The sequence below is a fragment of the Vibrio sp. Y51_MX_L26 genome (assembly GCF_024181935.1).
Taxonomy (GTDB): domain Bacteria; phylum Pseudomonadota; class Gammaproteobacteria; order Enterobacterales; family Vibrionaceae; genus Vibrio; species Vibrio diabolicus.
The window spans coordinates 115344-165120 of sequence record NZ_JAMZAS010000010.1 but is presented as its reverse complement, the minus strand read 5'-3'; the positions used below and the strand labels follow the sequence as shown (position 1 = coordinate 165120).

At 44.1% G+C, this 49777-nt stretch carries 45 protein-coding genes and 4 pseudogenes (1 of these 49 running past the window's edge); 12 read left to right on the top strand and 37 right to left on the bottom strand.

Features of this window, described 5'->3' with window-relative positions:
• From NL645_RS18555 to NL645_RS18450, 22 genes and pseudogenes are all read right to left on the bottom strand, one after another.
• Positions 1 to 530, bottom strand: a 530-nt coding sequence (locus NL645_RS18555; protein ID WP_253652189.1) for an Imm49 family immunity protein, incomplete at its 3' end; no start/stop codon positions are given.
• Positions 531 to 698: 168 nt separating this feature from the next.
• The gene (locus tag NL645_RS18550) at positions 699 to 1586 is read right to left on the bottom strand and encodes an immunity 49 family protein (protein WP_046875283.1); all 888 of its coding nucleotides are present in this window, start codon (positions 1584 to 1586) and stop codon (positions 699 to 701) included.
• 476 nt (positions 1587 to 2062) lie between these two features.
• Positions 2063 to 2308: a hypothetical protein gene (locus NL645_RS18545; protein ID WP_046875281.1), complete on the bottom strand. Its 246-nt coding sequence runs from the start codon at positions 2306 to 2308 to the stop codon at positions 2063 to 2065.
• A 53-nt stretch (positions 2309 to 2361) separates the two neighbouring features.
• Positions 2362 to 3255 carry an immunity 49 family protein gene (locus tag NL645_RS18540; protein ID WP_253652192.1) on the bottom strand — a complete coding sequence of 298 codons (894 nt, stop codon included), beginning with the start codon at positions 3253 to 3255 and terminating at the stop codon, positions 2362 to 2364.
• Positions 3256 to 3259: 4 nt separating this feature from the next.
• Positions 3260 to 4203, bottom strand: a pseudogene (locus tag NL645_RS18535) (type IV secretion protein Rhs); the annotation flags it as partial.
• Positions 4204 to 4261: 58 nt separating this feature from the next.
• Positions 4262 to 5155 (bottom strand): immunity 49 family protein, encoded by an 894-nt coding sequence (locus NL645_RS18530; protein WP_046875279.1) that lies wholly within the window; start codon positions 5153 to 5155, stop codon positions 4262 to 4264.
• A gap of 1 nt (position 5156) precedes the next feature.
• Positions 5157 to 6062 (bottom strand): annotated as a pseudogene (locus NL645_RS18525) (type IV secretion protein Rhs); the annotation flags it as partial.
• 45 nt (positions 6063 to 6107) lie between these two features.
• Positions 6108 to 7007, bottom strand: a complete 900-nt coding sequence (locus NL645_RS18520) for an immunity 49 family protein (protein ID WP_253652188.1) — start codon at positions 7005 to 7007, stop codon at positions 6108 to 6110.
• A pseudogene (locus tag NL645_RS18515) lies at positions 7008 to 7965 on the bottom strand (type IV secretion protein Rhs); the annotation flags it as partial. It lies immediately after the preceding gene.
• Positions 7966 to 8010: 45 nt separating this feature from the next.
• Positions 8011 to 8910 carry an immunity 49 family protein gene (locus NL645_RS18510; protein WP_104979179.1) on the bottom strand — a complete coding sequence of 300 codons (900 nt, stop codon included), beginning with the start codon at positions 8908 to 8910 and terminating at the stop codon, positions 8011 to 8013.
• Positions 8903 to 9493, bottom strand: a pseudogene (locus NL645_RS18505) (type IV secretion protein Rhs); the annotation flags it as partial. The pseudogene NL645_RS18505 and the gene NL645_RS18510, both read right to left, overlap by 8 nt.
• A gap of 181 nt (positions 9494 to 9674) precedes the next feature.
• Positions 9675 to 10577 (bottom strand): immunity 49 family protein, encoded by a 903-nt coding sequence (locus tag NL645_RS18500; protein ID WP_253652187.1) that lies wholly within the window; start codon positions 10575 to 10577, stop codon positions 9675 to 9677.
• Positions 10570 to 14973: an RHS repeat-associated core domain-containing protein gene (locus NL645_RS18495; protein WP_253652186.1), complete on the bottom strand. Its 4404-nt coding sequence runs from the start codon at positions 14971 to 14973 to the stop codon at positions 10570 to 10572. Before NL645_RS18495 ends, NL645_RS18500 begins: the two co-directional genes overlap by 8 nt.
• A 423-nt stretch (positions 14974 to 15396) precedes the next feature.
• Entirely contained in the window at positions 15397 to 15813 is a 417-nt protein-coding gene (locus NL645_RS18490; RefSeq protein WP_053807413.1) for a hypothetical protein, read from the bottom strand.
• Entirely contained in the window at positions 15797 to 16849 is a 1053-nt protein-coding gene (locus NL645_RS18485; protein WP_253652185.1) for a formate dehydrogenase subunit gamma, read from the bottom strand. Before NL645_RS18485 ends, NL645_RS18490 begins: the two co-directional genes overlap by 17 nt.
• Before the next feature lie 14 nt (positions 16850 to 16863).
• Positions 16864 to 17472 carry a formate dehydrogenase FDH3 subunit beta gene (fdh3B, locus tag NL645_RS18480; RefSeq protein WP_005377536.1) on the bottom strand — a complete coding sequence of 203 codons (609 nt, stop codon included), beginning with the start codon at positions 17470 to 17472 and terminating at the stop codon, positions 16864 to 16866.
• Positions 17473 to 17483: 11 nt separating this feature from the next.
• Positions 17484 to 20339: a formate dehydrogenase subunit alpha gene (locus NL645_RS18475; RefSeq protein ID WP_104974107.1), complete on the bottom strand. Its 2856-nt coding sequence runs from the start codon at positions 20337 to 20339 to the stop codon at positions 17484 to 17486.
• A gap of 10 nt (positions 20340 to 20349) precedes the next feature.
• Positions 20350 to 20550: a twin-arginine translocation signal domain-containing protein gene (locus tag NL645_RS18470; RefSeq protein WP_005396171.1), complete on the bottom strand. Its 201-nt coding sequence runs from the start codon at positions 20548 to 20550 to the stop codon at positions 20350 to 20352.
• 73 nt (positions 20551 to 20623) lie between these two features.
• Positions 20624 to 21250, bottom strand: a complete 627-nt coding sequence (locus NL645_RS18465) for a molecular chaperone (protein ID WP_005495048.1) — start codon at positions 21248 to 21250, stop codon at positions 20624 to 20626.
• A 9-nt stretch (positions 21251 to 21259) separates the two neighbouring features.
• Positions 21260 to 22921, bottom strand: coding sequence for a 4Fe-4S dicluster domain-containing protein (locus NL645_RS18460; protein ID WP_203503694.1), 1662 nt, complete (start codon positions 22919 to 22921; stop codon positions 21260 to 21262).
• Between the two features lie 308 nt (positions 22922 to 23229).
• The gene (locus tag NL645_RS18455; RefSeq protein ID WP_253652184.1) at positions 23230 to 23859 is read right to left on the bottom strand and encodes a DUF3306 domain-containing protein; all 630 of its coding nucleotides are present in this window, start codon (positions 23857 to 23859) and stop codon (positions 23230 to 23232) included.
• Positions 23849 to 24313, bottom strand: coding sequence for a DUF3305 domain-containing protein (locus NL645_RS18450; protein WP_005396177.1), 465 nt, complete (start codon positions 24311 to 24313; stop codon positions 23849 to 23851). The genes NL645_RS18455 and NL645_RS18450 overlap by 11 nt, the downstream gene beginning before the upstream one ends.
• Before the next feature lie 325 nt (positions 24314 to 24638).
• Here NL645_RS18450 and NL645_RS18445 point away from each other — a divergent pair, with 325 nt between their 5' ends.
• Positions 24639 to 25472, top strand: a complete 834-nt coding sequence (locus tag NL645_RS18445; protein ID WP_005396179.1) for a formate dehydrogenase accessory sulfurtransferase FdhD — start codon at positions 24639 to 24641, stop codon at positions 25470 to 25472.
• Positions 25473 to 25833: 361 nt separating this feature from the next.
• On the opposite strand, the gene NL645_RS18440 is transcribed toward NL645_RS18445, so the two are convergent.
• The 3 genes from NL645_RS18440 to NL645_RS18430 all read right to left on the bottom strand — a co-directional run bounded on the left by NL645_RS18440 (position 25834) and on the right by NL645_RS18430 (position 31124).
• Positions 25834 to 27426, bottom strand: coding sequence for an ABC-F family ATPase (locus NL645_RS18440; RefSeq protein WP_012841837.1), 1593 nt, complete (start codon positions 27424 to 27426; stop codon positions 25834 to 25836).
• A gap of 217 nt (positions 27427 to 27643) precedes the next feature.
• Positions 27644 to 29683 carry a cache domain-containing protein gene (locus NL645_RS18435; RefSeq protein ID WP_253652183.1) on the bottom strand — a complete coding sequence of 680 codons (2040 nt, stop codon included), beginning with the start codon at positions 29681 to 29683 and terminating at the stop codon, positions 27644 to 27646.
• Positions 29673 to 31124 carry a sigma-54 dependent transcriptional regulator gene (locus NL645_RS18430; RefSeq protein WP_005396186.1) on the bottom strand — a complete coding sequence of 484 codons (1452 nt, stop codon included), beginning with the start codon at positions 31122 to 31124 and terminating at the stop codon, positions 29673 to 29675. Before NL645_RS18430 ends, NL645_RS18435 begins: the two co-directional genes overlap by 11 nt.
• A 333-nt stretch (positions 31125 to 31457) precedes the next feature.
• Here NL645_RS18430 and NL645_RS18425 point away from each other — a divergent pair, with 333 nt between their 5' ends.
• From NL645_RS18425 to NL645_RS18400, 6 genes are all read left to right on the top strand, one after another.
• Entirely contained in the window at positions 31458 to 32276 is an 819-nt protein-coding gene (locus NL645_RS18425; RefSeq protein WP_152812149.1) for a substrate-binding domain-containing protein, read from the top strand.
• 6 nt (positions 32277 to 32282) lie between these two features.
• A complete protein-coding gene (locus NL645_RS18420; RefSeq protein ID WP_005396188.1) occupies positions 32283 to 32981 on the top strand; it encodes an ABC transporter permease in 699 nt (232 codons plus the stop codon).
• Between the two features lie 50 nt (positions 32982 to 33031).
• A complete protein-coding gene (locus NL645_RS18415) occupies positions 33032 to 33751 on the top strand; it encodes an energy-coupling factor ABC transporter ATP-binding protein (RefSeq protein ID WP_046875265.1) in 720 nt (239 codons plus the stop codon).
• Positions 33729 to 34316 carry a molybdenum cofactor guanylyltransferase MobA gene (gene mobA / locus NL645_RS18410; RefSeq protein ID WP_025534433.1) on the top strand — a complete coding sequence of 196 codons (588 nt, stop codon included), beginning with the start codon at positions 33729 to 33731 and terminating at the stop codon, positions 34314 to 34316. The genes NL645_RS18415 and mobA overlap by 23 nt, the downstream gene beginning before the upstream one ends.
• A complete protein-coding gene (locus NL645_RS18405) occupies positions 34313 to 36091 on the top strand; it encodes a bifunctional molybdopterin-guanine dinucleotide biosynthesis adaptor protein MobB/molybdopterin molybdotransferase MoeA (RefSeq protein ID WP_253652182.1) in 1779 nt (592 codons plus the stop codon). Before mobA ends, NL645_RS18405 begins: the two co-directional genes overlap by 4 nt.
• Before the next feature lie 74 nt (positions 36092 to 36165).
• Entirely contained in the window at positions 36166 to 36432 is a 267-nt protein-coding gene (locus NL645_RS18400; protein WP_005377584.1) for a DUF2960 domain-containing protein, read from the top strand.
• A gap of 200 nt (positions 36433 to 36632) precedes the next feature.
• On the opposite strand, the gene nagK is transcribed toward NL645_RS18400, so the two are convergent.
• Positions 36633 to 37541: an N-acetylglucosamine kinase gene (gene nagK, locus NL645_RS18395; RefSeq protein ID WP_005495063.1), complete on the bottom strand. Its 909-nt coding sequence runs from the start codon at positions 37539 to 37541 to the stop codon at positions 36633 to 36635.
• Between the two features lie 173 nt (positions 37542 to 37714).
• Complete coding sequence (locus NL645_RS18390; protein WP_253652191.1) at positions 37715 to 38464, bottom strand: tRNA-uridine aminocarboxypropyltransferase; 750 nt, start codon at positions 38462 to 38464, stop codon at positions 37715 to 37717.
• A gap of 149 nt (positions 38465 to 38613) precedes the next feature.
• On the opposite strand from NL645_RS18390, the gene NL645_RS18385 reads away from it, so the two are divergent.
• The gene (locus tag NL645_RS18385; RefSeq protein WP_012841839.1) at positions 38614 to 39435 is read left to right on the top strand and encodes a sterol desaturase family protein; all 822 of its coding nucleotides are present in this window, start codon (positions 38614 to 38616) and stop codon (positions 39433 to 39435) included.
• A 90-nt stretch (positions 39436 to 39525) separates the two neighbouring features.
• Here the strand turns inward: NL645_RS18385 and NL645_RS18380 are convergent, their stop codons facing one another.
• From NL645_RS18380 to NL645_RS18355, 6 genes are all read right to left on the bottom strand, one after another.
• The gene (locus NL645_RS18380) at positions 39526 to 39756 is read right to left on the bottom strand and encodes a hypothetical protein (protein ID WP_005396201.1); all 231 of its coding nucleotides are present in this window, start codon (positions 39754 to 39756) and stop codon (positions 39526 to 39528) included.
• Positions 39757 to 39803: 47 nt separating this feature from the next.
• On the bottom strand, positions 39804 to 40184 hold the full coding sequence (locus NL645_RS18375) for a hypothetical protein (protein WP_025631620.1): 381 nt from the start codon (positions 40182 to 40184) through the stop codon (positions 39804 to 39806).
• Between the two features lie 263 nt (positions 40185 to 40447).
• Positions 40448 to 40879, bottom strand: coding sequence for a hypothetical protein (locus NL645_RS18370; RefSeq protein ID WP_253652181.1), 432 nt, complete (start codon positions 40877 to 40879; stop codon positions 40448 to 40450).
• Positions 40880 to 40915: 36 nt separating this feature from the next.
• On the bottom strand, positions 40916 to 41329 hold the full coding sequence (locus NL645_RS18365) for an NUDIX domain-containing protein (protein ID WP_253652180.1): 414 nt from the start codon (positions 41327 to 41329) through the stop codon (positions 40916 to 40918).
• On the bottom strand, positions 41319 to 41738 hold the full coding sequence (locus NL645_RS18360; RefSeq protein ID WP_053807402.1) for an NUDIX domain-containing protein: 420 nt from the start codon (positions 41736 to 41738) through the stop codon (positions 41319 to 41321). Before NL645_RS18360 ends, NL645_RS18365 begins: the two co-directional genes overlap by 11 nt.
• Positions 41739 to 41944: 206 nt before the next feature.
• A complete protein-coding gene (locus tag NL645_RS18355) occupies positions 41945 to 43963 on the bottom strand; it encodes a methyl-accepting chemotaxis protein (protein ID WP_253652179.1) in 2019 nt (672 codons plus the stop codon).
• A gap of 134 nt (positions 43964 to 44097) precedes the next feature.
• Between NL645_RS18355 and NL645_RS18350 the strand changes: the two genes are divergently transcribed.
• Positions 44098 to 44592 carry an NlpC/P60 family protein gene (locus tag NL645_RS18350; protein ID WP_253652178.1) on the top strand — a complete coding sequence of 165 codons (495 nt, stop codon included), beginning with the start codon at positions 44098 to 44100 and terminating at the stop codon, positions 44590 to 44592.
• A 44-nt stretch (positions 44593 to 44636) separates the two neighbouring features.
• Here the strand turns inward: NL645_RS18350 and NL645_RS18345 are convergent, their stop codons facing one another.
• From NL645_RS18345 to NL645_RS18335, 3 genes are all read right to left on the bottom strand, one after another.
• A complete protein-coding gene (locus tag NL645_RS18345; protein ID WP_005396212.1) occupies positions 44637 to 44981 on the bottom strand; it encodes a DUF3802 family protein in 345 nt (114 codons plus the stop codon).
• 190 nt (positions 44982 to 45171) lie between these two features.
• The gene (locus NL645_RS18340) at positions 45172 to 46134 is read right to left on the bottom strand and encodes a GGDEF domain-containing protein (protein WP_005396213.1); all 963 of its coding nucleotides are present in this window, start codon (positions 46132 to 46134) and stop codon (positions 45172 to 45174) included.
• Positions 46134 to 47108: a response regulator gene (locus NL645_RS18335; protein ID WP_046875314.1), complete on the bottom strand. Its 975-nt coding sequence runs from the start codon at positions 47106 to 47108 to the stop codon at positions 46134 to 46136. Before NL645_RS18335 ends, NL645_RS18340 begins: the two co-directional genes overlap by 1 nt.
• 224 nt (positions 47109 to 47332) lie before the next feature.
• On the opposite strand from NL645_RS18335, the gene NL645_RS18330 reads away from it, so the two are divergent.
• Both NL645_RS18330 and NL645_RS18325 read left to right on the top strand, forming a co-directional pair.
• Positions 47333 to 48199, top strand: a complete 867-nt coding sequence (locus tag NL645_RS18330; protein ID WP_253652177.1) for a fructosamine kinase family protein — start codon at positions 47333 to 47335, stop codon at positions 48197 to 48199.
• Between the two features lie 253 nt (positions 48200 to 48452).
• Complete coding sequence (locus tag NL645_RS18325) at positions 48453 to 48647, top strand: CPXCG motif-containing cysteine-rich protein (RefSeq protein WP_005396219.1); 195 nt, start codon at positions 48453 to 48455, stop codon at positions 48645 to 48647.
• Positions 48648 to 48722: 75 nt separating this feature from the next.
• Here NL645_RS18325 and NL645_RS18320 read toward each other — a convergent pair whose 3' ends face one another.
• Positions 48723 to 49334: a riboflavin synthase subunit alpha gene (locus tag NL645_RS18320; protein WP_253652176.1), complete on the bottom strand. Its 612-nt coding sequence runs from the start codon at positions 49332 to 49334 to the stop codon at positions 48723 to 48725.
• 394 nt (positions 49335 to 49728) lie between these two features.
• Here NL645_RS18320 and NL645_RS18315 point away from each other — a divergent pair, with 394 nt between their 5' ends.
• A protein-coding gene (locus NL645_RS18315) for an MATE family efflux transporter (RefSeq protein WP_253652175.1) crosses the window boundary here: on the top strand, positions 49729 to 49777 show its 5' end (the start). Its footprint extends 1322 nt past the window's final position; 49 of the gene's 1371 nt are visible here — the first part of the coding sequence; the start codon lies at positions 49729 to 49731; its stop codon lies off the right edge, out of view.

Here is a 49777-nt window from a genome sequence, read left to right as displayed (position 1 = left end):
TGAAACGACTGGATGACATCTACTAACATGTAAGACAGCTCACCCGCTTTAGTAGAGCTCTGTCTCATCAAAGAAATCGGAAAGTTCGCCAATGCGTCTAAACTTGGCCTGTCACGCACAACTGTCGATATAAAATACATATCAATCCATCTATTAGGATTTATGCACCCCGTTTTTAAAATGCCTTCACCATCCCACTTTACTTCAGGATAGTCGAGAATCTTGATAGTTAATTCTTCATTGGGATTCATAGCAAGTTGATGATAACAGGCTCCCATTAAAGAAGTTTCATAAAGGCGTAATGTACAAATTTGTTCGTCTTCATGAGAGGCTTGAAACCAGGTATACCAGCGAACCTGGTCAATGGAAAAATCACCAAGACTAACCAAGTTTTCTCGCCTGACTTTAAGGCCTTCTTTTCTGTTATCTAAAACCCTGTTTATAAATTTTTTCCGATTCACAATGGCTTGTGTGTCAAGTTCAGGATTTGCTTTTCGCTCTAAAAATTTGACCGATTCTTTACTTTGCATTTTGACTTAATCCTTTTGAATCAATTTTAAACTCTGCTACTTCTACTACTACGTCTGAGGGCTTCAAGCTATTCGAGTAAAAGAGCCTAGGTATCTTTAAAAAGGACACATAATGCCAAGTGTAACACAACAAAACGTCAGAAATGATCGCCTAGTTCCTTTTGAATCTTAGCGAATTATATTTCCGGCTTTTACATCCTCTAACCAACACCCTTCGACGAGATAGTGAGGAAGCCAACCAGTTTCAACAGATAGACGGTTGCCTTTGTCGTACCACATGCAAGCCATGCCAAGCAGAGGGAAATTAATAAACGTGCGGATCCCTATTCTATCTGGTCCTAATTCTCGAAGATGATATTTCTCTTGAAACTGTAGGTTTTTAACGAGCACTTCCTCAAAATCATAACCAATGTTAGTAGTGAGCGCTGCGAAGGTTTCTAGGATCCCCATCGCAATTTCCAACGCCCAGTTATTCCCTTGAGCTACCGCCGCGTCCATTGCTGCGACGAGTTTATCAGGATAGTCCGATGTGCGATTATGAAACGACTGGATGACATCTACTAACATGTAAGACAGCTCACCCGCTTTAGTAGAGCTCTGTCTCATCAAAGAAATCGGAAAGTTCGCCAATGCGTCTAAACTTGGCCAGTCACGCACAATTGCCGATATGAAATACATATCAATCCATCTATTAGGATTTATGCACCCCGTTTTTAAAATACCTTCCCCGTCCCACTTTACTTCAGGATAGTCGAGAATCTTTATAGTTAATTCATCATTGGGATTCCTAGCAAGTCGATGATAACAAGCGCCCATTAGAGAAGTTTCGTAAAGACGTAATGTACAAATTTGTTCGTCTTCATGCGAGGTTTGAAACCAGGTATACCAGCGAACCTGGTCAATGGCGAAATCACCAAGACTGACCAGGTTTTCCCGCCGGATTTTAAGGCCTTCTTTTCTTTTATCTAATATTTTATTGATAAATTCTTTCTCAGAAGAAACCCCACTTTGACTCAACTCAGGGGTTGCTTTGCGTTCTACAACTTTACTTTGCATTTTAAATTAGCCCTTTAGAATTAATTTTAAACTCTGCCACTTTTAGTTTTACATCCGATGCATCCCCGTTCTCTTGAATGCTTGCTTGAGTATGTATATATCGAATAGGTATGCCGGATAAAGCTGCATCTTGGATTTGTCTTGCTGTTATTTTTCAGTCGTCCCTTCCTTTTTTCAGACATTAGGTTGGTGATTTCTGCAGTGTATTCCGTTGTCCCTTGCTGATATGCCATATTTCCAATTTTTCTGCTACCCAGCGGGCTGCTACCCCCTTTAGCCTCAACAATGATAATTTCACCTGGTGGTGGCTCTTCCACCTCGTAGACCATATCAAAGTCGCCCGGCTTCGAAATTGAGGTTCCAATATCTTTGGGATGAAGCAGCTTAGCATTAGGACGTTTACTCCGGACAAAGTCATCCGCGGCCAACTCACCTATCTTTGCAGACTGTTGGTTAATATTACCAATTTGAGCGTTTTATCCCTCTTCGCCATATCGAGCGTCCATTGCCTCTTGACGCTCTTTCAAGCATTCATCAATTTTTGCTTTGTTTTTTTCTGTTAGCTCATAATCACTCGTATTGAGTTCAGAGTTTTTTATACTATGCCAGCATTGGCAGCCCCAAACCTGTTGAGTCAATCCACTGGATATGGTGGATTGCATATTGGTAATGCCACCAATGATGGAGCGTTCAACAAACAACAAGCTCCCCACCTCAAACATATAAGCCACCTCATGAGAGGTGGCTTATATACTGAATGGCTAACTAAAGGAGTTTATCGAGTGATCTTCCCTGCTTTTACTTCTTCTAGCCAACGCCCCTCGACGAGATAAGGAGGAAGCCAACCGGTTTCAATAGATAAACGGTTGCCTTTGTCGTACCACATACAGGCCATGCCAAGAAGAGGGAAGTTAATAAAAGTTCGGATGCCTATCCTGTCGGGTCCTAATTCTCGAAGATGATATTTCTCTTGAAACTGTAGGTTTTTAACGAGCACTTCCTCAAAATCATAACCAATGTTAGTAGTGAGCGCTGCGAAGGTTTCTAGGATCCCCATCGCAATTTCCAACGCCCAGTTATCCCCTTGGGCTACCGCTGCGTCCATTGCTGCGACGAATTTATCAGGATAGTCCGATGTGCGATTATGAAACGACTGGATGACATCTACTAACATGTAAGACAATTCACCCGCTTTAGTAGAGCTCTGTCTCATCAAAGAAATCGGAAAGTTCGCCAACACATCCATGCTAGCTTTGTCACGGACGATGACAGAGGTAAAATAGGCATCTAGCCACATTGAGGGACAAATGAAGCCTGTTTTTAAAATACCTTCACCTTTCCAGGTTACTTCTGGATAATCAGGTAGTTGAATACGTTGGGGCTCGCTTGGTTTGATGGCAAGTTGATGATAGAAGGCACGCATTAATGATGCTTCATAAAGGCAGAGTGTTCCTATTTTTTCAGTTTCTATTGCAGATGGAAAGCAAGTATACCACCTCACTTGTTCTGAAGCATCGTCGCTAAGAGCAACTAAATTCTCTCTACGGATTACAATTAGCTCTTTGCGCTCGTCTAAATCCTCATTGATATACATTTGGTAGTCAGCGACATCATTTAGTGTTAGATGAGGTTCCGCCTTTCTCTCTACGTGATTTTTCTTTTTTTTCAGGCATTTATTTCACTCCTAATCCTACGTTAAATTCTTTTACATTAACTGAAGAAACATCTCCAGCATCAGAAATAGCGGTTTGAGTATGAATATATCTAACGGGAATTTTCTTTCTCAATGCTTTATTTATACTTCTGGCCGCTTTCCATTCGGTAGTATCTTTGCCCTCTTGAGCCATCAAATCCGTAATTGCACTTGCATACTTACTTGTACCTTGCTGATACGCTTCGTCTCCAATCTTACGACTGCCTAGCGGGCTGCTCCCCCCTTTGGCCTCAACAATGATAATTTCACCTGGTGGTGGCTCTTCCACCTCGTAAACCATATCAAAGTCGCCCGGCTTCGAAATTGAGGTTCCAATATCTTTGGGATGAAGCAGCTTAGCATTAGGACGCTTACTCCGGACAAAATCATCCGCGGCCAACTCACCAATTTTTGCAGACTGTTGATTAATATTGCCGATTTGAGCGTTATATCCCGCTTCGCCAGTTCGAGCGTCCATAGCCTTTTGACGCTCTTTCAAACATTCATCAATTTTGGCTTTGTTTCTTTCTGTTAGCTCATAACCACTCGTATTGAGTTCAGAGTTTTCTTTATACTCTGCTTTATTCAACACAAGATCTTCAGTGGAGATCGTGCAACCTTCTTCCCCGCCAACTTTCTCTGAGTCAAAAACATGCGCATTGACAAATTCCTCAATCCCAACAACATACTGCACTTCGTGTCTACTGCCATCTGAGTGATTAATATGACGATAAAAAGTAATCTCGTTTCTCTCGCAATCAATATGGTCTAAATCGTATTCATATCGGATATGATTTTTACCTTTTGGGGAACGTTATTTGGCGCCTGATACTCTGCCAGCATTTGCTGTAAGCATTTTAACCCTTCTTCACAGAGGAAACCTGTTGGGTCAATCCACTAGATGGGGTTGATTGAATATCGGTAAACATATAAGTCACCTCATGAGAGGTGGCTTTTATACTGAATTGCTAACTAAAGGAGTTTATCGAGTGATCTTCCCTGCTTTTACATCCTCTAACCAGCGCCCCTCGACGAGATAAGGAGGAAGCCAACCGGTTTCAATAGATAAACGGTTGCCTTTGTCGTACCACATACAAGCCATACCAAGCAAAGGGAAAGAGATGAAAGTTTCTATAGAAATCAAGTCCTCTGGCTTATCGAGCCTCATTTGGTATTTCTCTTGGAACTGAAGGTTCTTAATGAGTACTTCTTCAAAGTCATAACCGATGTCAGTTGTCAGGGCAGCAAAAGTTTCCAAAATACCCATGGCGATTTCTAACGCCCAATCATCACCCTGAGCAACTGCCGCGTCCATCGCGGCCACCAGTTTATCAGGGTAATCCGATGTGCGGTTATGGAACGACTGTATGACGTCTACTAACATATAAGACAGCTCACCCGCTTTGGTAGAGCTCTGTCTCATCAAAGAAATCGGAAAGTTCGCCAACACATCCATGCTAGCTTTGTCACGGACGATGACAGAGGTAAAATAGGCATCTAGCCACATTGAAGGACAAATGAAGCCTGTTTTTAAAATACCTTCGCCTTTCCAGGTCACTTCTGGGTATCTAGGTAATTGAATACTTTGAGGTTCGTCAGGCCTCATCGCTAACTGATGATAAAACGCGCGCATTAATGACGCTTCATACAGGCAAAGTGTTCCGATTTGTTCATTTTCTATGGAGTGTGGGAACCACGAGTACCATCTCACTAGATAAAACGATTCATCACTTAAAGCAACTAAGTTTTCTCTACGAATACTGATTACCTCTTTGCGCGTATCAAGGTCTTCATCAATATCAGAACTATAGCCTTTGATTAACTCCGAGGTCAGCTTTGGATCAGCATTTCTTTCTATTTTAATTTTGTCAGACATTTTAAAACTTCCCTAAATCTACATTAAATTCTTTTACTTTAACCTTTGAAACTTTCCCTGATTCAGAGATTGGGGTTTTAGTATGTATATATCTGATTGGGCGTCCACTCCTCGAAGCGTTTCTTATTGATTTAGCTGCTTCCCACTCTGTTGTATTTCGCCCATTCCTAGACATCTTACCAACTATTGCCGCTGCATATTTAGCCGTTCCTTGCTGACATGCTTCGTTTCCTATTTTTCTACTACCCAAAGGACTGCTCCCCCCTTTGGCCTCAACAATGATAATTTCACCTGGTGGTGGCTCTTCCACCTCGTAAACCATATCAAAGTCGCCCGGCTTCGAAATTGAGGTTCCAATATCTTTGGGATGAAGCAGCTTAGCATTAGGACGTTTACTCCGGACAAAGTCATCCGCGGCTAACTCACCAATTTTTGCAGACTGTTGGTTAATATTGCCAATTTGAGCGTTATATCCCTCTTCGCCAGTTCGAGCGTCCATTGCCTCTTGACGCTCTTTCAAGCATTCATCAATTTTTGCTTTGTTTTTTTCTGTTAGCTCATAATCACTCATATTTAGTTCTGAGTTTTCTTTATACTCTGCTTTATTCAGCACAAGATCTTCAGTGAAGATCGTGCAACCTTTCTCCCCACCGACTTTCTCTGAGTCAAAAACATGCGCATTGACAAATTCCTCAATCCCAACAACATACTGCACTTCGTGTCGCAATCGATATGGTCTAAATCGTATTCATATCGGATATGATTTTTACCTTTTGGGGAACGTTATTTGCGCCTGATACTCTGCCAGCATTTGCTGTAAGCATTTTAACCCTTCTTCACAGAGGAAACCTGTTGGGTCAATCCACTAGATGGGGTTGATTGAATATCGGTAAACATATAAGCCACCTCGTGAAAGGTGGCTTATATACTGAATTTCTAACTAAATGATAATTTATCGAGTGATCTTCCCTGCTTTTACTTCTTCTAGCCAACGCCCCTCGACGAGATAAGGAGGAAGCCAACCGGTTTCAATAGATAAACGGTTGCCTTTGTCGTACCACATACAAGCCATGCCAAGCAGAGGGAAATTAATGAAAGTGCGGATGCCTATCCTATCTGGTCCTAATTCTCGAAGATGATATTTCTCTTGGAACTGTAGGTTTTTGACTAGCACTTCCTCAAAGTCATAGCCAATGTTAGTAGTTAGCGCAGCGAAGGTTTCTAGGATCCCCATCGCAATTTCCAACGCCCAGTTATCTCCTTGAGCTACCGCTGCGTCCATTGCTGCAACCAGCTTATCAGGATAGTCCGATGTGCGGTTGTGGAACGACTGAATGACGTCTACTAGCATATAAGACAGCTCACCCGCTTTGGTAGAGCTCTGTCTCATCAAAGAAATCGGAAAGTTCGCCAATATGTCCATACTAGGTTTATCACGCACAATCACCGAAGTAAAATAAGCATCCAACCATCGATTAGGGTGTAAACATCCAGTTTTCAAAATACCTTCGCCTTTCCATGTCACTTCTGGATAATCAGGTAATTTAACGCTTTGAGGTTCGCTTGGTTTAATGGCAAGTTGATGGTAAAAAGCACGCATCAATGACGCCTCATAAAGGCAAAGTGTTCCGATTTGTTCAGTTTCTATTGAAGATGGAAAGCAAGTATACCACCTCACTTGTTCTGAAACGTCGTCGCTAAGAGCGACTAAGTTCTCTCTACGGATTGCTATTAGCTCTTTGCGCTCATCTAAATCTTCATTGATATACATTTGGTATTCAGCGACATCATTTGGTGTCAATTGAGGTTCCGCCTTTCTCTCTATGCTAACTTTCTTTTTATTATCAGACATCTAATCAAATCCTAACTCTACGTTAAATTCTTTTACATTAACTGAAGAAACCTCTCCAGCATCAGAAATAGCTGCTGTGGTGTGAATATATCTAACAGGAATTTTTTTTCTCAATGCTTTATTTATACTTCTGGCCGCTTTCCATTCGGTTGTATCTTTGTCCTTTTGAGCCATTAAATCAGTAATTGCAGTTGCATATTCAGTTGTCCCTTGCTGATATGCCATATTTACGAGCTTACGGCTGCCTAGCGGGCTGCTACCCCCTTTGGCCTCAACAATGATAATTTCACCTGGTGGCGGCTCTTCCACCTCGTAAACCATATCAAAATCGCCCGGCTTCGAAATTGAGGTTCCAATATCTTTGGGATGAAGCAGCTTAGCATTAGGACGTTTACTCCGAACAAAGTCATCCGCGGCTAACTCACCAATTTTTGCAGACTGTTGGTTAATATTGCCAATTTGAGCGTTATATCCCTCTTCGCCAGTTCGGGCGTCCATTGCCTCTTGACGCTCTTTCAAGCATTCATCAATTTTTGCTTTGTTTTTTTCTGTTAGCTCATAATCACTCATATTGAGTTCTGAGTTTTCTTTATACTCTGCTTTATTCAGCACAAGATCTTCAGTGAAGATCGTGCAACCTTTCTCCCCACCAACTTTCTCAGAGTCAAAAACATGCGCATTGACAAACTCCTCAATCCCAACAACATACTGCACTTCGTGTCTGGTGCCATCTGAATGATTAATATGACGATAAAAAGTAATCTCGTTTCTCTCGCAATCGATATGGTCTAAATCGTATTCATATCGGATATGATTTTTACCTTTTGGGGAACGTTATTTGCGCCTGATACTCTGCCAGCATTTGCTGTAAGCATTTTAACCCTTCTTCACAGAGGAAACCTGTTGGGTCAATCCACTAGATGGGGTTGATTGAATATCGGTAAACATATAAGCCACCTCGTGAAAGGTGGCTTATATGCTGAATTTCTAACTAAATGATAATTTATCGAGTGATCTTCCCTGCTTTTACTTCTTCTAGCCAACGCCCCTCGACGAGATAAGGAGGAAGCCAACCGGTTTCAATAGATAAACGGTTGCCTTTGTCGTACCACATACAAGCCATGCCAAGCAGAGGGAAGTTAATAAAAGTTCGGATGCCTATCCTATCTGGTCCTAATTCTCTAAGATGATATTTCTCTTGAAACTGTAGGTTTTTAACGAGCACTTCCTCAAAATCATAACCAATGTCAGTAGTGAGCGCTGCGAAGGTTTCTAGGAGCCCCATCGCAATTTCCAACGCCCAGTTATCCCCTTGAGCTACCGCTGCGTCCATTGCTGCAACCAGCTTATCAGGGTAATCCGATGTGCGGTTGTGGAATGACTGAATTACATCCACTAACATGTAAGAAAGCTCACCTGCCTTAGTGGCGCTTTGCTTCATTAGAGAAATCGGAAAGTTCGCCAACAGGTCCATACTGGGTTTGTCACGCACAATCACCGAAGTGAAATAAGCATCAAGCCATCGGTTAGGGTGTAAACACCCCGTTTTTAAAATACCTTCACCTTTCCAGATTACTTCCGGGTATCCAGGTAATTGAATACTTTGAGGCTCGTCAGGTCTCATGGCGAGCTGATGATAAAAGGCACGCATTAATGATGCTTCATATAGACATAGTGTGCCTATTCTCTCATCATCATCTAATGGAGGTAACCATGTATACAAACGGAGTTGATAAGAAATACCATCGCTCAAGTAAACCAAGTTTTCTCGTTTTATAGATATGCGCCTTTTCCTTTTGTCTAAGCTCTCTTTTATCTCTTCTCGATAAGCTTCTCTTTCAAAATCACTTAGTTCAACATGAGCTACTCGTTCAACCTTTTTTACCTTTGAGTTATCAACCATTTCTGAACTCTCCTATATCTATATCAAACTCTTTTGCTATGAACTTGGAAACCTTACCACTAGAAGATATTTCTGCTTGCGTATGTACATAACGTATTGGTATACCATCTTGAATAGCAGAGTTAATGCTATTAGCAGCTGCCTTTTCTGTAGTCCCATATTTCTTACTGTCCATCAAAGATACTATTTCTGTCGCATATTCAGTGGTCCCTTGCTGATATGCCATATTTCCGATCTTACGGCTACCCAGCGAACTGCTGCCACCTTTAGCCTCAACAATTATAATTTCACCAGGTGGTGGCTCTTCCACCTTGTAAACCATATCAAAGTCGCCCGGCTTCGAAATTGAAGTTCCAATATCTTTGGGATGAATTAGCTTAGCATTAGGACATTTACTCCGAACAAAATCATCCGCCGCCAATTCACCAATTTTTGCCGATTGTTTATTGATTTTACCTATTTGCGCGTTATATCCTTCTTCGTCAGTTCGAGCCTCCATAGCCTCTTGACGCTCTTTCAAACATTCATCAATTTTTGCTTTGTTTCTTTCTGTTAGCTCATCATCACTCGTATTGAGTTCAGACTTTTTTATACTATGCCAGCATTGGCTACCCCAAACCTGTTGGGTCAATCCACTGGATATGGTGGACTGCATATTGGTAATGCCACCAATGATGGAGCGTTCAACAAACAACAAGCTCCCCACCTCAAACATAAAAGCCACCCCATAAGAGATGGCTTATATATTGATTTGCTAAAGGAGTTTATCGAGTGATCTTCCCTGCTTTTACATCTTCTAGCCAACGCCCCTCGACGAGATAAGGAGGAAGCCAACCGGTTTTAATAGATAAACGGTTGCCTTTGTCGTACCACATACAGGCCATGCCAAGCAGAGGGAAAGAGATGAAGGTTTCGATTGAAATCAATTTTTTAGGAGCATCCAAGCGCATTTGATATTGCTCCTGGAACTGCAGGTTCTTAATGAGTACCTCTTCAAAGTCATAACCAATATCAGTTGTCAGGGCGGCAAAGGTTTCTAAAATGCCCATGGCGATTTCTAATGCCCAGTCATCACCCTGAGCAACTGCAGCGTCCATTGCTGCGACTAGCTTATCGGGGTAATCCGATGTGCGGTTGTGGAATGACTGAATCACATCCACCAGCATGTAAGAAAGCTCACCAGCCTTCGTAGAACTTTGTTTCATCAGAGAAATCGGAAAGCTCGCCAATACGTCCATACTTGGCCTGTCACGCACGATCACCGAAGTGAAATAAGCATCAAGCCATCGGTTAGGGTGTAAACACCCCGTTTTTAAAATACCTTCACCTTTCCAGGTTACTTCCGGGTATCCAGGTAATTGAATACTTTGAGGCTCGTCAGGTCTCATGGCGAGCTGATGATAAAATGCACGCATTAATGATGCTTCATATAGACATAGTGTGCCGGTTCTCTCATCATCATTTAATGGAGGTAACCATGTATACAGGCGAATTTGCTCAGACACATCATCACTCAAATAAACCAAGTTTTCTCTTTTTATCGCAATGCGCCTTTTTCGTTTATCTAAGTTCTCTTTTACTTCTTCTCTGTAAGCATCTATTGCCGCTTGAGTTAGACTAATATGAGCCAATCGCTCAATCTTTTTTAATTCCTTGGCATCAAACATTTCCAAATTCTCCCATGTCTATATCAAATTCTTTCGCTTTAATTTTCGAGACTTTACCATCTGAAGATATTTCTGCTTGTGTATGAATATAACGAATCGGAATATCATCTTTGATAGCGGATTTGATGTGATTTGCAGCAATCTTTTCCGTTGTACCTTGTTCTTGCTTAGACATCTCACCAATAATTGCTGCTGTATATTCAGTTGTCCCTTGCTGATATGCCATATTTCCAATTTTACGACTGCCGAGCGGGCTGCTGCCACCCTTAGCCTCGACGATGATGATTTCTTCAGGATCATCTGAGAGGTACACCATATCGAAATCACCTGGTTTCGATCCCGAAGTTGCAAGGTCTTTGGGATGGATCAACTTAGCATTAGGGCGTATATTCCGAACAAAGTCATCCGCGACCAACTCACCAATTTTTGCTGACTGCTGGTTAATTTTAGCAATTTGGGCGTTATGCCCTTCTTCGCCGCTACGCGCATCCATTGCCTTTTGACGTTCTGCTAAACACTCATCAACCTTTTGTTTGCATTCTTCAGAAAGTTTGTATTTCTCATTCTCATCCTCATCCTTATTATTGAATTCGAATTCTGAGTTATCCTTGTAATCCGCTTTATTCAGCACTAGGTCCTCGGTGAAGATGGTGCAGGTCTTATCGCCACCGACCTTCTCTGAATCAAACACGTGAGCATTAACAAACTCTTCTATCCCGACTACGTACTGCACTTCATGTTTGCTTCCGTCAGAATGATTAATGTGGCGATAAAAAGTAATCTCGTTCTTCTCGCAATCAATATGGTCTAAATCGTATTCATATCGAATATTGTTTTTACCATTGGGTTTTCGGATTTTGACTTGCGAGCGAACGCCACCTTCTCCGACAGATGACTCTTTTGCTGCTTCTAAAATCTGATCGCAAACCTCTTGGGGAACATCGCTTTGCGCCTGATACTCAGTCAGCATTTGCTGTAAGCGTTTTAGCCCTTCTTCACAAAGGAAACCTGTTGGGTCAATCCACTGGATAGGATTGACTGCATATTGGTAATGGTTAATGCCACCAGCAATAGATATCGGGTCTTGTTGGATAAAACGTCCTAGCTTAGGGTCGTAATACCGAGCGAGGTTGTAATGTAAGTTGGTTTCTCGATCGAAGTACTGCCCTTGAAAACGCAATGGATTTGCTACATTTTCAATATGTACATGAGCAAAACCGTGAGCATCGTAACTTGCACTCCATACAACATTCCCTTCGCAATCGATCAGTCGCTCTGGTTTACCAACTTGATCGCACTGGTACCAATAAATAACGTCATTTTCTAGCAGTGCCACTGGCGTGTAGGTTTCAGGTTGATATAGGTACCAGCGGAAAGCACCTGAAGAGCGTTCACCAATTAAACGTTCACCTTCCCACAAGAACTCTGTAACGCCTTTTTGTGTAATTTTCTTCGTTCTGCGCCCTAGAGCATCATATTCATATTGACTGATGCCATCGTCGGTGTGAACTTCAATGAGCTGATTTAACGCATCAAATACGCGAGTCTGAACGTGTCCTTGCCCCTCACGTTTTGTCTGATTTCCTTGCGCGTCATATTTGAACCGGACATTATCGTGCACTTCAATACGATCAGCGAATACCTCTGAAGATGGCAAAGTAGGATTGCCAAAACTATCGTATTCAAACTTAGTCACTTCTCCGGAAGCATTGACTCGTTTCAGTTGCCCTAAGGCATCGTACTGATAGTGTGTTGCTCCTGCCGTATTATCAATGATTGATGAAATACGGTTTTGCGCATTGTAAACGTACTTTTTCTCTCTATCAGGCCAATGTTGTTCGACCAAACGACCAACACCATCATAAATGATGCGCTCATTAAAATGTGCCGTTTCAATTTGGGAAACTCGTCCCATTTCATCGTAATGAAATTTGATTTGAGGTAAATCTAGGTTTCCAAACCGAATCGCTGAAAAACGCCCATATCGATCGTAAGAGAAGTTCAGCTCCGTATTATCTGGCAGTACCTGAGATACGCGTTGGCCAACTCTGTTAAACTCCTGCGCTATCTCAAACTGACCTTGAATGCGCTTTGTTAAATGCCCGAATGAAGAGTATTGGTATTGCAATGTTTGATGGCGATTGGAGGCGAAAGTAAGTCGACCACCAAGCGTATAATTGAAGTGGTTCTCTACAATACTGCTACCATTTCCTGCTTTGACGTGCTTGAGATAACCCGCAGCGTCATAGCGGTACAGCACAGTCCTATCGGCGACTTGCTTACGATGGATCCGCCCCATATCGTCATAATCAAATTGGCTTTGTAGATTATCAAACCCAACAGTTCCTGATAGCTGGCCTTCATCGTCATACAGGAATTCGAATTCTAAGCCGTCACTCCGAACTAATTTAGTCAGGTTACGTTGTTGATCGTATTCGTAAGAAATATAGCTGCCATCGGGAAAGATGACTGCTTCTTGTTGTGCGAGTGCTCCCCATTGATACGAGGTAATGCCTGCTGGCGTTCGAATCTGAGCAACACGGCTGTGCTCATCGTAAGAATATTCTTCGCTATAACCGACTTTGTCTTCGTCGTTAAAATAACGAACTGATGTACGCCTGCCAAATTGATCATAAGCGAGTTGAGCAATACACCCATCGGGATAAGCGACGCCATTCACTAGATCTTCTTCGTTATAGCTGTAACGAAGTAATGTACCGTCTATTTCATTCGCGATAAGTCTTTGTTGTTCATCCCACCACCACTGACTTTTCTTACCATCTTCAGACTCTTTTTTGACGACTTGACCGTGTTTATCGTAATCATATTCCGTGACACAGCCGAACTGATCGGTATCCCAAACTCTTTGCCCGAGGCTATTGTAGTAAGCCTTCTCGATATCCCCGTCAGGTGAAACCGTTTTAACTAACTTACCTAAGCCGTCATAACCATATTGAATTTCTTTGCCAGAGGAATGAAACTTAGAAACTAATTGACCATGCTGATTATATTGATAATTGACCGTTGACTGATCAGGATAGATAGCTTGTGCTTTTCGCCCTAATTCATCATATTGCCATCGCCAAGTTTTACCTGTGGGGCTTATTTTCTCGAGTAAGTTACCCTGCTCGTCATGCAAGAAAGACCATTGATGATCTAACGAGTCAGAATAAGAAGAGTGATTTCCTTGATAATGGAAGCGATAGTCATAAATTCCTGCGTCCCCAACGTTTCTGATGCATTTCGCTTTTGCACCTTCGCCATCCCATTCGAAGTAATGAGTAAAGCCAGTCGGTCGTACACGCTTAACAATTAAATGGCCGCGATACTGATACTGTTCCTTTAAGCCCAAATGATTAGTTGCACTGACCAAATCATCGTGCTCATCATAGGTATAAGTTGTCAGAACTTTTTGGGACTTTGCATTAAGCAGTTCTACAAGGCGTCCTTGCTTATCATATTGACATTCAAGAACCGGACGCTTGTTATATGCAATCTCGATCAATCGATGGTTTCGAGAATACTGCAGTTGAAACGTTGAAAACGTGCCATTTCTGACTTGTTTAACAAGCCAACGTTCATCTTTCTGTTCAAATCGATATTGATGCCCATTCGCGAGCGTCACGATCCGAGTTGCTGAATTTAGGAAATAACAGCTCGCACCAGCGTATATCTGGTAACTTGTTGCTCCAATATCTACTGGCTCAAATTCTGTGATATCTACCTTATCGTCAACAAACTCCCAAGCGATAACGTTGTCTTTCTCGTCCGTCTTCTCGTGCAATTCAAACTGAAATGCATGTCGCCAACCAAAGCCCATTCCATGATTTACATCCGACTGCGAAGAGCGATAAGTACGCTGCCAAGTAGTGCCTTGTTGTAGCTCGATATCATAGAGTTCGAGAATTTCTTCACCCGTCACAAGTGATACAGGATCACCGGCTTTCTCATGTTTTTCGCTGCTTTGTTGCTGAGGCTTGGCGGATGCGGCACTTCTGCCACTCTTTTTATTCGACTTCCCCTTTCCCTTCGATGGTTTTGCATTGACGGTATTTTGAGTCGGTGGAGGCGTAACCGCTGACGAGAGTGCGTAGTTTTCTCCGGTCGGTACAATTCGAGCGACATGCAAGTCACCGTTCACCAAAGCATTGGCAAACGTTGAATTATAGTGTTGGGAAGTAAGCTCACCGTCAGGTATGTTTGGCTTGAATTGACCAATCAAATAGAACAAGTCTTCGACAGAGCGAAGGTCAAGCTCACCAAAGCTCTCAAGAAACTCTAGTGCCTCTTGTTTGGTCACGAATGTTTTAGGTTCGCCGCTAGTAAGTAACTGACCAGAGAAGTGATAACTTTCGCCAAAGCGATTCGTGATAGGAATGACGAATTGAGGGATCATAGCCGTAACGTGTTTGTCCTTTTCTTACCTTGCCGCATCATTTAATGCTCGTTTCGCTCTTTTTATTTGTGAGAGCAAGATGCCTTAATCAAACATCCTCCGATAGAGATTCCTCTGTATGCGTAGACTGAATGTATTGATGGCAATTTTCACGTATGCAACTCTTTGAATTTCTGAGCGCAGCGTACTTTAACGGGACGATGAATCCTGAGTAAATGAACAATAGCGTGAGTGAGACTAATGTCTCATCGCGACGCGATTTTTTTACATGTTTCTTACTTAACTATGATTTTCTGCCCAGTTACGTAAATTCACTCAATAAGTTGCATCAAGTATCACCTGTGGGACTCAGTGCTTCATATTTGAGACATGACAGCAACAAAAAAACCGCCTATTACGGCGGTTTTGCTTAAAGAATACTGATTAAAGGTTTGGACCTGTCGATGGTCTGTGTGGTTGGTTATTGCTCAGTTGCTGCATCCCTTGAAACATTCGCATAAACCACACCAAGATGGCTAATGCAGCAAACACCATCCCTACCCAAGGAATAAAGTAAGCGATGGTTTCAAGCAAAGTACTATGCAACCAATAATCACTCACGCCAACGAGTACACCGTTAGAAGTCGCGACGGTGACGATCAACACAACAAAAAACGTCAGGTAGAGGAAGAAGGTGCGAATTAAACCGTAGTAATGAGAAATCACTACGTCGCTGTCTTCTCCCTTATCTAATCGGTAACCCGCATAGATAATTGCGATAACGCCTGAGATCAGAAACGTAAACGGGGTCAGACAGCTCAGGATGTACGCAACCCAAATCCCGTTATGAGGTTTGTTCATTCGCTTTCGCTCCTTTTGCTTCCGTTTGTGCCGTATTTGATTCGCCCATTGCTTCTTTGGACTTCACTTCCTCATACCAAAGATCGTGGTGTTCTTTCGCCCATGTCTCGTCAACTTCACCAGTCACCATGCCTTCTAACGCACCTTCCATACCGAATAGACCAATATAGATGTGGAAGATAAAGCCACAGATTAGAATCAGTGCCGAAATCGCGTGAACTAAGTTAGAAAGCTCCATGTCACGGCGAGTTTGGCCAAAGATAGGAAAATCTAGAACTAAGCCACTCACTGCCGCGATAGCACCAAAGAAGATCAATAACCAATAGATTGCCTTCTCGCCACCGTTTGAGAAACCAGCTGACGGATGTGTGCCTTTGTGTTTACCAACCATACCGCCCATTTTCATGAACCAACGAATATCTGTCATGTTTGGAATCGACTTGCGCCACCATTTCAAGAGTACAAACATCAGCAAAATGAAGAACAGTGGTCCCATGTAGTTATGGTACTGCTTCGCCAACATGACGATAAAGCCCCAAAACTCGGTAGGAACATACGGTTTTAAGAAGTGCTTACCGTAAACCAGCATCAAACCACTGAATGCCAACGTTAAGAATGTAAACGCCATACTCCAGTGAAGCGCGCGGTCTAAACGAGACCAACGTTTCATCTTTCTGCCAGTACGCGGCTTGCTAAGCATTAAAGGGCCAACGAGTACGTAAGCCATGATTACCATTGCAATACTGCCGAAAATCGCGACAGCACCAGCTGGAGACATCCATTTCTCTTTTAGAATGTACCAAGTCTCACCAGGTTTACTGATCAATACGCCATGTTCTGGCGATTGAGACGTGGTGTAGCCTTCTTGCCCCTCTCTGACCTCGCGCCAATAGTCTGCCCCGGCGAGTTGCGTGATCTCCTGTTGAATAACTTTAGAAGATTGTTCCTCTGCTGAAGCAGGCATTGCGAAAGTCAGCAGCAATGCCGTCATCATTGACAGCATTGCTAGAGACGCACGTTTAAGCGTGTTTAACATGTGCCTCTCCTTACTTAGCTTTTCGTCGCATCGTAAGAAAGATCGTTTCCGTCTGTCCAACCTGCGTTTTTCGCGCCGCGTTCTACCACACGTTGACGGAAAATGTCAGAGACTTTCTCTGCGTCACCCGCAAGCAGCGCTTTTGTTGAACAAAGCGATGCACACATTGGTAACTTGCCTTCTGCGATACGGTTCGCACCGTATTTTTGGCGCTCTTCCTCAGAGCCAGGCTCTGTTTCTGGGCCGCCCGCACAGAAAGTACATTTATCCATTTTGCCACGTTCACCAAACGCTTCTTGTTTAGGGAACTGAGGTGCGCCAAACGGACAAGCAAACAAACAGTAACCACAACCGATACACAGATCTTTATTGTGAAGTACGATACCGTCTTCGGTATGTTCGAAACAATCAGCTGGACAAACTGCCATACAAGGCGCATCGGTACAGTGCATACAAGCAACAGAGATGGAGTTTTCACCGGCTTCACCATCGTTTAGTGTTACCACGCGGCGACGTTGAATGCCCCATTCAAGCGCATCGTCGTTTTCGTTCTTACATGCAGTAACACAGCCGTTACACTCGATACAGCGCTTGGTGTCACATAGAAATTTCATTCGTGCCATTGTCAGACTCCTTACGCTTTACGAATGTTACATAGGGTTACTTTGGTTTCCTGCATCAAGGTAACCGGGTCGTAACCGTAAGTGGTTGCCGTGTTGGCCGATTCGCCAACAACGTAAGGCTGTGTACCTTCTGGGTATTTAGGACGTAGGTCTTCACCTTCGAACTTACCGCCAAAGTGGAACGGAATGAACGCCAAGCCAGGTTTCACACGGCGTGTTACCATCGCTTTCACCTTGATTCGTCCCTTCTCTGCACCTTCAACCCAAACATCATCACCATCTCTGAAACCAAGGTCGTTCGCGTCTTTCGGATTCACTTCAACAAACATTTCTTGTTGAAGCTCGGCAAGCCATGGGTTTGAACGCGTCTCTTCACCACCACCTTCGTATTCAACCAGACGGCCCGAAGTCAGAACGATTGGGTACTCGCCCGATTTGTCTTGCTCTTGAATGGATTTATACAACGTAGGAACACGGAAGATGGCATCTTTGTCGTCCCAAGTTGGGTAATCCGTTACAAGGTCACGGCGCGGTGTGTATAGTGGTTCACGATGCAGTGGTACGCGGTCTGGGAACGTCCAAACAATCGCACGCGCTTTCGCGTTACCAAATGGAATACAGCCGTGCTTGATCGCGACACGCTGAATACCGCCAGAAAGGTCAGTCTTCCAGTTTTTACCCTCTGCTGCCGCTTTCTCTTCAGCAGTTAGATCGTCCCACCAACCAAGTTGTTTCAATAACTTGTCAGTGAACTCTGGGTAACCATCTTTGATTTCACAGCCTTTCGAGTAACTGTCTTCTGCAAGAAGGCTCTTGCCTTCAAATTCCACACCAAAGCGCGTACGGAAGTTACCGCCACCTTCTGCAACCGTCTTAGACGTATCGTACAGAATGTGTGTGCCTGGGTGTTTCATTTCCGGTGTACCCCAACATGGCCAAGGTAGACCGTAGGTTTCACCGTTTACAGGGCCACCTTCCGCTTCCAATGTGGTTTTGTGGAACGTATGCCAGTTTTGTTGGTGCGCTTTCAAACGCTCTGGGCTTTGGCCTGTATAACCAATCGTCCACATGCCTTTGTTGAATTCACGCGTTAGGTCTTCAATCACCGGCTGGTTGTTTTCAACACGGATATTTTTGAACAGAAGATCTGAATAGCCCAGTTTCTTCGAAAGCAGGTACATGATTTCATGGTCAGGTTTTGATTCGAACAAAGGTTCAATCACCTGATCACGCCATTGTAGAGAGCGGTTAGAAGCGGTAACACTGCCGTATGTTTCAAACTGCGTTGTTGCAGGAAGCAAGTAAACGCCGTCGGTACGGTCGTTCATTACCGCAGCAACCGTTGGGTATGGGTCCACAATCACCATCATGTCCAACTTCTGCATCGCTTTTTTCATCTCAACACCACGTGTTTGAGAGTTCACTGCGTGACCCCAGTAGAACATTGCACGGATGTTTTCGCGTTGACGAATGTTGTCTTTGTTTTCCAGTACGCCATCCACCCAACGAGATACAGGAATACCTGCACTGTTCATTGGTTTTTGACCACCGTAAGCGTTGTCATCGAAACGACCTTTAATCCATTCGTAATCGATTTCCCACACTTTTGACCAGTGACGCCAAGCACCTTCAGAAAGGCCGTAGTAGCCCGGTAGCGTGTCAGAAAGTACGCCAAGGTCGGTTGCGCCTTGTACGTTATCGTGACCACGGAAGATGTTTGCGCCGCCGCCTGATTTACCAATGTTACCAAGCGCTAGCTCAAGTACACAGTAAGCACGTGTGTTGTTGTTACCAGTAGTATGCTGAGTACCACCCATACACCAAACAATACAGCCCGGGCGATTTTCAGAAAGCAGTTTTGCTGTTTGGTAAACGTCTTCTTCGCTTACGCCTGTTACGCGCTCTACTTCTGCTGGCGTCCACTTCGCCACTTCAGCACGGATTTCATCCATACCGAATACACGTTGACGGATGAACTCTTTATCTTCCCATTGGTTTTCGAAGATGTGCCACAACACACCCCAAATGAATGCTACGTCAGAACCAGGACGAAGTGATACATAGTGATCCGATTTTGCTGCCGTACGTGTACGACGAGGATCCGCTACGACAATCTTACAGTTGTTCTTCTCTTTTGCGATCAGAATGTGCTGCATCGCTACTGGGTGTGCTTCAGCTGGGTTTGAACCAATGAACAGCATCGACTTACAGTTGTGCATGTCATTGAAAGAGTTGGTCATCGCACCGTAACCCCAAGTGTTTGCTACACCCGCCACGGTTGTTGAGTGACAAATACGCGCTTGGTGGTCAACGTTGTTAGTGCCCCAAAGTGATGCCATTTTGCGGAACAAGTACGCTTGTTCGTTGCTGTGCTTTGCGCTTCCCAAGAAGTAAACCGAATCAGGGCCGGACTCTTTACGGATGTCCATCACCTTGTTACCGATTTCTTCGATCGCTTGATCCCAAGAAAGCTTTTTCCACTTACCGTTTTCAAGCTTCATTGGGTATTTAAGACGGCGCTCACCGTGGCCATGTTCACGTAGTGCTGCGCCTTTTGCACAGTGACCACCAGCGTTAAATGGGTGATCGAATGCAGGCTCTTGCCCCGTCCAAACACCATTTTGAACTTCTGCATAAATACCACAACCCACTGAACAGTGAGAACAGATAGTACGTTTCACTTCTGTTTTCGCTTCTGGATCGACTGATTTTGCTTGCGCTTTTTTCATCATTCCCGGTGCGAATAGACTAGCACCAACCACTGCGCCACCAGCGGCAAGCGAAGTGTTTTTCATGAATGCACGACGAGATACGCCAAGCTGGTTCGTTTCTTTGCTCACACTGTCGGAGCGTTTGACAAGTTTCATCCGTTATCTCCTAAAGTGTGTCGTAGTAATCGCGAATGTGTTGAGTTTCACGATACCCTTTCTTCTTCACGTCTTTTTCAGAAGGCTCAACCGTTTCTGAAGCAACGGCCACTTTCGTGGTTCCCGCAACAACAGCACCAGCAACGGCAGCGGTTGTGAAGCCTTTTAGGAGATCCCTACGGCTTGTGTTTATTTCTTTATTATCTTTCATCATTGCTTCCTTACCTTACGGTAGATCTTTGGAGACTCATGCCTCTCTATCGATATGACCAAGTACTGCTCGATTACTCGTAATCAGTGACGTTTTTCACATCAATTTTTAATTTGCTCTTACTGCTTTTGGTGTTCACGCTAAAGCGCACTTGCTCTAACGTTAAAAACGCATCGCAAAGCTGTGCAGCTGGCTTGTAGAAGTTCACGCTTTCTGCGTTCTCTAGTTGGCGCGTAAAAGATTGGAACCAAGGGGCGATGTGTTTGTTAAACACCGCTTGTTGAAGTTCTTCCTCTTCACCCGTCAGCATTGCCATCACTTCGCACAGTGCAGAAATATGGTCTTCAGGCTCTTTCACGTTCTCTTCTCGTTCGATGCCTAAAAGATCCAAATCGCGACGAATTTCCGCTAACGGTTTTTCCATCATCGAGCCAGTGCGATGCCAAGACCCGAATGGCACAACTTCACCACGTCCAATGCCAATAAACAGATCTTGATATTCTTCTTCTAACGCTTCTCGCTGCGCTTCGTTCGCGGCTTGTTGCAGTGCGAGCCAAGCTTTTTGCATCGCGCTCTCAGACGGTTCAATTTCTAGCGATTTCAGGAACGCCAGCATTTCATCACTTGGCGCACTACGAAAAAGTGCGGATAGAACGAGATAAATGTCTGTTCTCAGTGTTTGTTCTTGTTGTGTATCCACTGCGAGCTCCTAGTATTTCAATTGATTCATTGGATCTGCAGCCATCGATTCAAACATGTCGATCACACGACAGTCTTCACACATGGCGATGCGATTAATGGCAGCTTCATCAGAGAAATGAGAATGACCACGAAGCTTGTTTTGCAGCATGTCGATCATCGATTGCGGAGCAAAAGGCTTGTGACAGCGAATGCACTCGGCTGCCTTTTCTTCATGAATCACAACCGCTTTCTGGCGTTCTTCTTTCACCCAGTTCATACGAGGAGTAAGCGTCAGCACTTTCTCTGGACACGCTTTCTCGCACAGCCCACATTGAATGCAGTCTTGCTCGACGAATTTAAGCGACGGAGATTGGCCGTCCGTATGCAATGCACGTGTTGGACACACCGCCACACAGCTCATGCACAACGTACAATCTTTGCTTTCACAAGAAACCGTGCCGTAAGGTGCATTCGCTGGCAGTTCAACAATGTTCTCAACTGGAATACGCGATGCTGACAACGCATCCAACGCCGTAAATAGACGCTGACGTTTGTTACCTTGCAAATCACCTAATGCCAAATCAAAAGACTCGGTACAAAGTGTCGGAGCACCTTCACGTAGTGATTCTAGATACAGAATGTCGATGGTTTCTTTGGCGATACCAAGTTGGTCGAGCAGTTCTTGAGCAATACCTACTTCGCTATTAAGTACACGAATAATGGTTTGAGGCATAAAACGCGAAGCCGCAAACAGCACCTGAGTGGCACCGTTCACAAGCGCGGCGAACCAAGTATCAATACCAACCGAAGGCAGTTCTTCCACCACAATTGGAATCACGTTATCTGGCAGTGCTTTTAGTGCCATCACGTTGTAGCTCTCGTGGCGAGAACTACAAATCAATACGATAGGATCTAAACCACCCGCTTGCTCATAGTTGGCTAGCGTACGTTCAATAAACTTTTGCGTATCTTCGGGGGTTGGCAATGCGTAATGAATAGCTTCTGTCGGACACGCTGTAGCACAAGTACCCACGCCTTGACATAGGTATGGATTGATCTCGATGCGATGGCCCGTTTTGTCGCTGCCTTCACTCGATAGTGCACCTGCCGGGCAAGCATCCACACAACGTTCGCAACCTTTTACGCCACGAGAGCTGTGTGCACATAGATCGGTATCTAAACGGAAGAATTTCGGTTTATCGAACGTCCCCATCAAGGTTGGAATTTCTTCCAACGCCTCAGCCAGTTTCGGATAGCCACGGCCAACTGGGTAGTAGCCCGGTACTGGTACTTCTTCCGACATGCAGCTGTTTAGGCAAAGATCGAGTACGATATCGAAACAATCGCTATTGATCGCGACCTTGGCAAGATTGTTGGTCGAACCATGATTTTCAATCAGAACTTCAAACGTACCTAAGAACCCTGAAACCTGAACCGAATTGGCGTAGTAAAGCTCGGGATTTGTTCCCTTTTCGCCATCGGTAGAAAGCAGCGTTAGGCTGTTCATTTGCGACAATTGCGCTGCCGCACTTTCGATGATTGCCGTTGGACCCACAATCAAAGTATTACCGCCGCTTTCATAGCTTACGGTTGGTGGAATAAGATTGGTCAACTCTACGGTATTTTCGAAAGCGTACAGCCTCGCTTTACCGTTATTGGAAGTTGCTTGTTCTAATAATTGTTTCAGCATTGCTCAATTCCATTTATGAACATGGATAGTCTTTTCCATCTCTTAGTGTAGTTAGCGCCGGAGATTCTGCTGATTAACTTATCAATGAGCATTCTTATTCCGCCATCTATAGGCGATGAATACTACGCAGTGCGTCCGTGCTAACTTCAACCAGATTGGTATTGAGCAACAAATAGCAAATGTCATGCCAATAAAATGTCATTTAAAATTCAACAGCTTAGATATTTTACCGACAAATAGTAGGGATAAAAAAACCGGTTGAGACATTTTGTCCCAGCCGGTTCATTGAGTGTTTAGTCAAAATGTACCTATTCTTTGTGTGGTATATTTTGTCTCACCTCGTTAGGCGGTGATTCCTCAGCAAAAGTATCACCTTCACCGGACACTGTGTTTATATACAGTTCACTTTCATCTTGGGTAATTCCGGCACTTTTTTCGGCGTTTAGTTCTGAGTCTTCAACCACCTCAGATGCGATATCGTCAGCGTTAAGTTCAGATCCTTGCGCCGTTTCAGCGTCTGGTTCTTCTTCCACTTTTTCTTTAACCCAATCACGCAGCGTCTCTGCGACGTCTTTAGAAAGTGACTTTAAGTTACTGTAATCATCATCGTAATCGTCTAGGCCATCACGCACGTTAAATTCTTCGGACAAGAACATTTTGCGCAGCGCGGCTTTCTTAACACTTTCTGAAGCTTCGGAAACCAGCAGTTGCGCCACAGACATTTCTTCGGGCTTTTCAGTCTCTACACTCGCGGTAATGTCTGGTGACTGACTAACCTCGTTGACGTTCAAAGCGTCTGAGCTTTCGTCAGCGTTTGAAAGCGCTGTGACACAATCTTCGGATTGCTCCGTCTCTGCTATCGGCGTGATCTCTTCATCATGTTGGGAAGATTCTGCTAATTTACGTTTCGACCAACGGCTTAAAAAACTAGTTGCCATTTGCTCTGCCCGCTCCTTTGCGTTTCTTACGTCTTACTTCTAACAACTCACCGTGGCGACCGATGAAGGCTTCCATCCAAGCCTGAACGGCTAGCGGCATATCGTTGGATAGTACAAGGTTGTCGCCATCCATATATTGCGCCGCGACAGATTGTGAAGCCGTTAGTAGCTGTATCGCTGGTTTTTCACCAGACTCGACGTTATCCATCACTAAAAAAAGTTTAGGTTGCTGAGAGCTTAAGTTAAAGCGGTAGTCTGTACGCTCGTCTTTGTGCAATTGCAACAGACAAACATCTGGAGTCTCTTCCGTCGGATTTAGCGCAAATCCCGTCAACTGCCATTGGGTTGTTACCCAAATCCCTGTACTGATCTCATGCTCAACAAGCTCTACGCCAATTGGCCATGCGTCTTCGGTCTTCTCGTAATTGTTCTCGAAATCTTTCTTATCCGACATAACTCACCCAGTTTTTCTATTTTGGTCTGAAAGCAATCAGGACACTTTGACCTTACTTTCGACCATTTTATTGACTTATAAGCAATAAACGAGCCACACTGATAAAGATTAGCCTATTCATGTCCTCTGGCTATAAGTACCAAACTAGCCGAAACTCAAATGTACTGATGTGTCATTACTGCGAACTCGCAGTTTTAATGCATTGTTGACATAAAACCTCGCAATTTTTGTGGGAACCGCTATTTTGGAACGAGATTTGCTTTGCTAACCACTTAGCAAGCTAAATGCGTAGCAACCTAACGCTCTTAATCACTAGGACACGACTGTGCTGAAACCAAATATTATTAAAACCAGTGAAAATCCCCTGCAAACCATTGAAGTCGACGTGTACGACGAGTACGGCGAAAAACTGACAAAGCAAATCGCGTGCGAGCGCCCTCTTACGGTCATGCTGAACTGGAAAGAAGTAGTCACGCTCATGACGCTAGGTTCGCGTCCAGAAGCGTTAGTACTAGGTTATTTGAAAAACCAAAGCTTCCTGTCCGATCCAGCAGCGATTGAATCCGTCATTATTGACTGGGAAACGCATTCCGCAGCAGTGATTACTAAAGAAAATACCGAACATTTAGAAGGCGCTCTGAAAAAGAAAACCGTCACATCTGGCTGTGGTCAAGGCACCATGTATGGCAATGTGATGAAACAACTTGAGAACTACCAAGTGCCTCAAGTTCCGCTTAAGCAATCAGAAATCTACTCCGCACTAGAAGCGTTGACTCATTACAACGACACCTACAAAAAAGCGGGCGCGGTGCATGGCTGTGCGGTTTGCAAAGGCAATGAGGTATTGTCATTTGTGGAAGATGTCGGCCGTCACAACGCAGTGGATACGCTTGCAGGTGAGATGTGGCTCAAAGAAGAAACAGGTGAAGATAAAATTTTCTACACAACTGGTCGCCTTACTTCAGAGATGGTGATTAAAGTGGCCCAAATGGGCATTCCTGTTCTGCTTTCTCGCTCTGGCGTTACTCAAATGGGGTTAGATCTTGCGAAACAATTTGGCATTACGACGATTGCGCGAGCAAAAGGTTTACGCTTCCAAGTATTTACCGGAGCCGACAAGATTGAGTTTGATGTGAAAGGCGAAAGTGCATCTCGTTAACGAGAAAATAATACAAAACCGTCGATTCGTGTAAACTTATAACAATTGGGATAAGTAAATCATCACGTTATGAAGGCTTAATTAAACGATATAAGTCAGAAATAGCAACATGTGTTGTAGCAATACAACGCTTGCTTTAATTGATGCTAACTACAGCTCATTCACAAAGGATGTGAACTATGGACAATGACCAACTGTGGAATTTTTTGCTCACGCCCAGTGGCATCATGCTCTCAATGATCATTACATTTGGTGTCGTCGGCATATATGCGTATATAACCGGTCAATTTAAGGATTAAGACCAATATAAAAAGCCTCGCTAAATAGCGAGGCTTTTGCTTTTTAAACGCTTCGCGAGTAATTACGCGTCAACGCCACGAGATTTTAGGAACTCAGAGTACGTGCCTTTGAAGTCCGTGATCTTGCCATCGCGGATTTCGATAATACGCGTTGCTAGCGAGTCTACGAATACACGGTCGTGAGATACGAAGAACAACGTGCCTTTGTATTGCTCAAGCGCGGTGTTCAAAGATTCAATCGATTCCATGTCCATGTGGTTGGTTGGTTCGTCCATTAGCAGCATGTTTGGCTTGTGCATCATCAGCTTACCAAGCAGCATACGACCTTGCTCACCACCAGACAGTACTTTTACTGACTTCTTAATGTCGTCTTGACCAAACAGCATACGACCAAGGAAACCACGAACGACTTGCTCGTCATCACCTTCTTGACGCCATTGACCCATCCAATCCGTTAGGTTCATGTCTTCTGCAAAGTCATGCGCGTGGTCTTGCGCGTAGTAACCGATGTTTGAGTTTTCAGACCATTTGTACTCACCCGCACGCGGTTCAAGCACACCAGCAAGCGTGTTTAGAAGTGTTGTTTTACCCACACCGTTCTCACCGATGATCGCAACGCGCTCACCCACTTCAAAAATTGCATTGAAGTCTGAGAACAAGTCCTCTTCGAAACCTTGGCTTAGGTTTTCAACAATCAGAGCGTTACGGAACAGCTCTTTCGACTGTTCGAAACGAATGAATGGGTTTTGACGGCTAGACGCTTTAACTTCATCCAGTTTGATCTTGTCGATTTGCTTCGCACGAGATGTCGCTTGTTTTGCTTTCGATGCGTTTGCTGAGAAACGTGCAACGAACGTTTGTAGCTCTGCAATTTGTGCTTTCTTCTTCGCATTGTCGTTTAATAGACGTTCACGAGCTTGAGAAGCTGCTGTCATGTACTCATCGTAGTTACCTGGGTAAATGCGCAGTTCACCGTAATCCAAGTCAGCCATGTGCGTACATACTGAGTTTAGGAAGTGGCGGTCGTGCGAGATGATGATCATGGTGCAGTTACGCGCGTTTAGCGTGTCTTCCAACCAACGGATCGTATCCATGTCCAAGTTGTTGGTAGGTTCGTCAAGCAGCATAACGTCTGGGTCTGCGAATAGAACTTGCGCTAGAAGCACACGAAGTTTCCAGCCCGGCGCCACTTCGCTCATCAAACCGAAGTGTTGTTCCATTGGAATACCCACCGCAAGAAGAAGCTCGCCCGCTTTTGCTTCTGCCATGTAGCCGTCCATTTCCGCAAACTGAACTTCTAGGTCAGCCACTTTCATGCCGTCTTCTTCACTCATTTCAGCAAGTGAGTAGATACGGTCACGCTCTTTCTTCACTTCCCATAGCTCTTTATGACCCATGATAACGGTATCGATTACCGTAAATTCTTCGTAAGCGAACTGGTCCTGGTTTAGTTTTGCAACGCGCTCGTTTGGATCGTAACTCACGTTACCGCTGGTTTGCTCAAGCTCGCCGCTGAGGATCTTCATAAAGGTTGATTTACCACAACCGTTAGCTCCAATTAAGCCGTAGCGATTACCTTCGCCGAACTTAACTGAAATGTTTTCGAATAGCGGCTTAGCGCCGAATTGTTGAGTAATATTCGCTGTGGAGATCAAAACCTTTACCTTAGCAATTGGGGTGTATTTAGAAAAACCGGGCAACGGTACTTGTTCATGCTACATACTGCAAGTGTTGTTTTTATTAATTCATCGCTAGTGAAACCATCGCAGTGCTTCTTCAAAGCAAAAAGCTCAAGCACAAATGCGTCATTGAATACAAAAAAGAGCCAGTATTATAACTGGCTCTTTCTTCCGTAATGCTTACAACAAGTGGCTAAGCGATATTCGTCACCTCTAGGATCAGCTCGGCTTTTTTAGGTAAATAAATACTGAATTTACTGCCCTTTCCCCATTCCGACTCGGCTTTTAGCTCCCCCCCCGTTTGGCTAAGAATACTTTGGGATACCGACAGTCCCAATCCAGTACCCTCTCGCTTCGTCGTGTAAAATGGTGAGAAGATTCGATTCAAGTTTTCTGGCTTAATACCGCAACCCTCGTCAATAACATGAATCGCGGCTCCTTTCACGTCGCCCTCTTCAATCCAGTCTTCACTGACTACGGTTAACGTGCCTTTGCCGTTCATTGCGTGAATGGCATTCATTTGCAAATTAACTAAGATTTGTAGCAAGTGGTGACGGTTTATCTCAACGGACGTATGCGCTTGTAGATCAGTCACAAACTCGACGTCGCGTTTCTTGGTGCCCGTTTTAACCAAGGTGATGCTTTCATCAATGATAGGATTGACATGTTGCCAAGTGATTTCATCTTGAACACCACCTTGGCGACTGTATTGCAATAAACTGCGCGTGATATTGCGAATACGGTCGATTTGCGCGTGAATCGCATCAATCTCTTCTTGTACTCGACTTGCATCGTCACCCAACTCAAAATGGATCAATTCTACATTGCCAAGAATCACGGCGGTTGGGTTATTAATTTCGTGAGCAATCCCCGCGGTGAGTTCTCCCAGTGCTGCCAGTTTTTCATGAACAACGAGTTTGTCGCGGGTTTGGTTAAGCAATTGAATATGCAGCTCTAGATCTTGGGTTTTTTCTCTAAGGCTCGCTGTACGCTCTTGAACTTTGCATTCAAGTTGCGCTGCGGAGTTCTTCAGTTCAATTTTGCGCTCTTCTAGCGCGTCTAACATATCATCAAACTGTCTGGCTAATTGTGCGAGTTCATGATCGGCATCCAATCCCAACGGACCAATCCGTTTTTCTTTTCCTTGTTGGACCTGCTTCACCACTTTATGGATGCGTTCGATCGGTCGAAACAGATCATAAGAACCGCGATATACCATCACGCCGGAAACCAGCAATAACATAACCGTAATCAAGCTAATTTCTGCAATGTTGGTCATGTAGGCTTTAACGAATGGCCACATTAGGTAACCGGTATAAAGCATACCAATGACGTTGTCGTATTGGTCTTTGATCGGTTGATACGCCGTAATATACCAAGCGTCATACACATAGGCTCGGTCAACCCACTGCTCACCTTTTGAAAGTACTTGGTTATACACTTCTGCGCTCACGCGAGTGCCTATGGCGCGCCCTAGCCTATGCTCGCTGTCTAGAGGAACGTTGGTACTTACACGCAAATCATCAAGAAATACCGTCAACGTGCCAACCGGACGAAGGCGATCATTATCGCTGAGATAGATTAAGTCGCGAATTTGATCTACCAATACAGTGCTGTTATTGAGAAGCAAACCACCATCAAGAAAGCCGATCAAATCATTCGTTTGGCTATACACAGGAATCACGGTTCGACTGACTAACCCACGCGCTTCCATGCCACCATCAGCAAGAATAGGCACTTCCGCTCGTTTAGCGAGTTCAGGATCGAGGCGTTCGAGTTCTTCTTTATTGAGTACATCAAAAAACGATTCTCGCTTAGTGAGATCCATAAAGCGGAATTTGTTTTCCATCGAGTTGACGCGTTGGAAAGAGATAAAATCTAAAGCATATCTTTTCTTCTGCTCAGTGACCCACTTTTGCAGCTCATCTTGCGGTATCCCTTGATTGATGCGAATACGAAAATCGTATGAGTCAGCAAACGCACGTACGTAATTCGATTGCTTTTGCTGTAACAACGTTACGCTGTTATTCGCAACACCAAGACGTTCAGAGACATCCAGCAGTGCATTCTGCCACGTATAATGGATGGACCAATAAATGGTAATCCCGATCAGGGCTATCAAAGTGAGGAAGATAGGTGCGGAGGTTAAAAATAATAAGCGATAACGCACCATGGTTTTAAAACGGTGCGTCCATTTCGACAATCCTTTGTGCTGTGGGCCGTTAGTCGGCATATTCCTCATCCTCAGAATCCCATTCTTTATACTTACGTTCTAAGGTCTTACGCGCAACGCCTAAGTCACGAGCAGCGGCTGATTTGTTGCCTTCGTGCAAATTAACGACCTGTTTTATATGCGCTTTTTCGACTTCTTTCAGTGTCCAGTTGTTTGGATACCCCTCACCTGTGAACTCTCTACCTTCTTTAAACGTCGGTAGTTCAGCAGAATGAGAAACAGTAATCGACACATTAGGCAATGAGTGTCCACCATTTAGCTCCCGCCAATAATGCGCAGGCGGTTTGCCAAGCAAAATGCATCGCTCAATCAAGTTTTTCAGTTCACGAATATTGCCTGGCCAATCGTACTCGCTCATCGCTTCCATATCTTCGTGCGCCCATTTTGGCGCAGGCATACCAAGCTCCCGCGTCAGCATGTTGCTGAAAAATGGCACTAACTCAAATAAGTCGGTTTTGCGCTCTCGCAGCGGACACACTTCGATTTTGAGCACATTCAAACGGTAATACAGGTCACTGCGGAAGTTGCCTTGGTTGACCTCTTCTTGCAGGTTTCGGTTGGTGGCAGCAACGATACGGACATCAATGCTGATTTCTTTTTCTGAACCAACAGGGCGGATAGTACGCTGCTCCAAAACGCGTAACAGCGAGGCTTGCATTGCAAGTGGCATTTCCCCAATTTCATCGAGGAACAAGGTGCCGCCATTTGCTACGCGGAACAAACCTTCACGAGATTTTTTCGCACCGGTAAACGCGCCCGATGTATGACCAAATAACTCACTTTCAAGTAGTTCTGGCGCAATGGCGCCACAGTTGATTGGCACAAATGGGCCCGTTCGCCCACTCGCTTGGTGAATACCTCGCGCAACCAGCTCTTTACCCGTACCCGACTCACCTTCGACCAAAACAGAAGCACGCGACGGTGCAAACTGGTTAATAAGCTGCTTAAGCTGACGCGTTTTTTCTGAACCACCGATGATCTCGGAGGTATTGTGACGTTGGTAATCGCGCTTCATGGCGTACTGCATGCGCTCGTTCAAACGGCGATCCATACAGCGGCTGACCGCTTTTAGCATCTGCTCAAGGTTGAAGGGCTTGAGGATAAAGTCAGAAGCACCAAGTTGAAGTGCGCGAATAGCAATCTCTAAATCCGCATAGCCCGTCATGAAGATCACATCGGCACGTTTGTCGTCATCTTCAAACGCTTCTTCCCACTCAATCCCAGAGCGCCCCGGCAGATTAATATCCAGTAAAATCAGATCATAATGTCGAGAATTACGCAGTTGCTCTGCTTCTTCGATGCTGCCAGCAGTGTCGACATGTGAGAAAAGCTTCCCCAATGCCTTTTTCAAAATGGCTTGCATGCCCAATTCATCATCAACGACCAGTACGGAAAAGGCGTTATATTGTTGGTTTGTACTAATATGGGATTGAGTAGACATATTTACCCCAGATGGCTTCGGATGGGACAGAGTGTACCAAGTTTAAACAGAGATACCCTACAAAAAGTGCGACATTTTGTACCAACGCAAACTTTTGTGCAAATAACCCCATGATTTAGTGCATAAATCGAACACTTTTCGCTTGTAAAAAGTTGGCATCTTGTTTGCTATAAGGTGGCTACAGGGCGTATTCAAGTGATCTCAGGATGTTGGTGTTTGTTATTCCAACACCCTAAGACAACTTGCACTTTGAACGAATCGCTCTCGCCCAAGAGGCCTTTCCCAATACATCGGGAGAAAAGCCAAAGAATCATTGGAAAGGAACACATAAAAATGAAAAAAATTGCGCTAACTCTGGCTGCGACGTCAATCACGCTTGTAAGTTACTCTGCGTTTTCCGCTCAAGATGGCGAGCACGTTCGCCTAGCAACCACTACCAGTACTTACCATTCAGGGTTACTTGATTACCTGCTTCCAAAATTTGAGAAAGACACGGGCTACAAAGTCGATGTTATCGCTGCGGGTACTGGCAAGGCCTTAAAAATGGGCGAAAACGGTGACGTAGATTTGGTGATGACACACGCACCAAAAGCCGAAGGCACATTCGTTGAGAAAGGCTACGGCGTTCTACCTCGTAAACTGATGTATAACGACTTTGTAATTGTTGGCCCGAAAGCTGACCCAGCAAAAATCAAAAATGACGAAGGCGTGTTAGATGTATTCAAAGAGATCGCAAACAAAAACGCAACGTTCATCTCTCGCGGCGATGATTCTGGTACGCACAAAAAAGAAATGGGCTTCTGGGCTCAAACTAAAATCGAACCAAACTTTGGCGGTTACCGCAGCGTAGGTCAAGGTATGGGCCCAACTCTGAACATGGCGTCTGAAATGCAAGGCTACACCATGACAGACCGCGGCACATGGTTGGCTTATCAAAACAAATTGGATCTAGAAATTCTGTTCCAAGGCGATGAAAAACTGTTTAACCCGTACCAAGTTATTCTTGTAAATCCTGAGCGTTACCCAACAATCAACTACCAAGGCGCGAAAGCATTCAGTGATTGGTTGGTGAACCCTCGCGGACAGGAACTTATCAATGGTTTCCGCCTAAACGGTAAACAACTGTTTGTTGCGAATGCTGAGAGCAAATAACGCAATATGAATCTTGCTGATACAACACTGGAAGCGCTTCGCTTACTGGTGAATTTTGATGCAGACCTATGGGAGATCGTTGCGGTCTCCTTTAGTGTTTCTATCACGGCAATATCTTTAGTGGTATTGCCGGCTATTTTGATGTCCTTTGTACTGGCGTATACCGACTTTCGCGGTAAATGGTTTTTGTTGTCGATCGTGAATACGCTGCAAGCGGTCCCTACCGTCGTGATTGGCCTGTTGCTGTACATGTTGCTGTCGCGCGCTGGCCCTTGGGGAGACTGGCAAATGCTGTTCACTCAGAAGGCGATGATTTTCGGCCAAATGGTGATCTGTTTCCCTGTTTTGGTATCGATGATGCATGGTGCATTGCAATCTAGCGACCGTCGCGCTGTGGAAACCGCCATCACCCTAGGCGTCTCCATTCCGCGCGTGGCCGCTACGATGATTTGGGAAACCCGCTTTCCTCTACTCGCAGCTATCATTGCAGGGTTCTCACGTATCGTAACCGAGGTGGGCTGCTCAATGATGGTAGGCGGAAACATTATGGGCGTGACGCGCAATATTCCGACCGCTATCGCAATGGAAAGCAGCAAAGGTGCTTTTGCGCAAGGAGTTGCATTAGGAATTGTATTACTATCTTTAGCGTTGGCACTAAACTTCTTCTTATCAAGCATGAGAGGCAAAGGCTACCTCAGAACATAGAATATGAAGCAAACAAACGACTCACCATTAACCCCATGTAGAGGCGCATTATGACTATAAAAATCACCGCCGAGCAGTTATCCATGCGCTTTAAAGAGCGTGTGCTTTTCCACATCCCTGAGTTAGCCATCGGCCCAAATGATGCCATTTATCTCAAGGGTGACAATGGTGTGGGCAAAACTACCCTACTCAAAATCCTTGCTGGCTTGCTAAAACCTTCTACTGGCGATGTTGTTGCGCCAAAAGATACGTGGCTGAAAAGACTGACGCGCCGCAACGGCCGTGTCGATGTGATTTATCTCCATCAATCTCCTTACCTTTTTGACGGCACTGTTTATGAGAACGTAGTCTATGGAGTGAAATATCAACAAGACACACCAAAAGATAAGCGAGCTCAAGTTATTCACGCACTACGCATGGTAGGTTTAGAAACATTAGCGGACGAACATATCTCCGTGTTGTCCGGCGGTGAAAAACAGCGTGTTGCCATGGCAAGAGCTTGGATTTTAAAACCGTCGATTTTATTGATGGACGAGCCAAGTGCGTCTTTAGACCAAGAGTCCATTGAACGATTGGTGGTGATGGCGAAAGATCTTTTGGATCGTGGTTCCAGTATCGTGGTGACAAGCCATCAAACCAACGCACTGACCGACTTATGTAAAAAACAGTGGTGGATTAAAGACAAGACTTTGATAGAGTCTCCTCTGTTGTATGTCATACCAAAAGAAATATCCCAAGAGAATGCATATGCTTCAACCAACACAAACTAGTTGGGTCATTTTGGCTGGTGGCCAAGCCAGCCGTATGGGTGGAAAAGATAAAGGTCTGATTGAATTAAATCAGAAGCCACTCATCGAACACGTTATTGAACGTTTATCTCCACAAACACCACGCATTTTAATTAATGCCAACCGAAACCAAGATGCGTACAGCAAATTTGGTTTCGTATTTAGTGATCAATTCAAAGATTTCCCTGGGCCTATGGGCGGTATTCACGCGGGTTTGATGCATGCTGAAACTGACTGGGTTGGATTTGTACCTTGCGATAGCCCACAAATTAACACCGACCTTGTCGAGCGTTTCTGCCAAGCCGCCAAAGAAGACAGTGATATTTTGGTCGCTCATGATGGTGACCATCAGCAACCTGTTTTTACGCTCTACCACAAGCGCGTACTGCCAAAACTCACTGCATTTTTAGAACGTGGCGACCGAAAAATCATTCTGCTCTACAAAGAGTGCAACACCAGTTACGTTGACTTTAGCGACTCACCAAACTGTTTCGTCAACTTGAACACTCCGGAAGAACTGGCGCAATTTGGACAATTAGAATCATGAAACACACGCTAAATATTCCTATTCTTGGTTTTGCAGCTTATTCAGGCACAGGCAAAACCACGCTACTTGAAGCGCTATTGCCAAAGCTGACTGAAGCAGGTTTACGCATTGGCATGCTAAAACATGCGCACCACAACTTCGATGTCGATAAGCCAGGTAAAGACAGCTACCGTTTACGCAAAGCTGGCGCCTCTCAAATGCTGATTGCTTCTCGCAACCGTTTTGCGTTAATGACAGAAACGCCAGAAGCCGAAGCAGAGTTTGAATACCTATTAACACGTTTTGATGAAGACAACCTCGATGTAGTTTTGGTCGAAGGCTGTAAAAACATCGCGTTTCCTAAAATTGAATTGCACCGTGAAGAAGTGGGTAAGCCTTGGCTTTACCCTCACGATGAAAACATCATTGCTATCGCTTCCGACAGTGCGGAGTTGGACTCTGAACTGCCACAAATGAACATCAATGATTTGAATGCCATCGCTCAATTTGTTCTCCAATACGTTCAAGATGCAAAAGCACCAAAATCTAAAGAGAAAGACGCCGCATGTTGCGACACACTTTCTCCTGCTTTCCTTTCTGTGGTTCAAGGCCAAGAAAAAATCCTTTCTTTGGTGAACACGGTTTCGGAAATAGAAGAATGCAAGATTGAAAACGCCTATGGCCGCGTTCTCGCGGAACATATCATTTCACCAGTAAGTGTGCCGCAATACACCAACTCCGCGATGGACGGTTATGCCATCCGCAGTGATGATATTGAGCGCGATAGCTACCAAGTGGTTGCTGAAGTGATGGCGGGCCATGCTTACGATCAGCCTCTGGAAGTTGGTCAAGCGGTGAAGATCATGACTGGCGCACCAACACCACGTAACGGCGACACAGTGGTCATGCGTGAGCAAGCCTCTCAAGAAGGTGACAAGGTCACCTTTAACGGTGCGAATATCAAAGCAGGCCAAAACGTTCGTCAAGCAGGTGAAGATCTCGCTATCGGCAGTGACGTCTTTACCGCAGGCACTCGCCTAGCCTCTCCAGAAATGGGCATGATCGCTTCGCTTGGTTTTGGTGAAGCGAATGTGTTCCGCAAATTGAAAGTTGCCGTGTTCTCCACCGGTGACGAAGTACAAGCGCCGGGAACAGAGCAAAAAGCGAATTCTATCTACGATTCCAACCGTTTTACCATCATGGGCATGCTTGAAAAGCTCGGCTGCGAGATCTTGGACTTCGGTATTCTGGAAGACAATGAACAGTTAATGATCGAAGCGTTGGAAAACGCATCGGCGCAAGCAGACGTGGTTATGACTTCTGGTGGCGTATCTGTTGGTGATGCGGATTACATCAAACTTGCCTTGGATAAACTTGGTCAAATCGATTTTTGGCGAATCAACATGCGTCCGGGACGTCCACTAGCGTTTGGTCAAATCAACAACAAGCCGTTCTTTGGTCTGCCGGGCAACCCTGTTGCCGTGATGGTCTCTTTCATTAACTTTGTCGAGCCTGCACTGCGTAAGATGCAAGGCGAACAAGGCTGGAAGGCTCTGAAAGTGAATGCCATCGCGACTGAGAATCTTCGCTCTCGCCAAGGTCGTACCGAGTTTAGTCGAGGAATCTATGAACTGGATAACACTGGCCGTTTAACCGTTCGTACAACAGGCAAGCAAGGCTCTGGTATTTTGCGCTCAATGAGTGAGGCGAACTGTTTGATCGAAATCTCCCCAGCTATTGATACAGTAAAAGCGGGAGAAAGCGTGACAATTATCCCACTTCAAGGCAGAATCTAGCCCAAACTAGAAATTCAAAGGTCAGCGAGTCTGACCTTTTTGTTTAATACAGAAACCTTTTCAGAGAGACAGCTATGGCTCGCACCATTCTTTACACTTACAAAGACCAAGACAAAGAACTGACGTTCTCATACCAGCAGCACCGCAACATTCAAGAAGCGGTTGCAGAAGCAGAAGGTATCGATATCACTGAGTTCCTAAAGATGGAGCAACAAATTGAAGCAGTGTCTGACACTAAAGCGGTACGCAACTACCGCGATAACTACTTCAGAAAATTAGGCTTTAGTAAAATCACCCTAGCTCAAAAAGAAAACCTAGGCGTAGGCAAAAAGAACAAATAAGCTTAGCTGTAAACAGAAAACTCGCGATTCGTCGCGAGTTTTTTATGCATGCTATTTTTGTTCGTGCTCTATACCCGAACATACAGAAGTTACTTGGGTATATGAGTTACTTCTATATAAGTAAAAAGCCCCGTTTTACCTTGATGGTCTAAACGGGGCGTAGATTTCTTCTTACTTTATATCGAGTAAGGTTTCAGTCACTACTTGATGTTTAGGAACGCAGCGCCACGTACACCACCTGAATCACCGTGTTTTGCTTTGATGATCTTCGGACACTTCGCGACAGAAAGCAGGTACTTAGGAATACGTTTTGGCATCTCTTCGTAAATCAATTCGAAGTTGGAAAGACCACCACCCAGCACAACAACATGTGGGTCAGTCGCTGTAAAGATGTTTGCAAAACAGATAGCCAGCAACTCCATAAAACGCTCAACGTGCTCAACAGCTTTCGCCTCACCTTCTGCGTGCGCTTTAATGATGTCGATCGCTTTCTTCTCTTCACCGTAGTAATGGGCGTAGAGCAGCTCGAAGCCTCGACCAGAAAGGTAACTGTCTAAACACCCCTTCTTGTCACAGCCACAGCCCAATAGAGGTGCGTTTTCGCCTAAGTGGAACCAAGCATCGATAGGTAAACGAGTATGGCCCACCTCACCTGCTACGTGGTTACGACCAGAGAAAACTTTACCATCGTAGATAAAACCGCCTCCAAAACCAGTGCCTAGGATCAAACCAAGTACAGAAGGCTCATCTTGAAGCTCTTCGTCCCATGCTTCTGATAGCGCAAAACAGTTCGCATCGTTTTCAATCTTTACGCTGCGACCGATTTTCGCTTCAAGATCCGCGCGCAGTGGTTTGCCTTTCGCCGCAGGAACGTTAACTGTTAATACCGTTGCATCGTCTGCGTCTTCCATACCTGGTAGGCCAAGACCAATTGTGCCTTCGCAACCAAACTCTGCATCGTATTTGTTAACCAATTCCGCAATGGTATCAACCAGCAGCTCGTAGTTGTCTGTTGGTGTAGGTACACGTTCCGTCGCTACACGCTCAAGCTTCTCGTTAAATGCACCAAATTCAATTTTAGTGCCACCGACATCAAAGCCGTAATACATGTATTTCTCTCCTAAAAAATGCTTAAACGACTCCAAAAATGGCTGGAGTCAAAAGTATAAACTAGTGGCATTATCCATATCTGTACGCCTGCAAACCGTGACCGAATGCAGATTTATCCCCTCACCGCAGCCAGTTGAACAACATGCCATCAACAAAAGTTCATTCCTTAGAGTCAGCTCTCGGTTTTCACCCACTCTTTGAAACGTTTTAAATGCGGTCGGTTGGGATCGTTTTTGACTCGGGTCTTGGTCAACATGTAGGTTTCTCTAAAGGCTTCAAACCACAACTGAAGGCATTCCGATGCTTTATTCTCACCGGCTTGTTTCAAAACTAACGTCGCGACTTCGGCGGTTGAAAGATGCTGCTCATTCTCGGAGCGGCGCATAAAGTATTCAGACAGAGATTCTGGCTCAATAGAAAGCACAGGCAAAGATTTAAGAAAATCAGACCGACGGAATATCTTTCGTGCCTCACGCCAACTACCATCAATAAAGATCAGCAACCATTTTTTGTTCTCGACATCTTCTTTTACTAATCGCGCAGGCTCTAGATCTTCAATTAAACGAGAGGGGTCATCCACATAGTCTGCAGGAAATACAATCACTGGTTGGTAGTTGTCATCCTGCAGTAGCTCCAGCATCTCCTCAGACGGTTCTGTTCGGCTCCATTGATAAACGTAAGTCTCTTGAATCGTATCAGCAATTAGACGACCGGTATTACTTGGCTTAAATACTTCGTTTTCAGAAACAATCAACATACATGCAATATTAGCCTTGATGTTTGGCTGAAGATCGCACAAACAGTGTTGCTCAGAAACCTTGCAATATTGGCAACGAACCACTTTACATCCACGCGCGTTGAAAGGCTTGGTTGAGATAGATTGTCGGTACTGATATAAACGGTGGAAAGCGTGAATTCTCATGGTAAGTAATGCCAAGTAAAAAGTAGAGCGCGATTCTACTGACATTATGGTTCCGCCTCAAGATAAGCCCTTCAAAGCACCTTACTGTTTGTTGAAATAATTTCACCCTTATCTCGGTCATAGATAAAGTAATAAATAAGGAAATGACAGTGACAGAAACGACGTTTCAAGATCCCTCGTGGATAAGATTAGGCTTTTTTCTCGGCGTATTATTACTTTGTGCCCTTTGGGAAAACAAACTGCCGAGAAAAACACTTACCGCTTCACGTGGGTTTCGCTGGGTCAATAACTTATCACTGGTTGCTGTGAATAGCTTGATTGTTGCGTTAGTCATGCCTATCGCGGCCTTTCAAGCTGCAATTATCGCTCAGGAGCAACAATGGGGACTATTTAATTTGCTCTCCCTGCCCGCTTGGTTAAACGTGCTTCTAGCGGTTATTCTGCTTGATTTCGTCATTTACGTTCAGCATGTGGTCTTTCACTATGTAAAGCCACTGTGGAAGCTTCATCGAATGCACCATGCCGATCTCGACATAGACGTCACCACAGGCGCACGTTTTCATCCCATCGAAATCATCATCTCGATGGGTGTCAAAATTGCCACTGTATTTATCTTAGGCGTTTCTCCTATCGCTATCGTGGTATTCGAAATAGTGCTCAATGCCAGTGCGATGTTTAATCACAGTAATGCAAAACTGGCTTTATCAGCGGATCAGAAACTGCGAAACGTCATAGTGACGCCAGACATGCATCGCGTTCATCATTCCGTGATAGCAAAAGAAACCAACTCGAATTTCGGTTTCTTCCTTTCTGTTTGGGACCGACTTTTTGGGACATATCGAGCTCAGCCTGAACTTGGCCATGATGATGTCGTAATTGGTATACCGGAAATTAGGAATGAAGCAGAACAACGATTAGACAAGCTGTTAACGCAACCTTTTCGCTATAACCGAAGAAGACGCAACAGTTGAAGAAAAGTTTTTGTGGATGAAGTGCGTAAACAAAGCGAATAGACTAAACCTAAACACCAACCAGTTAAACACCACTTCATCCTCACGATGCTAGCTAATGGATTCACTCTCCGTTAGTTGACGTTTTTTGTTTAACTGAGTAATACCAACAAATAAACCAACCACACCAAGCACCGTGCACACCAAAGCATTAGTATTCATTGCTTGTTGTGCTTCTATTGAGCTGTATAGAAAAGCCAGACTGAAGAAAGTGGTACCAAAGCTTAAACCTGTCAGTACGCTGAAACCAGCGAAACTGGCCAAGTCTTTAAAATCGTTCATAACGAATCCCTGTTTACTATCCTTAATTGAGTGATGAAAAGTGAAAGTTAACGAAATATCTGGCGTGATTGTCGATGTTTACGCGCGTTCCATAACCAGATAGATACGCCGAATGAAAAACCTAAAAAGAGTGTTTTCATTTGAAGTGCGGCATTGTTGTCCAATATTTCTAATGTATAGTGAGCGTGCGAGCTAAAAATAACATTGGTCGTCAGAATCAATAGCATAAGCACTAATCCGGAACGACGGTGCTTCACCAACAGATACACCGCTAGTAAGTCTAACAGCCCCAATGCGCTCCAATAAATATTCAACCAGCGTGGCGCAAAATCATAAGGCAAAAAACCGTTAGCAATGTTGTCATAAAGATGAACCACACCGCCAACTGTCATAAAAAGGCATAAGAGAAACACGACGAATTTATCCATTATCGTTTCCTTATCTGAATGAATGCGCAAAGCATATAGAAGTCAGTTAAACATTTGTAATCTCATAGCCATTTTTGAGATCGACAGTGCCTTTAAACCGTACACGAGGCGTGCGAAAGAAGAGTAACGGATGCTCTTCCTTATCTATTCGCTTCTGATAGAAGCATAGTGTTTGCTTTGGCACTTCGCTCAAATCCGCTAGTTTTCCCTCGAGATTAGGTGAGAAAGGTTGTCGGGCTCGCGATGATAAAGATATGTCACACTCAACACTCCTTCGCGATCTCAGACACAAAAACAAATTTTTTCGACGGCGGAAAGATACAATCTTCCGAACATCTAAAGCCTCGTAGCCAGAATCCGTCGTCGAGATCCCGTAGATACAAACCACGTGGATAAGCTTTGTCATTCGAAAGCGGGGAAGACACCACAGTAAGGTACTCTCCCTTCGCCAAGTCAATTTCTTGTAAACGGAGGTATGGCGCAACAACTAAAGGGCAAGGTGATAGATTTTGTGTCGACGCCGCTTCAATCATTTCTCCAAGGGTCGCGCCAAAATAAAGTCCGAAGTCAAACGGTGTTTTTATCGTTAAAAAGAACGATTGAATCTCATCTGAGCACTCGACTTTGTCATCATCGAATAGTTGTTGGGCGAAGGCATTCAATTGAACACCTTTTTTACTCAGGTGCTTTAACAAGTTCTTCTTTGTTAAACCTCCAACTTGCAACCTCACTTACACCACCCCTTGGTCTATCAGTTTTCGAACTTTTTCCAGCGCGTTCTGAAAAACGGTATGCGCTTGTGAGGAAATATCGCTCCCTATATCGTGCCAAAAGAACGCAAAATCATGTCCGCCATCGTCTTGCGTATGAAACGTCCATGAATCCGCTAGGTCAGCACACTCGCACGAAACAAAGTGCCATACTTGATTTTGAAAGCCACTGTCCCATGAGCATAAATACCGAGCGGAGATAACGTGCGTAATTCCATATTCTTCAGCAAGCTCCCGCTTTGCAGCCGTGATGTAACTTTCATCAAACGTCTCAATAGTGCCCTTAACGAGCTGAATACCCGCCAACGGATGTTTAAAAAGTAGGAGCTCTTGGTTTTGCTTACGCAGAACGACGGGACAAACTTTATCGATCACAAAACCACTCCTCGTTGTTTAAGCAGAAAGCTTTGGCTTGTTCTGGATATAAAGGAATCGCATGAAGTTGCTCTACACGCACCCACTTTAAATGGTACTGATTAACATCTGATTTTCTGATTTGCTCTGGCCCAGCCCCCAGTTTCACTTTTGAGTTCCCGACATAAGAGAGAAAATAGGTTTCTAAGCGCCCTTGATTTTCGAGTTCAAAAACCTTCTCAACCCAATTGAGTTTCAATGAGGTTTCTTCCAGCGCTTCTCTTTTCGCGGCTTCAACAGGCTGCTCTCCTACCTCAACACTGCCACCGGGGAAAACCCAATAGTGTCTATCGTTTTGAAAACGCTGAATAAGCAAAAGTTCTTGCTGATGATTAACCAGTATAAGGCTAGCTCTTTGTAATAATTGCATGATTCATTCCTTTGAATTCGGACAACATTCTAGTCATCTTGTTTCACCGAGATACCATTAACACCACGTAGTGATAACTCAGCCCTTAAGAAATGAGCAAGATGCGATATAACTCACTTTTGCGATTTGAATAGCAATCAGAGGGTGCGTAGAAGCAACAAAAAGCAGAACCGAAGTTCTGCTTTTAGAAGATGAAAATATGTCACTTATGCGGACTGATGTAGCTCGTATTTATGCAACATCGCTTGTTGACGCCCTGCAATTTCCGCCACTTGCTCAGAGCTCTCAACCATAGACTCAAGCTGCAGCTTTGTACGTTCGCCAAGATCAGAAATATGGGTAATGGATTGAGATACATCCGCCGTCGCACGTTCTTGCTCTTCCGTGGCAACAGAGATCTGCTCAACACGCTCTTGAATGTGCTTAACCGCGAGGTTGATATCAGAGAATGTCGATTTCACTTCATTGCTGGACTGCAGCGCGTGGGCCATTTCTTCTCTTGAATCATTGACTGCTTGGCGCGAACGCTCTGCGGCAGTAATAAGCTCGCTCATCATTGCTCGGATGTTCGTTGTTTGTTGAGAAGTATCACTTGCTAGTTTGCGGACTTCATCCGCGACAACTGCAAACCCACGCCCTTGTTCACCAGCTCGAGCGGCTTCTATTGCTGCGTTGAGAGCAAGCAAGTTTGTGTTGTCAGCAATACCACTGATCATATCGACCATTTCACGAATCTGCTTAACACGTTGGTTTAGCTCTAACATAGATTGCTCATTCATATCCAAAGAGCTTTCAAGTGATTCCAAACGTTCACGGTTTTGTTCCACAACTTGAACGCCTTTTTCAGTGTGCTTGGTAGCAAGCATCGAGTCCTGTGACGAGGCATTTGTCACTGTTGCTATTTCACGAATGGAGGCTTCAAGTTGCGTAATGGTCGTGATCATGCTCGCCAACGCTTCATTTTGTGTCGTCAGCCCATCGCTCGTTTGTTCAGCTGCACTGTGGCTTACTTCAGCCGTCTGATAAAGCATTTCACAATTGCGCGTCACCGTTTGAATGGAATCGTGTGTGGAATCGATCACTTGATTCAACTTTCGTGCTACTTCTTTCAGCTCATAAGGGCCGACCTCATCTGCATTGTCACGAAAGTCATGCTCGGTAAGTGCTGAAAGACGCGTTAGTACATTCCTTAACCCTCGGTTTGTCCATGACTTAAGGCTAAACCAAGTAACCAGAATAATGAAAGATATCACGCACGCCGCAAAAACGATCATAACACTCACCGACTCAATGGTCTCATTGACCACACTCTCTTTATCCGCAATCAACTCACCAGCAGCTTGTGATATTTGATCAAGCAACCGCATGGTTTCATCCGCAAGAATCGAAGCCTGTTTAAACTCTGAACGTTGCAATTCCCCTTGTTCTAGTTTGGCGAGGATCAAACGCAGCACGCCCTTTTCACTAAAGCCTTGCTTCACCATCTCGTACGGTGCCGTTAGGCTTGCGTATTCGCTTACTTCTGGATGTAAAGACTGGAAATCTTCATAGGCGAGATTAATACCTGCAATACGGTTACGCATTTCTCGGTATTCTTTTTCGGCTTTGCTCAGCTCAGAATGCATCATCATTACTAAGAACGTGCTTTCCATTGAGCTCGCTGAGGCAATAAATCGGTTGGCGGCATCACTCGATTCAGGATTTTCGGCACTAAGAAACGAGCTGATTCGATTCATTTCCGGGCCGATAGAGCTGAGTCCATAGCGGAACCCACCAACTCCTGCATCAATATCCATTTGAATTTTTATCACTGAAGATTGCTTCAGTAAAATGGACTGCGTGATGTTATGTAAACGCGCTAAATTTGTATCTAACTCCTCAGAGAGTTGCTCAGCAACACCAGAAGCTTCTCCAACCAAACTTTTACTTTGAGTCGCAAGTGAATCGATTTGCTCTTTTATTAGAGGCAACTCTTTTGGCTCAGTAATTTGCATACCATGGTTGAGTAGCTTAACCATCTCCAATACATTCCTGGTTAACTTTGCGTTCGCCATCGCGATTGGTAACGCTTTTTGCGACAAGTCTTCAAATTGCTCTCCTACCTGTTCCATTCCTTTGAAACTTGAGACAGAAAGGGCTATAACAAGAGCTATGATAGTTAAAAATGTTGCACTAACAGCCTGAATCAGTGAAAGTGATGTGCGTGAGCGTTTTCGCTTTGCCATAATCAATTTTTATTCTTTCTTAAGGTTGAATCGGTTTTGCAGTGATTCCGTCACATTTGTGAGACAAAACCGTGATTTGCAGCCCATACTATGGATTGGTTATGACACTAATATTTCAGTTGTGAGTCGTAGAGATGACAGGTGGTGATTTGCGTCGAGTATATTTTCCTTTGATAATCAGTGTGCTACTAAGCGCCTGCTCTTCTGGGCCTGAACCTAGCGAGCAAGTGCAAGTGACAACACCTACAAATCAGTTATTGGACAATAACCCTGACTTGTTCCAGTTTTATACAGAATGGCATGGCACACCTTATCGCTTAGGCGGCACACAAAAATCTGGTATTGATTGCTCGGCATTTGTGCAAAAAGCCTTTGTCGAGGCTTATCAGCTATCGTTACCCAGGACAACGAGACAACAATCGAAACAAGGTGTGGAATTACATTGGACGGACGCCAAACAAGGAGATTTGGTGTTTTTTAAGACAAGACGGACGACCTATCATGTAGGGATTTACTTGGGTAACAAGCAGTTCATGCATGCGTCAGCGTCTAAAGGTGTGATCATTTCAAGAATCGACAACCCATACTGGGCATCTAAGTTTTGGCAAGTAAGAAGAGTTACAATGTAACTCTTCTTACTTTTAGAATTGGAGATGACTGGTATCAAACAATATCAATCATAAGTAGCAACGGCAGTATCGAATAGGTTTTTAACCAAAGCGATGTATTCATCAAGGAACGTTATCTGTTCATTAGTCGCTTTTTTATGCCATACACCAGCCAATATCTCGCCAAGATCTTCAACAACCGCATCCGCCTCTTTTAGTAATTTGAAGCGTACGCTTGAGTGAAGCTCTGGGTTTTGCTCAAAGATCGCCATGATGTTTGAAGCCACCATATCGGTGACGACATCTTCGATGCTTTCGGATCCAGTATCGCCAATTTCAGTCGTGAAAATATCTAAATTTAGCGACAAGTGCTCGATAAGAGCGAGATATCCATCGGTTTCTAAAACCACTGTTTTTCTCCGTTTATTGCAAGCCTTCGAAGCTGAAAGCGGAATAGTTTCAATAGTAAGACATGCCGAGAAAATTTCATTAACTTATTTCATATTAACAAACATTCACGAACCAACTGGATGTTTTTCAAACAATTGCGCTTTGCCTCACTGCGTTCGGATACAGGGTTTCTTCAAACCTTTTTGTATTTCAGTCATTTTCATGCAAACAAGTTTGGTTACGACCGTTTTCTTTTGCACGATACAACGCAGCATCGGCACTCTTTAACCATTGAGTGTGAGTTTCAAAATAAGGTTTATACTCGCAAACACCAATACTTATCGTGTAATTAATCAAAAAATCTTCCACTTTCACGATCTCTTGCTCAATTCTTTTACGTAAACGCTCCGCGAAATAGCAAGCTTGTTCTTGATTCGTATGAGGAAGCAATACCGTAAACTCTTCTCCGCCAAAACGACCGCACACATCACTGCTTCTTGCTGTCTTTCTTAATAACGAAGAAGTACGACGAATGACTTCATCTCCCGTCGGGTGACCATAGGTATCATTCACTTTTTTAAAGTGGTCGATATCAAATATTACTAATGAGCATGGTCCGTCGATAACTTTTAGGTGAGCAAACTCTTCTTTCAGCGATTGCTCCCAATAAGCACGATTAAATAAACCTGTTAAACCATCTTTGCGACTGATTTCAGACAAATGTTGATTTGTTTCTTTCAAATGAATGCGATTTCTTGCCGTTTCAGAGACATCATTCACTTGAATAGCAATGTGGCTGACCTCTCCTGAGAGCCCGATTAACGGGGTGATTACGATGTCTTGATACATGAAATCACTGCTGTTTGAAACCGGAGAAAAATTGTTGAATTTAAAAAGGTACGGTCGGTTTTCCCAGCTAGAGAAGGAACGAGTTTCCAGATCGGCGGCGGTTTTTATCTTGGTTTCTAGCCAAGTTTTTGGCAATTCTTCAAAATGATCAAATAAACATTGGCCAAGGATTTCTTGTGACAGAACGCCACTGTATGACTGCATAAAACTGTTCCACACACAGACCTTATACTCTTGATCCAACACGATAAGCCCTGAATCCATCGTATCGAGAATTTGTGTGACCCAATGAAAGTCTGCTATGTCCAGCGTAATATCGGACATTAGATTAGCTCCATGATTTCATAAATAATTTCTACGGATGGTTTATCAATTAAAAACAGTACCTCACACTCAAAATCGAGCGCTTCTGCCATGTAGGTGTATTCGATAGTAAACAGCTCACCTAATTCACCCTGCTCTTCACAGTAAGGCGTTAACGTATCCACAATGCCTGGCTGACGAAGTGAGAATTGCTTGTCGAGCTGATCCCCTAACGATGTGAGAAATGAAGAAACCAGTAAGTTCGAGATATTCAAAATGATTTCATTATGAGGTGTAAACTCAAGCAGATAGCCTAACTTCTCACCAATTTGATTGATGTCTCTACCACGTAAACACACCAGAGCTTCACCATGAATACCGCCACCAACAAACCTCTGCGCAACCGCGACGGAGCCATCACGCCCAACAACGTCGACAAGCGTCATATGAAGTTCGCCATAGGATAACGGACCAACATGTGGAACAGGAAGTTGGATGAACTCGTGTAAGTGGTCTGCCATAATCGCAGCCCCTTTACCAAGGGCAATGTTTGCAATCTCGCGGAATTTGGCTAATGAGGAGAACTCCTCGCAAATCTGGATTTTAGGATCAATCGAATGGCTAGGCTTGAACGCATAGTGCAGCCCCAATTGTTCATAGAGCGGTATCACCTGCTCTTCTGTCAGAGGCTTAGCGATAAAAGCTTGAGCACCTAGCTCTATGCAGCGCTGTTTTGCCTCTTGTTGAACATCTCCAGAAATAATGACGATTTTAGTCTGGTAGTGACTAACAGGTAATGACTCGAGGACTTCAAAACCGTCCATGATCGGCATCGTTAAATCGAGAAACAAAATATCGATATTTTGCTCCGCAAGAATATTTAGCGCCTCATACCCATCTTGAGCTTCGATCAGGTGCAATGATGTATCTTGTACGATGGAGCGCGCAATGAGCTTTCTTGCAACCGCTGAGTCATCACATATCAGTATTTTCATGTCACCAATGGAACTAATGTCAAAAAAATAATAATACCTGTTGTATACGTTCATCTCCATATGCTATGCCAACAAATCAGAGGCTTATAAGCGATTTGATTCACATTTATACAAATTGACTACACTGAGAGGAAGGTTTCTTTACGAAGTATGCTCAACGTAGCGCCAACACCTTGCTTTTTATCCTAAACTGTTGGTGGTCAAATAGATTCGCGAGGTTTTGTATGTGGCAAGCAATATCGCAACAGCTTTCTGATACTTTATTATTCGAGTACCAGATCACGGAAAAAGTAAGACTGTCTGGTGGGGATATCAGTGAAAGCTACATGATCAATGACGGCGAACAGCGCTATTTCGTGAAAATTAACGATCGCGAGTTTTTGTCTAAGTTTGAAGTTGAGGCAGAAAGTCTGCATCTTTTGCGTGAGACATCTACCCTATTTGTTCCAGAGGTTGTGTTGGTTGGTAAAACCAAAAATGCCTCATTCCTAATTCTTAACTACCTTCCAACAAAGCCATTAGAAGATGGCCCAAACAGCTTTAAATTAGGACAGCAATTAGCTCACCTTCATCAATGGGGCGAGCAAAAGGAATTTGGTTTTGATACGGATAACTATCTCGGATCCACTCTACAACCCAATAAGTGGCACAAAAAGTGGTGTGTCTTCTTTGCTGAACAACGCATAGGATGGCAATTACAGCTCCTTAAAGAAAAAGGCGTCACTTTAGTTGATATCGACGACTTTATAGATGTCGTAAAACAACTGCTAGCAAACCATGCTCCAGAGCCTTCCTTGCTGCATGGCGATTTATGGAATGGGAATGCGGCTCTCACGGCATGTGGCCCTATCTGTTACGACCCCGCCTGCTACTGGGGTGACAGGGAGTGTGATATTGCGATGACTGAGCTTTTTGGTGGATTTCAGCCGGAATTTTATCAAGGTTATGAATCTGTTATGCCAATTTCTGCTGGTTATCAAGAGCGTAAAAATATCTATAACCTTTACCATGTTCTCAACCATTGCAATTTATTTGGCGGCCATTACTTGGAGCAGGCTCAACAAGTTATTAATAAAATTATTTCTTATTAATTTGGAAGCCACTGCATATTTCAAGATGTAAAACCTCGAGGCACATCACTACAGAAAATGACCCTAAGCTCAAGGTTGAGTTTGGGGTCAAGTTTTATACTTATTTCGACTCAATTAGCAACAACTCCACCTAATATCAAAGGAGACTTAACTTTGGATTGTGCCTATTTTCCTTGTAGGCAAAGTAAGTGAAGGGCTGTACTTCCTTAAAGAATAGAGTGTTTAAAAGCCCTGCGATATTAGGAGTTGTTGTATGAAAAATTATACCGAAAGGCATGTCAAATGCCCCCATTGTGGACATTCAATCGGCATTACACTAGATGCAAGTAATGGTGACCAAGAGTTCTATGATGATTGCCCAGCTTGTTGCCATGCCATTCACTTAAATATGCGAGTAGATGAGCTGCAAGATAAAGTCGAACTGTTTATCGATGACAATTACGAATAACAACTCGAGCATGTAAGCGTTGGAAACACAAAGTCACTTGAATTAAAAAGGAGCGCTTGGCTCCTTTTTATCATTCTAAAGCTGTTTTGCTGCGAGAACTCGCTCAACAGTATCAACTATGGCCTGAGTCTGAGGGTCAAACTCGATATTAACGCGGTCCCCTACTTGTCTTACTCCAAAGAGTGTTCGTTGCAAGGTTTCTGGAATTAGATGTACTGAAAAACGACACGCTTCAACCTCACCAATCGTCAAAGAACAACCATCCAAGCCGATATAGCCTTTCGCTAACACATATTTCATTGATTCTTGCGGCAGTTGGAACCAAATAGTGCGGTTATTAGGCGTATCGATGATCTCGACAATATCAGACATCAAACTAATATGGCCAGACATGCTGTGTCCGCCAATTTCATCACCAAACTTGGCAGCTCGCTCAATGTTTACGCTGTCACCTTCAACTAGCTCGCCTAAGTTGGTGAGAGCCAATGTCGCTTGCATTAAATCAAAGCTGATAAGGTTGCCATTAATTTTGGTCACGGTCAGGCAGCAGCCATTGTGAGCGACAGATGCACCTATTTCTAATCCTTTACAAAGCTCTTCGCTTAACTCGACAACATGCGTTTGAAAGCGTTCTTTTTTATCAATTTTAACGACCTTCGCCGTACCCTGAACTATTCCTGTAAACATTCTTTTTACCTATTGATTTCATACAAGCTGCAATCGATGACAGAGCCTTAAGCACAGCACTGTGTATCGAGATAAAACCTGTAGATTATAGAGCAACGACCTATTGAAAAATGGAGCCTTGTTCTCATACATGCTTCTAACATTAACATGATTTATTACAGCTCTCAGTATTAGCGTATCCTGAGATTAGCGAGCATTAAGTTAGTGTTATCCACTATTCGCAACCTAACTATGGAATATAAACATACAATTGTTTATCATTTGCGCGGAGTTTCTCCGAGGCATTTTTTCACCTTATCGTGACTAAAATCAACCATCAGATCAGTTCACCACATCTTTTGTCCTCGAGCGCTCTCATTCTTTCAACTTATTGTTCCGCTCTGGAGTATTTTTCGTGCATCGCTATAAAGAAGAAGCATCAAGTCTCATCAAATTGGCGACCC

What these genes read in the sequence shown, in the direction of transcription:
- NL645_RS18550 (WP_046875283.1), bottom strand. Translation starts at nt 1,586, where the DNA reads ATGCAAAGTAAAGTTGTAGAACGCAAAGCAACCCCTGAGTTGAGTCAA.
- NL645_RS18545 (WP_046875281.1), bottom strand. Translation starts at nt 2,308, where the DNA reads ATGTTTGAGGTGGGGAGCTTGTTGTTTGTTGAACGCTCCATCATTGGT.
- NL645_RS18530 (WP_046875279.1), bottom strand. Translation starts at nt 5,155, where the DNA reads ATGTCTGACAAAATTAAAATAGAAAGAAATGCTGATCCAAAGCTGACC.
- NL645_RS18520 (WP_253652188.1), bottom strand. Translation starts at nt 7,007, where the DNA reads ATGTCTGATAATAAAAAGAAAGTTAGCATAGAGAGAAAGGCGGAACCT.
- NL645_RS18510 (WP_104979179.1), bottom strand. Translation starts at nt 8,910, where the DNA reads ATGGTTGATAACTCAAAGGTAAAAAAGGTTGAACGAGTAGCTCATGTT.
- NL645_RS18500 (WP_253652187.1), bottom strand. Translation starts at nt 10,577, where the DNA reads ATGTTTGATGCCAAGGAATTAAAAAAGATTGAGCGATTGGCTCATATT.
- NL645_RS18495 (WP_253652186.1), bottom strand. Translation starts at nt 14,973, where the DNA reads ATGATCCCTCAATTCGTCATTCCTATCACGAATCGCTTTGGCGAAAGT.
- NL645_RS18490 (WP_053807413.1), bottom strand. Translation starts at nt 15,813, where the DNA reads ATGAACAAACCTCATAACGGGATTTGGGTTGCGTACATCCTGAGCTGT.
- NL645_RS18485 (WP_253652185.1), bottom strand. Translation starts at nt 16,849, where the DNA reads ATGTTAAACACGCTTAAACGTGCGTCTCTAGCAATGCTGTCAATGATG.
- fdh3B (WP_005377536.1), bottom strand. Translation starts at nt 17,472, where the DNA reads ATGGCACGAATGAAATTTCTATGTGACACCAAGCGCTGTATCGAGTGT.
- NL645_RS18475 (WP_104974107.1), bottom strand. Translation starts at nt 20,339, where the DNA reads ATGAAACTTGTCAAACGCTCCGACAGTGTGAGCAAAGAAACGAACCAG.
- NL645_RS18470 (WP_005396171.1), bottom strand. Translation starts at nt 20,550, where the DNA reads ATGAAAGATAATAAAGAAATAAACACAAGCCGTAGGGATCTCCTAAAA.
- NL645_RS18460 (WP_203503694.1), bottom strand. Translation starts at nt 22,921, where the DNA reads ATGCTGAAACAATTATTAGAACAAGCAACTTCCAATAACGGTAAAGCG.
- NL645_RS18455 (WP_253652184.1), bottom strand. Translation starts at nt 23,859, where the DNA reads ATGGCAACTAGTTTTTTAAGCCGTTGGTCGAAACGTAAATTAGCAGAA.
- NL645_RS18450 (WP_005396177.1), bottom strand. Translation starts at nt 24,313, where the DNA reads ATGTCGGATAAGAAAGATTTCGAGAACAATTACGAGAAGACCGAAGAC.
- NL645_RS18435 (WP_253652183.1), bottom strand. Translation starts at nt 29,683, where the DNA reads ATGCCGACTAACGGCCCACAGCACAAAGGATTGTCGAAATGGACGCAC.
- NL645_RS18430 (WP_005396186.1), bottom strand. Translation starts at nt 31,124, where the DNA reads ATGTCTACTCAATCCCATATTAGTACAAACCAACAATATAACGCCTTT.
- NL645_RS18425 (WP_152812149.1), top strand. Translation starts at nt 31,458, where the DNA reads ATGAAAAAAATTGCGCTAACTCTGGCTGCGACGTCAATCACGCTTGTA.
- NL645_RS18420 (WP_005396188.1), top strand. Translation starts at nt 32,283, where the DNA reads ATGAATCTTGCTGATACAACACTGGAAGCGCTTCGCTTACTGGTGAAT.
- NL645_RS18415 (WP_046875265.1), top strand. Translation starts at nt 33,032, where the DNA reads ATGACTATAAAAATCACCGCCGAGCAGTTATCCATGCGCTTTAAAGAG.
- mobA (WP_025534433.1), top strand. Translation starts at nt 33,729, where the DNA reads ATGCTTCAACCAACACAAACTAGTTGGGTCATTTTGGCTGGTGGCCAA.
- NL645_RS18405 (WP_253652182.1), top strand. Translation starts at nt 34,313, where the DNA reads ATGAAACACACGCTAAATATTCCTATTCTTGGTTTTGCAGCTTATTCA.
- NL645_RS18400 (WP_005377584.1), top strand. Translation starts at nt 36,166, where the DNA reads ATGGCTCGCACCATTCTTTACACTTACAAAGACCAAGACAAAGAACTG.
- nagK (WP_005495063.1), bottom strand. Translation starts at nt 37,541, where the DNA reads ATGTATTACGGCTTTGATGTCGGTGGCACTAAAATTGAATTTGGTGCA.
- NL645_RS18390 (WP_253652191.1), bottom strand. Translation starts at nt 38,464, where the DNA reads ATGAGAATTCACGCTTTCCACCGTTTATATCAGTACCGACAATCTATC.
- NL645_RS18380 (WP_005396201.1), bottom strand. Translation starts at nt 39,756, where the DNA reads ATGAACGATTTTAAAGACTTGGCCAGTTTCGCTGGTTTCAGCGTACTG.
- NL645_RS18375 (WP_025631620.1), bottom strand. Translation starts at nt 40,184, where the DNA reads ATGGATAAATTCGTCGTGTTTCTCTTATGCCTTTTTATGACAGTTGGC.
- NL645_RS18360 (WP_053807402.1), bottom strand. Translation starts at nt 41,738, where the DNA reads ATGCAATTATTACAAAGAGCTAGCCTTATACTGGTTAATCATCAGCAA.
- NL645_RS18355 (WP_253652179.1), bottom strand. Translation starts at nt 43,963, where the DNA reads ATGGCAAAGCGAAAACGCTCACGCACATCACTTTCACTGATTCAGGCT.
- NL645_RS18350 (WP_253652178.1), top strand. Translation starts at nt 44,098, where the DNA reads ATGACAGGTGGTGATTTGCGTCGAGTATATTTTCCTTTGATAATCAGT.
- NL645_RS18340 (WP_005396213.1), bottom strand. Translation starts at nt 46,134, where the DNA reads ATGTCCGATATTACGCTGGACATAGCAGACTTTCATTGGGTCACACAA.
- NL645_RS18335 (WP_046875314.1), bottom strand. Translation starts at nt 47,108, where the DNA reads ATGAAAATACTGATATGTGATGACTCAGCGGTTGCAAGAAAGCTCATT.
- NL645_RS18330 (WP_253652177.1), top strand. Translation starts at nt 47,333, where the DNA reads ATGTGGCAAGCAATATCGCAACAGCTTTCTGATACTTTATTATTCGAG.
- NL645_RS18325 (WP_005396219.1), top strand. Translation starts at nt 48,453, where the DNA reads ATGAAAAATTATACCGAAAGGCATGTCAAATGCCCCCATTGTGGACAT.
- NL645_RS18320 (WP_253652176.1), bottom strand. Translation starts at nt 49,334, where the DNA reads ATGTTTACAGGAATAGTTCAGGGTACGGCGAAGGTCGTTAAAATTGAT.